Source organism: Methanothermobacter sp. K4, from assembly GCF_022014235.1.
Classification (GTDB): Archaea; Methanobacteriota; Methanobacteria; order Methanobacteriales; family Methanothermobacteraceae; genus Methanothermobacter.
Window position 1 is genome coordinate 122,831 of sequence record NZ_JAKLTD010000001.1, and the last position, 56,554, is coordinate 179,384.

The window sequence follows — 56,554 nt, forward strand, 5'->3', positions numbered from 1 at the left end:
AGGATATGTTAAGGCGCTACGAGGATTTTGTGAGGATCAATGGCCGTGAACCTAATACAATATACATTGAACAAGGTAAAAGTGACCATGTTCCTTTAGGAACATTCAAGGATATGTTAAGGCGCTACGAGGATTTTGTGAGGATCAATGGCCGTGAACCTAATTATATCAGCATTCAACCTCAACCATCTTTAAAAGGGCCTTGGACAACTAAGGTCATCGAAAAGATAGGTACTTTTCATGATGCAACGAGCCTCTATGAACAGGTGAAAAAGACTTGCAAGTATAAATATTACTATAATGATCAGGTCCCCAATCATGTTGCAGTCATGAGAATGACAACAAGCGGGATAAACTGTACTGATGCCTGTCAGTTGTTTCAGCGTGTCATGGAAGAAATGGGGTACATGGTGAAAATAGAACATGTCCAGGTCAAGTGCAGTGACGGGGAGTGGTACGGCCACTACCTTCTAAATGTCAAAGGTTACGAATTCAAAGACTGGGTCATATGGGATTACGTATCTGCAACAAAGACGGGAAGACCATTAGGGAAACCTTGCTGCTTAAATGGACTTAAACATCTGGGATGGGGTATAGTCTCCCCCAAACATGACTAAAAAAAGAAAAAAGAAGGTAGGGCATTAAATATGACAGAAACACATGTCCATATGTTTATTTCTTGGCATTGACCATAAAGGTTAATGTATTATTATTATATGAAATAGTATGTCAAAATAGGATTAAAAGTAAACAAAAAAACCAACATTTATGATATAAAATTATAAGGGAAAATATTTAATAATGTGGATTAGAGAACATTGAATGATTACACTGATTTTGCCCCGCTTCAACAATGTTCATGTGAGTATTATGGATATCGAGGAGAAGATCAAAAAGATAGAAGAGGAGATACAGAGGACCCCCTACAACAAGGCCACCGCACACCATATAGGGAAACTGAAGGCGAAGATCTCCCGCCTGAAGGAGGAGGCCCTCCAGCGAAGGTCATCCTCAGGGAAGGGGAAGGGTTTCCATATAAAGAAATCAGGCGACTCCACCGTTGTGCTTATCGGTTTCCCCTCTGTCGGTAAATCCACCCTCCTCAACGAACTCACCAATGCAGAGTCAAAGGTTGGGGAGTACCAGTTCACAACACTTGAGATAGTGCCTGGTGTGATGGAGTACCGTGGGGCTCAGATACAGATCTTCGACATACCAGGGATAATCACCGGTGCCTCCCGCGGTAAGGGCCGTGGAAGGGAGATACTGTCGGTTGCAAGGAGCGCTGACCTCATAGTCATTGTGCTGGATGTCTTCAACACGGACCACATGGACGTGATTCTACGTGAACTTCGGGATGTTGGCATAAGACCCAATGAGACGCCCCCAGATGTGACCGTGAAGAGGAGAAAACTGGGTGGTGTGAAGCTGTCATCAACAGTTGAACTGACCCACCTTGATGAGAGGATCATACGCTCTGTGCTCAATGAGTATGGCATCCACAATGCCGATGTACTCATAAGGGAGGATATAACCGTTGACCAGTTCATAGATGTTATGGAGGCAAACCGCGCCTACATACCGGCCATCACAGTTATAAACAAGATAGACCTTGTGGATGAATCCTATCTGAACCATATAAAGCACGAATTTCCAGATGCCCTGCTGATATCTGCAGACAGGAACCTGAACATCGATGAGCTCAGGGAGGAAATATTTAACCGCCTTGGGCTTATAAGGATATACATGAAGCCACAGGGACAGAAGGCAGACTACAGTGAACCACTGATAATTAAGGAGGGTTCAACCGTTGGTGACGTGTGTCAGAAACTCCACAGAGACTTTGTCCGTAAATTCCGGCACGCCAGGGTCTGGGGTAGCTCGGTTAAATTTGACGGTCAGAAGGTGGGAATCGACCATGTCCTCAACGATGAGGATGTGCTGAGGATCATCATAAAGAAGTGAACTCCCATTTGGAGGAACAATTAAATAGAAATGTGTATCACGAACACATATCACTTGAAGGTGTGAAGATGAAACTTGACGATATAAAAATTTCAAGAGCCATTGTTGAAGGATACATGGAGGAACTCCTGGACTACATGGAAATGGACGTTGCAATTGGTGGAGGGGGACCCTCCGGACTTACAGCAGGCTACTACCTTGCAAGGGCGGGCCTGAAGGTTGCCCTCTTTGAGAGAAAGCTCTCCATAGGTGGGGGTATGTGGGGCGGCGGTATGATGTTCAACAAGATCGTTGTCCAGGATGAGGGTAAGGAGATCCTGGATGAGTTTGGTGTAAGGTCAAAGCCCTACGATGAAGGATACCATGTTGCAGACTCTGTTGAGGCAACATCAACCCTCTGCTCAAGGGCATGCCAGGCAGGCCTCAAGATATTCAACCTCATGAGCATAGAGGACGTTATGATACGTGACGAGGGCATAACAGGTCTTGTGCTTAACTGGAGCTCTGTTGAGATGGCCGGACTCCACGTTGACCCCCTCACCGTTAGGGCAGGGGCTGTTATAGATGCAACCGGCCATGACTGTGAGATAGTGAAGGTCGTGGAGCGGAAGATAGGCCCGGAACTCAACACCCCCGATGGCAGGATACAGGGTGAAAGGTCAATGTGGGCCGATGTGGGTGAGGCCGCCCTCATAGATAACACCCGCGAGGTCTACCCCAACCTCTATGTGGCTGGTATGGCGAGCAACGCAGTCTACGGCGCCCCACGTATGGGCCCCATATTCGGGGGTATGCTGGTCTCAGGTCGAAGGGTTGCAGAGATGATAATTGAAAAGCTGAAATAATGAGGCCCATCTGCATAACAGGAACCCCTGGTGTTGGTAAGAGTACCGTGGCTGGAATTCTCGGGGATTCCGGTTTCAGGGTCCTTTCCGTGGGTGAACTTGCGCTGGAGGAGGGTTTCATCCTTGGAAGTAACCCTGACCGTGGTTACCTTGAGGTGGACATTGAATCCCTCTGCAGACACGTTGAGGGCCTTGAGGGTGACGATGCCATCCTCGAGGGTCACCTCTCCCATCTCTGTGGCTGCTGCAGCATGGTGATAGTGCTGAGGCTCCACCCAAAAATCCTTGAGGGGCGCCTTAAGGCAAGGGGTTACCCTGAGGAGAAGATCGCTGAGAACCTTGAGGCCGAGGCCCTGGACGTGTGCCTGGTGGAGGCTGTTGAGATCCATGGTGATAGGGTCCACGAGGTTGATACAACCGGCAGATCAGCCAGCGCGGTTGCCGGTATCATAAAGGATATTATAAATGGTTCCATGGTGTGCCCGCCGGGTGGGGTTGACTTCTCAGGATGGCTCCTTGGTTGATGGAAAAACTTTTTAAATATGGAAACACAAACCACTTATAATATTCTTCTTGTGCTTAAGTTACAACACCATCTTAATGTGCAAGATCAGGGATGTTCTATTCCGTTTGTGAGAGGTTAAACCTTGAGGAGAGGAAAGAGACCCGGATGGATGCTGAAAATTGCCCGTGAGAGAATAGACATCCTCTTCAGAATGGCTGACCGTGAATTTGCGGCCAACCCGGGGAGATCGCACAGGTACACCGAACTTGCAAGAAACATATCTATGAAGTACCGTGTAAGGATTCCCAGAGAGTGGAGAAGGAGGTTCTGCAGGAGGTGTTACAGCTTCCTCAAACCAGGTTCAAACTGCACCGTAAGGATATCCGGTGGGAAGGTTAATTTTAGGTGTCATGAGTGCGGTCACATCATGAGATTCCCCTACATTCAGGAAAAAAAACAGAAAAGGAGAAATAAAATTGAGTCTCACACCATCAAAAAAGGAACTGATGAGCAGGTCACTTTCGGCGCTCACAATAAACGTGGGAAAGGCAGGAGTGACCGAAAGTCTCATTGAAGAGGTCAGGAGGCAGTTGAAGGCAAATGAACTTATAAAGATAAGATTCGCCAGGACAGTGGCCTCACAAAAAGAAAGCTATATTACCGAGATAGTTGAAAAAACAAATTCTAAGCTCATAGATTTAAGAGGAAATGTGGCAATAATTTTCAAAAAAAGATCTTAGGAGGATAAATATGACTACAGTTTATGATGTGCCAGCAGATCTGCTTATAAATAAGGTTGCCGAGGACCTTAAGAAGGATGGTAAAGTTAAATCCCCTGAGTGGGTTAACTTTGTCAAGACAGGTGTCCACAAGGAAAGAAGGCCCGAGAACCCTGACTGGTGGTATGTGAGGGCAGCTGCCCTTCTGAGGAGGGTCTATATCGATGGGCCTGTGGGTGTTAACAGCCTCAGGACCCACTACGGCGGTAAAAAGGATAGGGGTTCACGGCCAGAAAGGTTCAGAAGGGGAAGCGGTGCAATAATAAGGAGAGCCCTTCAGCAGCTTGAAGAATCAGGCCTCATAACAAAGGAGGATGGTGGGAGAGTCGTAACACCTGAAGGTCGTTCATTCCTTGATAAGGCTGCCGCTGAAGTAAAAAAAGAAGTTGAAGGCCTTGAGAATTACTGAAAAAATTAAGGGGCCTGGGAGGTTTTCTAATTGACAGACCTCGAAGAAATACGTCGCAAAAAGATGCTGGAACTCCAGCAGAGGGCACAGCAACAGGCAATGGAAACTGAAGCCCAGGAGCAGATGCGTCAGCAGCTGGAAATGCGGAAGAAACAGATAATGATGCAGATACTCACCCCTGAAGCCCGCAGCCGTCTTGCAAATCTGAGGCTTACAAGGCCAGAATTCGTTGAGCAGATAGAACTCCAGCTGATACAGCTGGCCCAGATGGGTCGTGTGAGGTCAAAGATAACAGATGAACAGCTAAAGGAGCTGCTCAAGAAAGTTTCTGGCAAAAAAAGGGAGATAAAGATCAGTAGAAAATGAATGCATGCGTACTCTACAGTGGCGGTAAGGACAGCTCACTGATGGCTGTGATGCTCCAGAGGATGGGGATCCAGGCTGAACTTGTAACTGTGAACTTTGGTGTCTATGATTCCTGGAGACCCGCATCCATGGCTGCAGATGCCCTGGGATTCAAACACAGGGTCCTTGAACTCAGTGGGGATGTGATCAGGGAAGCCACTGAAATGATAATAAATGATGGGTTCCCCAATAACGGTATAATGCATATACACAGAAGCGCCGTTGAGGCCGCTGCAGCTGAGTATGATCTGGTTGCTGATGGAACGCGACGTGATGACAGGACCCCAAAGCTTACAAGGGATGAAATACAGAGTCTTGAAGACCGTAGAGATGTTGAATATGTGAACCTTGATGGTTTTGGTTACAGGACCATCAACAGATTCGCTTCAGAGTTATTCACACTTAAAAGGGAGAAGAGTAATCCTGAAAACAGCTCCGACTATGAGGTTGAGGTTCGCCTCCTCATGGAGAAGATGGGCTGCAGATCAGAGTCATTCTTCCCCGTTCACTTCCAGACCAGGGTTACTGGCTGGAAAGATCCACAGCAAGGAGGACGCTGAATGAGTAGAAACAAACATGTTGCCAGGAAACTTAGAATGGCGAAGGCTAACAGACAGAACAGAAGGGTGCCCGCATGGGTGATGGTTAAAACCAATTACAGGGTCAGAAGCCATCCAAAGATGAGGCACTGGAGAAGGACCAAACTCAAGGTATAGGAGGGATCTTAACATGGAAAGAATTTACGTTATACCCCTGCGGAAGGCAAAGGAAGTTCCAAGAACCATAAGAGCACCGAAGGCTGTTAAGATTGTCAGAGAATTTCTCATGAAACACATGAAGACAGACACCGTTAAAATTGATGAATCCATCAACGAAAAAATCTGGGAAAGGGGTATCCAGAAGATTCCCCCCAGGATAAAGGTCAGAGCCGTCAAGGATGATGACGGCGTGGTGGAAGCCATTCTCGAAGAATAAAAAAAATGGTGGATTATGATCAGAAGGATCAACCTCAGCGGAAACCCCAACATTGGAGTCTACATCTCTGTAACTGACAGTGTGGCCCTCATACCTGTTAATACATCCCCAAAATTTGAGGATGCATTGAGGGAGGCCCTTGAAGTTGAAGTCCTGAGGACATCCCTCAGTGGCAGCAGCCTAAACGGGGCGCTTTCGGTTGGAAATTCAAACGGTTTCGTGGTTTCAAATCAGGCAATGGACCGTGAAGTTGAGGCGCTCATGGCTGCAGGTCTTGAGGTTACCCGTATCCCCGACAGGTTCACGGCGGTTGGCAACCTTGTTCTGGCCAATGATAATGGTGCCGTTGCAAGTCCACTGCTATCAGAGGATGCCCTGAACGTTATAGGGGATGTTCTTGAGGTTGATGTTAAAGTATCCACAGTTGCAGGCCTCAACATCATAGGATCCCTGGGGGCTGTGACCAACCGCGGAGCACTCCTGCACCCCCACATCTCAGAGAACGAGCTGAGGGTCGTGGAGGGGACCCTGGGGGTGGAGGCAGATGTTGGCACCGTCAACCATGGTGTAGCACTTGTAGGTGCCTGCTCAGCAGCCAACTCAAATGGTGTCCTTGTGGGTGAAGAAACCACAGGACCTGAACTTGCAAGGATAGAAGAAGCTTTAGGTTTTCTTGAGGGATGAAAAATGAAAACGAAGATATTTAGGGTTAAAGGAAGGTTCCAGATGGGTGATAAACTTCAGCCATTCACAAAGGAACTCAAGGCAATAAAGGAAGAGGAGATCTACGAGAGACTATACTCCGAATTCGGAAGTAAACACAGGGTTCCAAGAAGCAAGGTTATGATTGAGGAGATAGAGGAGATATCACCCGAGGAGGTAGAGGACCCGGTGGTCAGGGCGCTGGTCCAGAGGTGATCCCATGGAAGACCAGCAGAAACTTGAGGAGATAGTGAACCAGCTAAACATTTACCAGAGCCAGGCTGAACTCATCCAGCAGCAGATGGAGGCTGTCCGGGCAACAATCAGCGAACTGGAGATACTTGAAAACACCCTGAAGGACATTCAGGGAAAGGATGGCTCTGAAACCCTTGTACCTGTTGGTGCCGGTTCCTTCATAAAGGCAGAACTCAAGGAGACAGAAGAGGTCATAATGAGTGTCGGTGCGGGTGTTGCCATAAAGAAGAACTTTGAGGACGCCATGAAAACCATCGACTCACAGAAGAAGGAACTTGAGGCAACACTCCAGAAAATGGGGGAAAACCTCCGCAAAATAACTGACATCATCCTTAAACTATCTCCTCAGGCAGAGGAACTCCTTAAAAGGGTAAGGGGAAGTGAGGAGTAAGTGTTTGAATCTCTGAAGAAAAAATTCACTGAAACAGTGGGGAAGATCACCGAGAAGGTATCTTCAGGTGCTGAAGCCCCATCTGAGGGTGAGAAGGTCTCCCCAGAAGAGAGCAGCCCTGAGCCTGTGGCAGCTGATGCAACCCAGAAGATAGAAACTGAGAATCCCATTCCAGAAGCGGAGGATAATGAAACTGAGGACCGGAGCGATGAAGAGGGCTCAGGTTTCCTTTCATTTTTCAGAGAAAAGAAGATATCAGAGAAGGACGTTGAGGACGTCCTCTGGGAACTGGAAATGGCCCTCCTTGAAAGTGATGTGGCCCTTGAAGTGGCCGAAAGAATCGTTGAGGAACTCAGGGAGGAGCTGGTTGGTAAGAAGGTTAAGAGGAGTACCGAGATCTCAGATTACACAAGGGAGGCCCTTAAAAAGGCCGTCATGGATGTTCTGAGTGTTGATGGCGTTAAAATCAGAGAACTTGCAGAAAAAAGGAAGCCCCTGGTCATAATGTTCGTGGGTATAAACGGTACAGGTAAGACAACAACCATCGCCAAGGTGGCCAGGTACTTCATGAGGATGGGTCTTGAACCTGTTATGGCTGCAGCAGACACTTTCCGTGCCGGGGCGATAGAGCAGATACATGAACACGCAGATAAACTTGGTGTTAAAATTATAAGCCATCGAAAGGGAGCTGATCCTGCTGCAGTGGCCTTCGATGCCGTATCCCATGCGAAGGCTCAGGGTAAGGATGTTGTCCTCATAGACACGGCTGGGAGAATGCAGACAAACGTCAATCTCATGGATGAGATGGCCAAGATAAAGAGGGTTGTGAAGCCTGACCTCATAGTATTTGTTGGTGATGCCCTTACAGGTAACGACGCCATTGAACAGGCAACAAAATTTGATGAAACCGTGGGCATAGATGCCGTTATCCTCACCAAGGCTGATGCCGATGCCCGTGGCGGAGCAGCCCTATCCATAGGTTACATGATCCGTAAACCAATAATATTCCTCGGTACAGGGCAGGGATACGATGACATCATGGAATTCCGGCCTGAATGGATGGCCGATCAGCTGTTTACCTGACCTGATTATCAGCTTTATTAGCAGTCATCCCTCCACATCATCCAAAAATTTTTATACAATGCGATCCATTTTTATACAATGCGATCTCCACTTCCCATAGAGGGTGGGCTCAAGATGACTGCAAGGATACTGCTGGTTGAGGATGAGGCAATAACTGCAATGGACCTCCAGAGGAAACTGGAATTTCAGGGATACGATGTGACTGGAATTGCACACAGCGGGGAGGCTGCAGTTGAACTTGCAGAGAAACACCGGCCAGACCTTATTCTCATGGACATAATCCTCAGGGGCCCCATGAGTGGAGTGGAAGCTGCAGATAAGATAAAAGAGCTTGATATACCCGTTGTTTTTCTATCAGCACACTCCGAGGAATCCACGATGGAGAGTGCCGGAGAGGTTGAGCCATACGGTTACCTCATAAAGCCATTTGATGAGAAGGAACTCTTTTTCACAATAGAACTGGCCATCCAGAGGCACAGAAGCGAAAGGAAGATAAGAAAACTCAACCGTTCCCTTAGGATGCTAAGTGACTGTAACCAGGCCATAGTCAGGATCAAGGATACTGAAGAACTCTTAAGGGAGATATGCAGGATCATGGTTGATGTGGGCGGTTACAGGATGGCCTGGATAGGATTTAAGGAGGATGATGAATTCAGATCCGTCCGTCCGGTTGCAGATTATGGGTTCCATGATGGATACCTCGACTCAATAAGGGTGAGCTGGGGTGAGGGCAGGTACAGCGAGGGACCCACAGGAAGGTCCATAAAGGAGGGGAAATCCGTAATTATAAGGGATACAGAGAATGATCCATCATTCGCGCCGTGGAGGGATGAGGCCATTGACAGGGGGTACATGTCTGTTATGGGACTTCCCATCAGGGTCAGGGGCGAGAATATCGGAGCCCTCACCGTTTACTCCTCAGAGAAGGATTCATTCGACCCTGAGGAGGTGGAACTCCTGGGTGAACTTGCAGGTGACATATCATTCCGCCTTGAATCTGAAATCGTCCTGGGTGAAATGGAGAAAAGGATAGCTGAACTTGAAACAAGGGAGAAGTTGTTCAGGAAAATTTTTGAGTCAACCCCTCTGGCCATACTCAACTTCAGAATTGGGGATGATATCCGGATTGATGAACTAAATAGAGCAGCCTCAATCTTAACCGGCCTGGAAACTGCAGGTGGTGAGAGCATTGAGGATGTGCTCAGCGGTCTTCAGGAGGATGATTTAAACGAGATAACCAGGGCAGCTAAGAGGGGTGAGGATTCCAGGTGGAAACGTCTTCAGTACCGTAACGACGATTCTGTGAAGTCTCTGGAATTGAGAACCGTTAAAACCTCCCGGGACACTGTAACAGTATTTTTAATTGATCTTCCTCCAGCTGAAAATTAAAAAATCTTAAATTACTCCCTTAACCGCCCCTCACCTGAAAATTAAAAAAATCTGATCAATCCCTGTCACAGAGGAGTATCCCCCCAACACCAACATCCTCGGGTGGGACCTCCCTTATGAGCACTGTTATGGTTGACTCTGGAAGGCCCATCACCTCACTTGAGACCTCTGTTATGCGTTTTACGAGTTCCCTCTTCTTTTCCCTTGTCAGCTTGTTGCAGCTTATCTGAATAACAGGCATGGTACCACCAGATATAACTATGGAGTCACATCTAATAAGTCTTAAACTGGATGAGCTTATATAACCAGTATCAACAGAGAGGAATGAGATATGATCGGAGAAAAGGAGTTAATAAGGCTTTTTCCGGATTTCAAGGAACTTGTGCAACCTGCAGGGATTGACCTCCGTGTTGATGAGGTTTACCGGCAGACGGGGCCAGGTTCACTGATTGATGATGAAAAGGATCTGCCGCCCCTTGAAAGGCTGGATCCCCCTGTATACACACTGGAACCTGGGAAATCATATCTTGTGAGTGTGGATAGAAGGATAGAGATACCTGAGGGTTATGCCATGCTTTACCTTCCAAGGTCTACTCTGCTGAGATCCTTTGTATCGGTCCACACCGCGGTTGGGGACCCGGGATTCAAAGGAACGCTCCAGTTCCTTGTCCAGAACTGTGGAGAATATGAGTACAGGATCAAAAGGGGTGAGAGGATAGCACAGGGAGTTGTATTCCCTGTTAAGGGCTCTGGGAGGTACAGTGGGAGCTACCAGGAGGACTGATTGGATTAAATTGTCTGAAGCCTCTCCTCAAGCATCCTCACAGATTCAGGGTTTGAGAGTGTGCTCAGATCACCAGTATCCTCACCCCTTATAAGGGCCTTTATAACCCTCCTCATTATCTTACCTGAACGTGTTTTTGGGAGGTCCTCAACGAATTCAATGTAACTCGGGCTTGCTATGGGTCCTATTTCTCTCCTGACGTGCTCCCTCAGAACGCCCTTGAGGCGTGGTACCGGTTTCACGGTGTCCCTGAGTGTCACGAATGCCGCTATCTCCTCACCCTTCAGTATATCCGGTTTTCCGACCACCGCGGCCTCGACAACGTCAGGGTGACTTACAAGGGCCGATTCAACCTCGGCGGTGCTTATTCTATGACCCGCGACATTGAGGACATCATCCTCCCTTCCCTGTATCCAGAAGTAGCCATCCTCGTCTATCCTTGCGACATCCCCGCTAAGGTAAACCCCCTGGAAGGTGCTCCAGTACGCCTCCACATACCTCTCAGGTTCCCTGAACAGTGTCCTGAACATTGCAGGCCAGGGAGTCCTTATAACCAGGTGCCCTCCGCTTCCACGTATGCTCTCACCGTTATCATCAACCACATCAGCCACCACTGTGGGGAAGGGCTTCCCTGCAGACCCCGGCTTGAGCGGTGTTACAGGAAGAGGTGTTATCATGTGCATCCCGGTCTCTGTCTGCCACCAGGTGTCCATGATGGGGCATCTGCCACCACCAATCATCCTGTAGTACCACATCCATGCCTCAGGGTTTATTGGTTCACCCACAGATCCAAGGAGCCTGAGGGTGCTGAGGTCATACTTTTCAGGCCACTTGTTCCCGTACTTCATGAAGAGCCTGACGGTTGTGGGGGCAGTGTAGAATATGGTAACACCGTACCTTTCAATCATGCTCCATATCCTTCCAGGGTCCGGGTAATCAGGGGCCCCCTCATACATAACCGATGTTGAGCCCTCAATGAGGGGGGCGTAGACTATGTAGCTGTGACCCGTTATCCACCCTATATCCGCTGCGCACCACCATATGTCCCTCTCCTTCACATCAAATACAAACCTGTAGGTGGAACTTACACCAGCTGCGTAGCCTCCATGTGTGTGCACCACACCCTTGGGTTTTCCTGTTGTGCCCGATGTGTAGAGTATGAAGAGTGGATCCTCCGGGTCGAGCTCCTCACAGGGACATTCATCGCTCATCCCCTCAACTGCATCCTCCCAGCGCACATCCCGTCCCTCAACCATGTTCACTTCCTCGCCGAGCCTGTCAACGACTATGACTCTCTCAAGTGATGGTATGTCATCTGCCACCATATCAAGGGTCTCCTTGAGCCTTATTATCTTGCCCCTCCGGTAGAATGCATCTGCAGTTATTGCAACCTTTGCCTCTGCATCTGCAGCCCTCTCACGAAACGCCTTGGCCCAGAATCCGCTGAATACGACGCTGTGAACGGCCCCTATCCTTGCGCATGCCAGCATAGCAACTGGAAGCTCCGGGACCATTGGAAGGTAGATGCTCACACGGTCCCCCTTCCCGACACCCATACCTTTAAGTGCATTGGCAAGACGGTTAACCTCACGGTAGAGGTCATAGTAGGTGAGCTTTCTGACGCTACCATCCTCACCCTCCCATATATAGGCGACCCTGTTCTTTTCAGGGCCAGCTACGTGCCTGTCAAGTGCATTGTAGGTTATATTGAACTTTCCGCCTGTGAACCATCTGGCATGGGGTGGTTCCCATTCAAGGACCCTCTCATATGGAGTGAACCATTCAAGTTCAGATGCCATTTCATCCCAGAACCATTCAGGATCTGACCTGGCCCTCTCAAGGAGCTCATCATAATCATCTATGCCGTGTTGATCCATCCAGATCCTTATATTGCTGTTTTTAACTGTCTCATAATCTGGATTGAAAATTCGTTCCTCCTTAAGGAGAGAATCTAGCTGCCCGCTCATAATAAACCCCCACTTATGGTAATTTTTCTATTTCATGATTTAAATAGTTGGCAGAATATACTTGAAGTCATGAAGGTGTGCGCAGAGATACTCACAGAGATACTTGAGGAGGCGGGTTTCACCCACATATTCGGGCATCCAGGTGAACAGATACTACCCCTCTATGAGGCCCTCAGAAAATCGGAGATCCAGCATGTTCTCATGAGGCACGAGCAGGGGGCTGTCCATGCGGCAGATGGCTACGCCCGGGCCTCTGGAAGGCCAGGGATATGTGTGGCCACCGGTGGTCCCGGCGCCCTGAACCTTGTGATGGGGGTGGCCGCTGCAAACACCGATTCAGTGCCCCTCATAGCCCTAACAGGGGACCTGGCCCAGGGTGAAGGTGGCGGCAGGTTCCAGGAGGCAGACATAGAGGGTGTATTCAGTCCAGTTGTGAAGAAAAGTAGAACCGCCCGTAATGGGGAGGATGCTGCCCTCGCACTCATTGAAGCCCTCGATGCATTTGAAATGGGAGTCACAGGTGTGATGCACATCAACCTCCCCAAGGACGTGCTTGAGGAGGGGGTGGGGACCATTGAAAAACCCCCCAGCACACCCGTTAGAACACCACGCCTTGATGATGCCATTGAAGTTCTGAGGTCAGCAGAAAAGCCCCTGGTCCTGGCAGGGGCGGGTATAATCTGGGCCGGAGCCGTTGAGGAGTTCAGGAAATTTATCGCTGAAAACCAGCTCCCGGTTGTGACGACCTACAGCGGGAGGGGTGTTCTCCCCGAGGACCACCCCCTCTGCCTTGGAATGGCAGGTACAAGGGGGACTCCCGCAGGAAATTATGCTGCAAGGGAATGTGATGTTCTCCTGGTGCTCGGATCAAGGCTCTCAGATAGGACCTCAGCGGCGATTGATAACCCCAGGATTATACACGTTAATACAGATCCTCATGTTCTCAGGGGAGATTTCAGGTTAAATATGAATGTGAGGGACTTTCTGATGCATGGTATTCATGTGAAACATCCTTTTAGATGGTTAAGGGAACTTCATGGCTTCAGAGCAAAAAATCCATCCCTCTATGATTTACCTCTTGGCGAAGAGAAAATCCTTAAGACTTCCTCAGCTGTCCGGAAGATCCTCGATGCGGCACCAGATGCGATTGTGGTCAGTGACGCAGGAAGTCACACAACCTGGGTCACCCTCCACCGGAAGGTTCTCAGGGAACGCAGCCTCCTCTTCTCCGGGGGGTTCGGACCCATGGGATATGGCCTGCCGGCTGCAGTGGGTGCGAAACTTGCAAGGCCGGATGACGATGTTCTGCTGGTGGCAGGGGACGGGGGTTTCCAGATGACCATGCAGGAACTCGGGACCGTGGCTGAACTGGACCTTGGAATCACCATGTGCATACTGAACAACAGGCAGCTTGATGTTATAAGGCAGTGGCAGGAGATGAAATACGGTGCAAGCTACTCTGTTAAGATGAGGAACCCTGATTTTGTGAGGCTTGCAGGTGCATATGGTATAGGTGCAGAGAGGGTTTATGAAATTGATGACGTTGCAGGGGCCGTTGAGAGGGGTCTTGATTCAGGAGAACCCTATCTCGTGGAGTTAATGGTTGAAGAAGAGAACATACCGCTGCCAGATTTATAGATCTAGGAAAAAAGGAATTTTGGCCTGAAAAAAGAATTAAAGGAAATAATCCAGTTCAGACATCCTCAGGGAGGTAGGTGTCAGCGACCGCAGCCACTGCCTCCCCCATTTCAACTTCAAAGCCCAGCTCCCTTAGGGTCATCTCCAGGGCTGAGAATGTTATTATGAGTTCTCTGTGGGTTATGTTACCCATGTGGCCTATCCTGAATATCTTGCCTTTGAGGTGGTCCTGGCCCCCTGCTAGTTCAACGTGGTACTTGTTCCTCATTGTCCCCCTTAGTTCCCCATCGGTGACGCCCTCAGGGAGATTAACGGCCGTCACTGTGGTGGATGATACCGATTCATCAGGGAATAGTTCAAGGTTGAGGGCCTTTACAGCATTCCTGGTTGCCTCAGCTGCCAGTTTATGCCTCTTTATCCTGTTGTTGAGTCCCTCCTCCATTATCACCTTAAGGGCCTCGTGCATTGCGTATATCAGTGAGACTGCAGGTGTGTAGGGGGTTTCAGGTGGCTCTGCATCCCCGCTCTTCCTGTACTTCTTGAGGTTCAGGTAGTATGTCCTGGGGTTATCCACCGATTCGACAGCTTTCCAGGCATCGTCACTGAGTGTTATGGCTGCCATGCCAGGTGGGGCTGCAAGGCACTTCTGGGAGCCGGTCACGCAGATGTCTATGCCGTAGCCGTCAACATCAACCTCGTCCCCACCAAGGGATGAAACCGTGTCAACTATGTAGAGGGCATCATAATCCGCCATTATCTTACCTATCTCCCTTATTGGGTTTGCAACACCGGTTGATGTCTCATTGTGGACAACGGTGACTGCCTTTATATCATCATTCTCCTCAAGCATATATCCTATCTCATCAGGGTTGACGGCGCTGCCCCACTCCACATCTATCCTGATTGATTCCCCGCCAAAGGCCTCCACTATCTGTGCAAACCTCTGACCGAATTTGCCTCCAACAACGTTCAGGACCCTGTCACCGGGTTCAATGATGTTTGCAACCGCCGCCTCCATGGCAGCCGTCCCCGACCCTGTTAGCAGGTAAGATTTATTGTTTGTCCTGAAGACATCGGACATCATCTCGGTTGTTTCAGTGAGTATTTTACCGAACAGTGCACTCCTGTGGTTAACAATGTTCTCTGACATTGCCTTAAGGACTCTCTGGGCCACCCGTGTTGGCCCGGGGATCATAAGCAGTGTTTCATCCATTTCCAAAAAACCTCCAGATTCAAGTGGATTCTGTAACCTGTACTTATTTTTAATCCGTGCATTTAAAAAGATTTACACATGTGATGATGCCATAAAGTTCAAGTTGGAGAACCACATGGAGTCGCTGGAACTTTGCCATTGGATGAAACCAGAAAGTTTGTGTCTGATCAAAAGAATCATATATCACCCCCGCTAGATTTGTCCCATGGAAATGGAAGTCTGGCTCGAATGGTATGGGAGAATACTTGATGATTTTGGATTCAGCAGGAAGGCCGATGAGGAGTCTGCATCCTACCTGGAATCCTTCCTGAGGGAACATGGCTGCCCGGGACCCGAAAGCCTGGCGGTTCCCTCACTGGACTTCATCGTATTCGGTGCTGGGCCATCACTCAGAGAACACGTTAAAAGATTCAAACTGCTCGGAAGGGATGTTACCATAGTGGCGGCAGATGGTGCAACAACAGCGCTTCTTGAGGAGGGTTTAATCCCCCATATAATCGTGACAGACCTTGACGGTAGAATGGAGGATATAATTGAGGCCAACAGGAGGGGGGCATACCTCGTGGTTCATGCCCATGGAAACAACCTTGAAGCGCTCAGGAAGTATCTGCCACGCCTCCAGAACTTTATTGGGACAACCCAGAGTGTCCCCTATGGATGCATATACAATTTTGGGGGCTTCACAGATGGTGACCGGGCCGTTTTCCTTGCAGAGGCTCTCGGTGCAGAAACCGTGATACTGGCCGGTATGGACTTCGGTGAGGTTGTAACCAGATACTCAAGGCCGGATATGGGTTCCGAAACAGGAAGGGCGGATCCAGTTAAGAGGCTCAAACTTGAATATGCTGAGAGACTGATAGAGTGGATTGAAAGGAATGGAAGGATCCAGCTAGAGAGATGGTAGCCTTGTCAGAAAGCTATGCAGCATATAAATGCTGTACCCCCCAACATGATCATCCGATTTGATGATCTTTAAAGTGATGAACCATGTCTTCAGTCTAAGCATGCCCTCTAACGGTTGGATTAACGTCATCCGGTTATCAGATGCTTTTAGTAGTGATTTCCACCAGACGCCCTAATCATGAAATTAAAATGTGGATTCATATTCTATTTGATTTTAAACTGATTCCTTCATAGACGCGATTAACGCGGGACTCCCCAAGAAAAAACCCCCATTAACCCATTACCCTCAGACACATGCAACCCTCCAAAGGATACCTAAACCCCAGATAAAAACCTTATTAAGTCGTTACCAGATAAATCATTCTGAATATCTTCATGTGCTCTACAAAAAATCCACATGCCCATTCAAAACAAGCTGTGAATGATATGAAGGATATAAGGGATATACTGCTTCATGATGAAACCATATTCAGGGATATGAATGCCTTTGACCCTGACTATGTCCCTGAGAACTACAGGTACAGGGAATCCCAGATGGAGGCCCTTGCAGTCTGCATAAGACCTGCCCTGAGGAATGGGAGGCCCGTGAATGCCGTTATACTGGGGTCCTGTGCAACAGGCAAGACCACCGCCATCAAAAAGATCTTTGAAATGGTTGAGTCAACATCCGAAAACGTCGTCTGCTGCTATATAAACTGTCAGCTTCACACCACAAGATTCGGTATCTTCTCACAGATCTACAGCAAAATATTCGGGCATCAGCCCCCTGAAACAGGCGTCCCGTTCTCCAGGATCTACCAGGCAATAATGCAGCACCTGTCCAGTGAAAACAGGGCGCTTGTGGTGGCCCTGGATGATATAAACCACCTATTTTACAGTAAAAACGCCAACAAGGTCCTTTACGATATACTGCGGGCCCATGAGGTGTTTGAGGGTGTAAGAACCGGTGTATTCGCGGTTTTATCTGACATTGAATTCAGGTACGCCCTTGATAAAAACGTCAACTCCATATTCATACCCCAGGAAATCATATTCCCACCATACACCCGTGAGGAGATATTCAATATCCTCAGAGATCGTGTTAGGGTGGGCTTCTATCCAGGCGTAATCTCAGATGAACTCGTCGATAGAATAACCGATCACACTGTGGATACCGGGGATCTGCGCTACGGCATAGACCTCCTGAGGGTGTGCGGCAACCTTGCAGAGGCAGACGCCTCACCCCTAATAACAGAGGAACACCTTGAAAGGGCTATGAGGAGCGCCGGGCCGGTTAACCTCATGCACACCGTGAGGACACTCAACAGACAGGAAAGAGAGTTTCTCCTGAGCATGATCGAGGCTGAGGATGACGACATAACCGCTGGCAGACTCTATGAGCTCTTTCATGAGAGGACAGGGGCGAGTTACTCGTCATTCAACAGGACAATTGAGAAGCTGGAATTCCTAAGGCTCATTGACACTAGACTGACAGGTAGGGGTGTTCGTGGTAATTCAAGGATTGTGATCCCCAGATTCAGCAGGGATGAACTTAAGAGGTGTCTGGACTGATCAGACCCCCGCAGGGCAGTTGGAGTTGGTCCCTGCCGCCACCATGAGAAGGCCCCATACTATGACAGAAAGTACCAATGATATTAAGATGAATGATCCTGGATCAACACCGGCCACTGTCAGCAGCCAGAACCTTCTCCTGATACTGTTTGGTTTCCTGAGACTGTGCATACTACCACTCCATTATCATCTTCACCAGGGATTTATTTAAAAAAAGAGATAGAGAGCATCTGAAAACTAACCAGGAAAATGAAATACCGGTGGCCCCTCTGAATCAGATAAATGGAGAGTCCCCAATGAAAAGGTTTGAATTCTTTGATGTGACTGCAGATGCAGGATACTGGGCCTATGGCCGTACACCAGAGGAGGTGTTTGAAAACGCCGCCCTTGCAATGTTCGAGATAATGACAGACACATCACTTGTCAAAGCAGAGGAAAGCAGGAGGGTGGAAATAAAATCAGAGGATATGGTTTCACTACTCTATGACTGGCTTGACGAACTCCTCTTTATACATGACACTGAATTTATTTTATTCAGTAAGTTCAAAGTTAAGATAACTGAAGATGATGATGGCTTTCGGCTTAGAGGTAAAGCCTCAGGAGAGGTGATCAAGGACCACCATGAGAGGCGTGATGAGGTTAAAGCCGTGACATTTCACATGATGGATATCCTTGAAGAGGATGGACTCATAAAGGCAAGAGTTATTCTGGATCTGTGATTTATAAGTAGAGAGGATGATGCGCATGGATATAAGGGAAGAGCTGGTTAAGGTAAGAGAATCCGTCTGGGAAGTTCCAACATCATATAAGAAGGGAATGAGGGTTCCTGGAAGAATATTCCTGAATGATGAGGCCCTCAGGGACCTTGAGAAGGGGGCGGTTGATCAGGTTGCAAACGTTGCATGCCTCCCCGGTATCCAGAAGTTCTCAATTGGACTTCCAGATATACACTTCGGATACGGGTTCAGCATAGGGGGTGTTGGGGCATTCAGTGCCCGTACAGGAGTCATAAGCCCTGGAGGTGTTGGATTCGACATAAACTGTGGTGTCCGCATGGTCAGAACCAATCTGGACCATGAGGATGTGAAGCCAAAGATAAAGGAACTCATAAACACCCTCTTCACCAACGTACCATCCGGCGTTGGGAGCAAGGGAAAAATAAGGCTCAGACCCGGTGAAATCGATGAGGTTCTTGAAAACGGGGCCGAATGGGCCGTTGAAAATGGATACGGATGGGATCAGGACCTCAAATTCCTGGAGGAGAACGGCAAAATGGAGGATGCCAGTGCAGATAAGGTCAGCGATAAGGCCAAGAAGAGGGGCATACCCCAGCTGGGATCCCTTGGATCAGGTAACCACTTCCTTGAGGTCCAGATGATAGATGAGATATTCAATGAGGAGGCTGCCGCCGCCTACGGTGTGAGTCCAGGTAAGGTCGCCGTTATGATACACTCAGGTTCAAGGGGCTGCGGCCACCAGGTATGCTCAGACTACCTGAGGCTCATGGACAAGGCATACAGGAGATACAAGATAAACATACCTGACAGGCAGCTTGCCTGCGCCCCTGTGGATTCAGATGAGGCCATGGATTACTTCCAGGCCATGGCAGCCGCAGCAAATTATGCCTGGGCCAACCGTCAGATGATAGTCCACTGGGTGAGGGAGTCCTTTGAAAGCGTCTTCGGTATGAGTGCAGAGGACATGGAGATGGAGATCGTCTATGACGTGGCACACAACATAGCAAAGAGGGAGGTCCACAATGTAAAGGGGCGTGATACAGAGCTCTTCGTCCACCGTAAGGGGGCAACAAGGGCCTTTGGGCCAGGTAGAAAGGAGATTCCCGGGGAGTACAGGAAGATAGGTCAGCCAGTCATAATTCCAGGTACCATGGGAACATCATCCTATCTACTCCACGGAACAGAGGTTGCAATGGATGAAACCTTCGGTTCGACCGCCCACGGGGCCGGGAGAAAGATGAGCCGTGCCGGTGCAAAGAAAACCTACCGTGGAGAGGAGGTTCAGAGAAAACTTGAAAGTGAGGGCATCTATGTGCGGGCAACATCCATGCCAGTGGTTGCAGAGGAGGCCCCCGGTGCCTACAAGGATGTTGACCTGGTGGTCAGGACAGCCCATGAGACCGGCATATCCAGGCTTGTTGCAAGGATGCTTCCACTGGGAGTTGCAAAGGGATAGGCTGGCGGTGAATCAATGATAGGGCTCATCGGAGGTACAGGGGTATACGAGATAGTGGAACATGGCAGAATAATTGGAAGGGAATCTGTGGAGACACCATACGGCAGAACACCCGAAATATCAGTTTTCAGGCTTCATGGCAGGGATGTGGCATTCATGCCAAGGCACTCCAGGGGCCATGAGAGCCCACCCCACATGGTCAACTACAGGGCAAACATATGGGGCTTGAGGAAGCTGGGTGTCAGACAGATACTGGCAACAAACGCTGTGGGTTCCCTTGAAGAATCCATAGGACCGGGGGAATTTGTCGTCCCGGACGACTTCCTGGACTTCACAAAAAACAGGCCCTCAACATTCTATGATGAGAGGACCGTTCACGTGGACATGACAGAGCCCTACTGCAGGGACCTTCGCTCTGCACTGGTGGAGTCCTCTGGTGCAGTTGATGGTGGTGTATACGTCTGCACCGAGGGGCCGCGGTTTGAAACATCCGCCGAGATAAGGATGTTCAAGTCACTCGGAGGCACCGTTGTTGGAATGACCGGAATACCGGAAGCTGTACTTGCAAGGGAACTCGAGATGTGCTATGCAAGCATATGCCTGGTTTCAAACTACGCTGCATCCATATCCCCCTCAAAACTCACCATCACAGAGGTATTTGAGGTTATGGAGGAGAGGAGGGGGGATCTCATAGACACACTTGAGGGGGCAATTTCAGGGCTCCCCAGAAACCCTACCTGTAGCTGTCAGAGCGCCCTGAGCGGCGCTGAAGTTAATGAAAATATGGAGGAATGTCCTTGAAGGTTTTAATGATATCTGCAAGTCCCAGAAAAGAAAGTAACACCATGATGGTCCTTGAGCACTGCAGGGATGCTGTGGAGAGTAGTGGTGTTGAATGTGAGATAGTATCCCTCAGGGGGATGAATATAGAGTCCTGCCGGGCCTGCCTCAGCTATGCAAAGAAGCACCGCTGCAAGATCGATGACGGCCTCAATGAGATAATCGACAAGATAAGGGAGGCCGATGGGTTTATAGTTGCAACCCCGGTATACTTTGGCACAGCCAGAGGTGACCTCATGTCAGCCCTGCAGCGTATTGGGATGGTTTCAAGGGTCTCAGACGGATTCCTGAGCTGGAAGGTGGGGGGCCCCATCGCAGTTGCGAGGCGGGGAGGCCACACAGCAACGATACAGGAACTCCTCATGTTCTACTTCATAAATGACATGATAGTCCCCGGTTCAACCTACTGGAACATGGTATTTGGATGGGCTCCAGGCGAGGTTGAGGATGATGATGAAGGAATCGAAACCATAAGGCGCTTCGGGGAGAACGTGGCTGAGCTCATAAAGAGGATTCGCAGCGGGGAGTAGTATGAGGGTAGCAGTCGCCTCCTCCAACGGGGAGGAGGTGGACCTCCACTTTGGAAGGGCCTCAAAACTTTTAATATATGACTACATCGACGGAGAAATGGAATTCGTTGAGGAGAGAACTGTTGATATCGCTGAAGGTGATAAGCACCAGTGGAGAAAGGTTCTAGACTCTATAATGGACTGTGATGTTGTGATAGCCGTCCAGGTGGGTCTGAAAGGGAAGATGGGAATTGAGGATGCTGGTTTAAAATTTGTGGCCGACGAGGGGCTGGTGGATGAGGTCCTGGAAAGGTGGGTGAGGCACTTTGAATTCATGAACTCCACCATCTGAAAATCCAGCGCGAAAGCCCCGAGGTGAACCCACATATTTCAGGGGGACCGCAGCTTAAGGTGAACCATATACCCCCAGGATGTCAAGGTTTAAATACTGCCTCATCATAATTATAGACTATTCATAACTGGCGGTGTAGAAACTTCCTATCATGGTTTAACCAGTTAAGATGAATTTTTTGAACTAATATTAAACCAGCTGTTTTTACGGTGTTAAATTTAAGGTGATATAATGGCAAAGGCTCGAAGAAGGAGAGTACGTGATACATGGAAAGAGAAGAAATGGTATGTGATAAAGAGTCCTAAAATGTTTGGAGAAAACGACATAGGAACAACACCATCAAGGGACCCTGATTTCCTCCTCAAGAGGAGGGTTGAGGCGACAATGAGGGAACTGACAGGCGACTTTTCAAAGCAGTACGTCAAGCTGAAGTTCCAGATAAACAATGTTGCCGGAAGTGAGGCGACCACCAAATTCATAGGCCACCAGGTCACAACAGACTACGTCAGAAGTATGATAAGGAGGGGTACAAGCAGGGTCGATGCCCCGGTCATAGTTGAAACAAAGGATGGATACAAGCTTAAGGTCCATCCACTGGCCATAACAATCAGGAGGGCCAAGTCCTCACAGCAGAAATACATGAGGCAGAGCATAGAGGAACACGTGAAGGAGATAGCCTCTGAAAAGACCTTTGAGGAATTCGTTGAGGGCGTTGTAACAGGAAAGATCGCCTCAGAGATATACCACCAGGCAAAGAAGATATACCCCCTCAAGAGGGTTGAGATAATAAAAACAAGGGTTCTAGAGGAACCAGCCTGAAACATGGACCGGGACCCCCATGACAGACCTTAACATTGGATACGTGCTTCTGTGCGTATTCATTGGATTTTTAACATATCAGAGAGGTGCGCTTGATGTATGGGGATCCCTTTTCATGGTCCTTATGGGCTTGCTCATAATATTATCTGCCGGTTTTAACTGGTTGATTCTCATTTTTATTTTTCTGATTCTTGGCCTTCTCTCAACAAAGTACAGGCATGACTACAAGAAATCCATTGGAGTTTTTGAGGGAACAAGAAGTGCCAAGAATGTTATATCCAACGGAATAGTGCCCTTTGTAATGGCTGCCTTTGGATACTATGATGGATTCTTCGGAGGGTTCATAGGATCCGTTGCAACAGCGACCGCTGATACCATGGCAAGTGAAATCGGTGTTCTGCAGACACCACGCCTCATAACAACACTCCAGAGGGTGGAACCGGGCACAGATGGTGGCATATCCATTGTTGGAACCGCCGCTGGGATAGCAGGGGCTGGTATAATTGGTTTATCAGCGTTTATGCTTGGTGTATGTCCCGATCCATTTAAATCAATGAAAATAGCTGTGATTGCAGGTACTGTGGGCTGCTTCATGGACAGCCTCCTGGGGGCAGTCCTGGAGAGAAGGAAGTACCTCAACAATGAGCATGTTAACCTCCTTGCAACGGTAACAGGGGCAGTTATAGGAATTTTATTAGCATAGATATCCATAAATCTAGGAAGGTGGGTGAATCATGAAAGGGGTAATAATGATAATAGATGGAATGGCCGACCGCCCCATTGAAAGCCTCGGAGATAAAACACCTCTTGAGGCCGCAGAAACCCCTAATATGGACAGGCTGGCCAGTTCAGGTATCAATGGTATAATGGATCCCATAAAACCAGGGATCCGTGCAGGAAGCGACACATCACACCTCTCCATACTTGGATATGACCCCTACAGTGTATACACTGGAAGGGGTCCATTCGAGGCCGCAGGTGTGGGGCTGGATGTGAAACCAGGGGATATTGCATTCAGATGCAACTTTGCAACCGCAGACGAAGACCTTGTGATAACCGACAGAAGGGCCGGCCGCATAAGGTCAGGGACATCCCAGATAGCAGAGGCCATCAATTCAATGACCCTCGATGGATTTGAGGATGTTGAAATAATCTTCAGGGAATCAACAGGCCACAGAGCCGTTCTGGTCCTCAGAGGCCCCGGGCTGGGTGATAATGTATCAGATGCAGACCCCAAGACTGAAGGGAAACCCCCAAAGAAGGTGAAGGCCCTTGATGGATCCCCTGAATCACAGAAAACCGCCGCTATACTTAACAGACTTGTGAGGGAATCCAACGAAATCCTCAGGGACCATCCCGTGAACATGGAAAGAATCAAAAACGGGGAGGCACCTGCAAATATAATACTGCCACGGGGTGCTGGTGCTGTTCCTGATGTTGAAAAATTTGAGGACCGTTACGGTCTGAGGGCTGCCTGTATCGCTGAGACTGGCCTCATAAGGGGTATAGGTTACATCACAGGAATGGACGTGATCGATGTTGAAGGGGCCACCGGGGGTACAGACACCGACCTGGAGAGTATAAAGAATGCTATAAGGGATGCCCTTGATGATGAATATGAATTTCTACTAATAAACATAGATGGTGCAGACGAGGCTGGGCATGATGGGGACCTTGAGGGTAAGGTTGAGTTCATAGAGAGGGTTGACTCAATCCTGGGTGACATTATAAGCGATGACATCTACTTCATACTCACTGCGGATCATTCAACGCCTGTATCCGTAATGGACCACACAGGGGACCCTGTCCCCATCACAATAAATGGGCCAGAGGTCCGGGTTGATGATGTGAGTGTATTCAGTGAGAGAGCCGCGGCTGCTGGTGGCCTCTGCAGGATAAGGGGATCTGATGTTATGGACATACTCCTTGACCTCATGAACAGAAAGGAAAAATTCGGGGCTTAAAATGAAAGAGAAAAGGCGATTATTCGGGACATCTGGTATAAGGGGCCGCTTCGGGGAGAAGGTAACGCTTGAACTTGCAGTGGATGTTGGAAGGGCCCTTGCAACCCACCTGGGAGGGGGTAAGGTTGTTGTTGGCTACGACACGAGAACATCCAGCCAGCTCCTTGAAAGTGCCCTGATTGCAGGGATAATCGAGTGTGGCTGTGACGTCATCAGACTCGGAATGGTGCCAACGCCCCTTGTTGGTTATGCGGCTTCAAGGCTGGGTGCTGACGCCGGTGTGATGATAACCGCTTCCCACAACCCCGCACCCTACAATGGCATAAAGCTCTGGAACCCTGATGGAATGGCCTACAGCCCATCACAGGAGCGCACAATAGAATCAATAATCTATTCTAGAGAATTCAAGAGGATGGGATGGGATGGTCTCGGCTCAGTGAAGGAAGCTGACCTCAGGGATGACTATGCTGATGCCGTCGCTGGAATGGTCAGCATTGAAAGACCCCTCAAGGTTGTAATTGACTGTGGCTGCGGTGCAGCCTCCCACCTATCACCACTCATATTCAGGATGGCAGGATGCAGTGTTGTGACCCTAAATTCCCAGCCTGATGGGTTTTTCCCGGGCCGTGACCCTGAACCTGTCCCTGAGAACCTCTCTGAGCTCATGGAGACTGTTAGATCAACCGGGGCTGATCTGGGGATAGCCCATGATGGCGATGCTGACAGGATGGTTGCGGTGGATGACAGGGGAAGGTTCGCAAGTTTCGATAAACTTCTGGCCCTCATGGCAAGGGAGATAGGGGGCAAGATCATCACGACCGTGGATGCATCCCTCTGTGTGGATGAATGCCTTGGAGACTGCGGCGAGGTCATAAGGACGCGGGTGGGTGATGTCCATGTGGCAAACTCCATCGCAGAGGAGGGCGCTGATTTCGGAGGAGAGCCATCAGGAACCTGGCTGCACCCTGACTTCTGCATGTGCCCCGATGGAATACTCTCAGCCCTCAGGGTGGCAGAGCTCATCTCAAGAAAGGGCCCCCTTTCTGTGCTCCTGGATGAGGTGCCATCCTACCCCAATATAAGGGATAAGGTTCCATGCCCGGATGATAAAAAGGGACCTGTGATGAAGAAAGTGGCCTCTGAACTCAGCCGTGAGTTCACCGACGCCAAAGAGATCAACACGATAGATGGTGTCCGTATATCAATGAAAGATGGAAGCTGGGTTCTTGTGAGGCCCTCGGGAACAGAACCCTATATAAGGATAACCCTTGAGGGTAAAACCGACGAGGAGGCCCGTCAGATCCATGAGAAGACCCGTGCTTACCTTGAAAATATGATAGGGTGATGATATGGAGGCTGTTGTCCTGACTGCTGGTGAGGGTACAAGAATGAGGCCGCTCACACTCACAAGGCCCAAGACAATGCTGCCGGTTGCAGGCAAACCCATGGTGGAGTACAGTGTTGATGCCCTCAGAGATAACGGTGTCAGTGAGATAATCATGATAACCGGTTACCGTGAGGAGGTGGTGAGGTCCCACTTCGGCGACGGATCCGAATTTGGGGTTAATATAACCTACGTGAAACAGGATGAACGCCTTGGAACAGCCCATGCAATAGGTCAGGCCGCAGGTATGGTGAGTGATGAGTTCATAGTCCTGAACGGTGACATAATAACCGACCCCCAGCTTGTTGGTGATCTGATATCCGCCTACAGTGATATGAAACCCGAAACCCTGATGGTTCTCCGTGAGGTTCTCGACCCGAGTTCTTTTGGGGCTGTCAGGCTTGAGGGTGACCGTGTGCGGGAGATAATCGAAAAACCATCCCCTGATGTTGATGCGGGGAACCTCATAAATACTGGTATATATGTGTTCAGTCCAGCTGTCTTTGATTACATAGAACAGACACCCCTATCCCGCCGGGGGGAGTACGAGATAACAGATACCATAATGATGCAGGTGAGGGACGACCTCCCTGTAAGGGCCATAGTATCAGAGAGGGAGTGGATAGATGTTGGAAGGCCATGGGAGCTTCTGGATGCCAGTGAAAAACTTATGAAGGGCCTTGAAGGAGCCATCCTCGGAGATGTGGAGGATGGTGTGACCATCCATGGCCCAGTTGTGGTGGGCGATGGTAGCATTATAAGGTCAGGTACGTACATCCAGGGCCCTGTTTACATCGGGAAAGACTGTGATATAGGGCCCAACTGTTACCTGCGTGCCCATACATGTATAGGGAATAATGTGAGCATTGGTAACGCAGTTGAGATTAAGAATTCCATCATAATGGATGGTACCAACGTCAACCACCTCAGCTATGTGGGTGACTCTGTAATAGGTGCAGACTGCAACATAGCCGCCGGTACCAATATAGCCAATCTGCGTTTTGATGATGGACCGGTACGTATGATGGTTAAGGAGGAGTCTGTGGACACAGGCCGCAGGAAGCTTGGAGCAGTTTTTGGTGATGGTGTGAAGACCGGTATAAACTCAAGCTTCAATCCAGGTGTCAAGGTTGGGAAGGGTTCCCGTATCGGTGCCGGCTGCGTCATATATGAGGATGTGCCATCTGATAAACTTGTGATACTCAAACAGGAGTACACTGTAAGGGACTGATGGGAGTGTTGATGTGCCTTACCGTGTATTTGAGGCTTAAAATCATTGGCACTGATAGGGGTGGTAACGCGGGCTTAGAAATTAAAGAATACTTAATATATCATTGACACTGATATTGAAGGGGTGTTAATGTGTCTTACCGTGTATTTGAAGGCGCCAGGATAATAGGGGACGTTGAGATAGGTGATGGCTCATCTGTATGGTATAACGCTGTTTTGAGGGGTGACATAGAACCAATAAGGGTCGGATACCGTTCCAATATTCAGGATAACTGTGTTGTCCATGCAAGCAGCGGCTACCCTGTGAAGGTGGGGGATTACGTCTCTGTTGGTCACGCCGCGGTTCTCCATGGCTGCACCATACAGGATAACGTGCTGGTGGGCATGAATTCAACCATCCTCAACGGGGCCCTTGTGGCTGAAAATTCAATTGTCGGTGCAGGTGCAGTTGTTACCTCAGGTAAAAGTTTCCCGCCTGGAAGTCTCATCATGGGTGTTCCTGCAAGGGCTGTCAGGGAACTTAATGATGAGGAGATAGAATCCATAAGGGAGAATGCAGAGAGGTACTTCCACCTGGCGCAGGAATATGAAGACTGAAAACTGAAAGGGTCTGTAACTGTAAATATGAGTTGAAGAGTGATTCTATGGTCAGAGTTCGTCCGTTAATTCATAAAATGGAGCCATATGTACCTGGAAGATCCATAAAGGAGATAGCAGAGAACTACGGTCTCAAAGAGAGTGATATAATCAAGCTGGGATCCAATGAGAACCCCATGGGTCCATCGCCAGCCGCGGTTAAGGCGATGTCAGAGGAACTCGAATCCGCTCACAGGTACCCTGAATCAAACCTTGAAGACCTCCATGAGGCCATAGCAGATTATGCAGGAGTGGATGGAAACCAGGTCATAGTGGGTGGTGACGGTGCAGATGAGATCATCGACGTCCTGGGTAGAACATTCATTGAGCCGGGCGATGCCTTCGTTGTCCCGATGCCATCATACATGTACTACGAATACACCCTCCAGGCACATGATGCAAGGCCAGTCCATGCACGGTGGGATGTTGAGGAGAACCGCCTTGACCTTGAATCTGTCCTTGATGCGATTGATGACTCAACCCGCCTGGTATTTTTATGCACACCCAACAACCCCACAGGCGGTCTTATAGATAAGAAGGATATAAAGGCTGTTGCAGAGTCCACAGACGCCCTTGTGGTTGTTGACGAAGCCTATTTTGAATTTGCAGGTGTCAACAATGTTGATCTCCTATCTGACCATGAGAACATCTTTATAATGAGGACCTTCTCGAAGGTAATGGGTCTTGCAGGGATGAGGATAGGTTACGGCCTTGGAAGCCCCGCGGTTATAGAGTACATGCACCGGGTTAAACCTGTATTCAGCCTCACAAGGCTATCCCATGCAGCGGCCCTTGCAACCCTCCGGGACAGGGATTACATAGAAAAATCTGCGGAGTACTCCATAAAGAGCAGGGAATACCTGTATGGGGAACTTAAGAATTTTGAAAGCCTCCGGGTCTTTGAATCATATGCAAACTACATCCTCCTTGATGTGAGGGGTACGGGTAAAACCGCTGCTGAACTTGCAGAGGAGCTCCTCAGGAAGGGGATCATCGTGAGGGACTGCACCTCATTTGCAGGTCTCGATGAGTACTGGATAAGGGTGAGTGTTGGAACCCTTGAGGAGGATAAACGGTTCCTTGAGGTTCTCGCTGAGATCATATCGTGATTTCAATGAAAATAGGTTCAATGGCAGTTTCAACCCTTGAATATCCAGGTAAGCTTTCCCTTGTGATATTCACAGCAGGGTGTAACTTCAGGTGCCCCTACTGCCATAACCCCGAACTCATAGATGGGGGGGTGGAAGTTGATCTCTCAGATATCCTGGAGGACATGGAGAAATACTCCGAGTTTGTTGATGCCGTCGTGGTGAGTGGTGGTGAGCCCCTCCTCCAGGTGGACGATGTTGAGGTAGTACTACGGCACGCGCGTTCCCTCGGGCTCCATACAAAGCTTGACACCAATGGTTACTCCCCTGGGGCCCTCAGGAGGTTGCTACCCTTACTTGATTATGTTGCAGTGGATGTGAAGGCCCCCTTCCACCGTTACGGGGTGCTTGCCGGTGCGAGATGTGATGGTGTGAGGGAGAGCCTCCGTCTTCTTGCCGACTCAGATGTCACGGTTGAATGCCGGACAACCTTTGTACCCGGCCTCATGGACGAGGAGGACCTCAGGATTATCGCAGAGTCCATAGACTGTGACCTCTATGTTATCCAGCAGTTCAGGAACAGGGTGGTCCTGGATGAAAAATTGAGGTCTCTGGAGCCTCCATCACCACGCCTGCTCAGGGAACTTGCCCTGAAGATTAAAAAATATTTCCAGAAGGTTAAAATACGTACCGAGGAATTCGGAGAGGAAGAAATTCAATAATCGGGGGAGATAACAAATTGCCCATACTATCATTCAGCAGCAGGGAGATTGACCTTGTAACAGGAAAAAGGACCATGACCATACGCAGGAAATGGAAGAGACCACTCAGGGTGGGTGATCGTCTTCACTGTTACTGGAACCTTGTCTCCAAGGACCGTGAGAAGGTATTCGAGGCAGTGGTCACAGACGTTGAAACCGTCAGGTTCGGTGAGCTCAGGAAGAACGATGAACTGGCAAGGGAGGATGGATTCAGGGATGCCATGGAACTGGAGGAAGAATTCAAAAGGATGTATCAGGGTGATGTGGATGATGAAACCGAATTCCAGGTTATAAGGTTCAGAAAGCTTCCGGTGGAGGAATGGGAGGGTAAAAAGATCGATGAAAAAGCCATGATAACCAGAAGGGCCGACATACTCTTTGATTCAGGAAAATTCAATAAATCCCGCCTATGTTACACTGCGGCCCTCCGAATTGATCCTGACGATGTTTACGTGCTTAACAGGCTGGCAGACAATCTCACAAGGCTTGGGAGGTTCGATGAAGCCCTTGAAAACTACAGGAGAGCCATAAGAATAGAACCTGAAAATCCGTATATATGGAACAACATGGCCATAGCCCTCCTGAATGCTGGTGACGTGGATGAGGCCCTTGAGGCCAGTTCAAGGGCCCTGAAGATAAGGTCCCATGATCCTGCCCTGCTTTACTGGAGAGGTGTTATGCTTGAGGTGGCTGAAAAGCCGGTTGAAGCCCTTGAATTCTATGAGAAGGCAATTGAAAGGGACCCCCGGAATGCTGAGTTATGGACCGCGAGGGGAAACCTGCTCTCAGAGCTTGGAAGGATGGAGGATGCCCTTGAATCCTACAACAATGCACTTGAACTGGCCCTTGAAGATGAACAGGACCCCAATCTCTGGAACCGTAAGGGTAACGCCCTTCTTGAGCTTGAAAGATTTGAAGAGGCCGTTGAATGCTACAGAAGGGCCATTGAAATGGATCCAGAGAATGATGTCTACTGGACCAACCTTGGGGTTGCGCTCCTGGAACTTGAAAGATTTGAGGAGGCCCTGGATTCATTCAGCAGGGCCCTCCAGTTAAACCCTGAAAATGAGGATGCAGAGATACTGCTGGAGGAGTGCCTTGAAAACCTTTAGACCTTCCCAAGTTTCTCAATGGCCTCTTCCACCAGGGATATTCCCCATTCAGCCATTTTAGTGGCGTTATCCTGGGTTTCTGACTCTGCAAAGCATCTGAATATTGGTTCTGTGCCTGATGGCCGTATTATAACCCAACCATCATCCCTGAAGATTTTAACACCATCTGTTGTATCTATATCTCTCACCCCTGGTTCACTGGCCACCATTTCAGCCACCAGTTCCATGACATCACCCTTGATTTCATCGGGACATTTTACCTTCTTTTTCTCGGAGTAATATGATGGCAGCTCTGATACAAGTTCCGAGAGGGGCCTTCCTTCATGTGCCATTATCTCAAGGATCTTTGCGGCTGTAAGGGCAGCGTCCCTTCCATATACAAAATCAGGAAATATCAGGCCGCCGTTCTCCTCACCGCCAAAGAGACCGCCTGTTTCTTTAAGTTTTCTGGCTACAAGTAGGTCCCCCACAGCGGTTGCGATCACCTCACCGTTGTTCTCATCTGCCACGTCGTATATTGCTGAGGATGTCGCAACTGTTGTAACTATTATTCCGCCACCGTTTTCCTGGAGCATCCTCTTCTCCACAAGGGCGAAGGTCCTATCACCGAGGACGAATTCACCCTTCTCATCTATACATATTGTTCTATCGGCGTCACCATCATGGGCTATCCCCAGATCAGCCCCTGTTGATCTGACGGTCTCCATGAGCTCAGATAGGTTCTCAGGGACAGGTTCAGGGTCACGGCCGGGGAAAAACCCATCAGGCTGGGAATTTAGGGTCACAACACTGCATCCCAGTTTCCTGAGGATGTATGGCATTGTGTAGGATCCAGCACCACAGCCACAGTCCACAACCACCCTGAAGTTTCTCTTTCTGATGGCCTCCGCGTCGACCCTCCCTATAACCTCCTCCTGGTACTCATCTATTATGCCCTGATTGACTGTTAGATGGCCTATCTCATTCCATGGAGCCCTCTTAAATTTTTCCTGGAAGAAGATATCCTCTATTTCCTCCTCCATCCCATCAGGGATTCCTATACCGTCACCGTCAACGAATTTTATGCCATTGTACTCTGGAGGGTTGTGGGAAGCGGTCACGATAACGCCCCCATCATAGTAGTTCCTCACCGCATACTGGACCGCAGGTGTTGGCAGTATCCCCAGGTCAACAACATCGCATCCGCTTGATAGAAGGCCTGATATAACTGCATTTTTTATCATGATCGTAGATGTTCGTGTATCCCCCCCAACAGCGATTTTTCCATCTACAATGGAACCATATGCCGCTGCAAGTTTAGATGCGAATTCCGGAGTTAAAACCTCATTTGCAAGTCTCCTAACACCGAATGTACCGAAGAGTCTCTTCATTTTTATACCTCATCTATGATTATTGATCGTAAGGGATCTTAATAAACTCCCACCCTATAAACCACAAAATCCATGTTTCTGTAGACCTCTCGTGAATAGGGGGGTGTTTTCCTGTTTTCAGTGTCAAGGATTATATAACCTACCCCGTCTATTTTGATATCATCCTCTGTATAATCAAGGGTGATGGTGTATTTCCGGGCATCAATCGTCTCTTTAGAGCCAGGGGCATAGCCGCCTGCAGATACCGGTTGCCCTGCAATAGAAACGATTAACGGCTGAATATGGTAATCAGACACAACAACGGTTTTATGGTCCCCATTATACTCAAACCACTGGGCGACTTCCAGTTCAGATTCAGAAACCTCCGGCTTCACGGTGCTTGCAATTCCATAGCCGCTGCACAGGGAGTAAACTGAGATGAACAGGACCATAACATAAACAGGCCATCTCCTATCAGCCATCCTCATTGAATTAAAGATGCTGGCCCCCATTGCTGCTGCAGGAAAGAGGGCGAAGTACAGTATCCTATCAGATAGGACCTTCAATCCCACAGTGTAACCGGCACTCAGAGCCAGAACAAATATGAACCAGGTGGTCATCAGGATGTCTCTCCTCTCCCTTCTTTTAAGTGCGCAGATTAAGCCTGTCAGCGCAAGCACTATGAGCAATGCCCCGAAATGGTGCATGTAAGCTGCAATGGAAAGTGGGTCTGCTGGTGGTGGCCTGAAGAAAAACCCATATCTAATTAGAAGAGGCGCGTACCAGATCATCGCCAGCATAGCACCTGTTAAGATAATCACCAGGAGATTTCCAGGTTTTATACTGTAACCGCAGATTCGGGAAGCCAGTGCCGATATTAACACCACTGAAAGGACCAGGGCTGCAGACAGGAGGTGTGTCAGCAGCAGCACTCCAAGGATAAGGCCCGTGAGGAGTGGATAAAGTTTAGAGTCATTTTCCATGGAAAGGTGATAACCATAAACAAAAAAAGGCACGAATATCATGGCCATGGCCTCTGGAATGGGCATGATTATCCTTAAGAAGAATAGACTTGAAATTGAAAGCATTCCAGTCAGAAATCCTGTCAAAAATCCATAGAATCTTCCTGCAACATAAGAAAAGGACAGGATAATCAGAAATGCTATCACTGGCTGTATGAACCTTGACACAGTTAAAAAGTCAAGACCTGTGATTTTAACAAGGAGGATCAACATTATATGAAAAAGGGGTGGATAACATATGGGTCTCCCGTAAGGGGCACATGTAAGTGGATCCCAGAACACGATGCCCCTCTCCATGTAAAGCATAGCATTATGTATGTGGTAGTAGATATCCCATGTAAGTGGGGTGCTGTACTTCAGGGACGGTACGAGTGCTAGGAGGAATGCGAAGACCGGAGGTAGGAGGATCAATATCTCACTGGCGTTCCTCTTGACAATCTCCATATGTATCCCCCGTATGTTTTTCATGGGTAGAATGAGGTTGGTTATCATGGTTATTAAGGATATCCTCTCTGAAAACAGAAAATTTGTCAATGAGAACGGACCCCTTCTGAGTGCAAAACCAGCTAGGGGTCTCTGCATCATAACCTGCATGGACTCAAGGCTCACAGGATTTCTTGAAGAGGCCCTGGGGATAGGTAGGGGTGATGCAAAGATAATAAGGAATGCTGGCAATATTGTGGATGATGGTGCTGTGAGGTCAGCTGCAGTGGCCATATATGCCCTTGGTGTGCGGGAGATACTGATAGTGGGGCACACGGACTGCGGAATGGCACGCCTTGATAGGGACCGCATAGTATCAGAGATGAGGAAACTTGGCGTTGATGAGGGTGTCATTGAAAATTTCAGCCTCAGCACACTGAACCCCATAGCCGATGAGGAGGAAAACGTGATTGAGGGTATCAGAAAGCTGCGGTCATCACCACTTATACCTGAATCAGTAAAGGTCCATGGCCTTATAATTGACATAGCCACAGGTGAACTTAGACCATTACACATCGATGAGGAGTGAACTAACTCCCAAATGATTTTGGCCTGATGGCAGATGGTTTCTCAACAACCATCTCCAGTGATCCACGGTACTCCTTAACCCTTCCTGTTACCTGGATCCTCATTCCCCTTAAGATTCCAGGGCTGATTTCCATACCCTCCGAGACTGATTTAAATGCAACAGCCGTTACTGTCCCTGTCCCATCATTTATTTTTAAAAGCAAAGTCCCAGATTTGAGTTCATGAACCGACTCCACTGTACCCTCAACTGTAATCTCCCTGTCCATCATGGACCTGTCCATGTCTGACACTCTAACTATGGGGGGTGTGAGTGATGCTGAGGAGATTATCATTCCAATAAACCCAGAAATTCCAAGAAAAACCGAGATTATGAGTAGTGCCCTGTCATCAAGTATGAAACCCATGAAATAATGTAATACATATGAATATTTAAATATTACTGAAGGTCTGGTATTCCCAAATCAGGCCCTGAACATCGACTCTATACGGGAGACTGTATCAATGTCCTCAGGGCTCAGATCATCCCTTATGCGTTTTACAACAGGGAAGCGAAGAGAGTAACCGCTCTCATACTCAGGGCTGCGTACTATTTCACTGTAGGCCACCTCAAGTATTATCTCCGGTCTGACCCTCAGTTTCCTCCCCTTCCTCTCAATGGCAAGATTCTCCATCCTCTCTGAGAGTTCCTGAAGGGTTTCATCATCCAGGCCCGTTGCAACATGAGCCACCGTCAAAAGCTCCCCTGTATCATCATCCCTTGCAGCCAGAAGGTATGAACCAATGAGGTGGGCCCTTTTCCCACGACCATAGGTACCTCCAACAACGATGAGGTCCAGTGTTTCTGGTTCTGCCTTGAATTTAAGCATCTTTTTGCCCCTTATACCTGGTATATATGGTGACTCTGTGTCCTTTATCATTATACCCTCATGACCCTCCTTTATCGATTCCCTGAAGAGCCACAGGGCTTCATCAACGTTATCTGGGCATACATCAACCATCCGGCTCGCCTCAATCTCCCCTGGAACCTCAGAGATTATTGATTCAAGAACCCTTCTCCTCTCCCTAAGTGGTTCGTCAATAAGGGGTCTTTCATAATATAGGACGTCGAAGAGGAAGAGGGAGAGGGGAACCTTCCTCATCAATCGTTCTATATCATACTTTCTCCTGACCCTCTGGAGTATGTACTGGAAGGAAGCGGGTTTGCCCTCAATTGTGACGATGATCTCGCCCTCAACTATGTAGTCCCCATCCGGGAGTGCCCTTTCAACGCCCTCAAGGATGTCAGGGACCGCCGCGGTTATGTTTTCAAGTCTGCGCGTGAAAATGGATATCCCGCCCTCCCTTCTGTGTATCTGGACCCTTATCCCATCATACTTTGTCTCACAGAACGCCCTTCCAAGCTCCTCTATCGCAGATTCTATGCTTTCAGCAAGCTGTGCGAGCATGGGCTTTACTGGCCTTCCAGGTTCAAGGTTCAGCTTCTCAAGGCCCGGATTACCTTCCTCCATTGCAACGGCAGCCACCATGCCCAGGTCATTGGTGAGCATGTGTGCCCTCTCAACAAGCGCAGGGTCGGCTCCAGAGGCCCTGGAGATGGCATCCCGTATAATTCCCTCTGCAACCCCCACCCTGAGTTCTTCAAGAACCGTCCTGGTGATGTAACGTGCCTCAAGTGGCTTTGCCTGGGATAGGACCTCAACAAGTATTCCTATCTTCCTTGCCTGGGCCCTTTCACCTGTTACAGATGTCAGTGAGCGTAGTTTATCATAAACAAATTCAACCGTGAGTGGTTGCGAAAAGAAGGTTGTCTGGGTTTTCTTCGAGAAGAGTTTCTCGCTGGCAAGCCCTATGTCTCCCTCCTCCCTCATTGCATCCTCTATTTCATCAACCGAAACCCCCACGACGGTTGATATCGCCCTCATGAGAAGTTTTATGCCAACCCCGAGTTCCTCCTCACTCCAGACCGGAAAAACCCTCCCAAGCATGAGGAGGGTCACCACCGGTAAAAGGTCCCTTTCAACGCTGCTGAAGAGCCCTGCGAGGATATCTGTCTTTTCGAGGCGCTTTGTTGTTGATTCCAGTTTCCTGTAGACCTCTGCAAGTTCAATATAGAGCAATCTATCCAACTCCATCATCTGTAAAGTGTCTGAAGAGGCTCCATGCCCATTCAATTGCCTCATCATCCCTTGAAAAAAGGAACCGTGATGGATCATAGAGGCCATCTGATAGGAAAAGAGATAGGGCCATTGAACCCTCCGTTATTATCAGGCTGAAGTTAAGTTTTGCAGGGATGGCGTGAATACCGACATTTTGAGGCAAATCACTTTCAATAGAGGCTATAAGATCCTCTGAAAGTATTATCTCAGCATCCACCCCTGACCTCAGAAGGTCCCCATAGAAGGGGTGATATACCCCTGATAGGACCCAGACCCTCTCTGAATTCAGGGCGTTCTTTGCCACCACCTCATATGGTTCTGTGAGGTTCTCAGGTTTTGATTCAAGAAGAGTGGCCCCTGCAAGGGCTTCTATGCTGGATAGTAGGTGATCGGGTATTGATGACAGGTCATGGTCAAGGAAGAATTCTGATAGATTTCCAAGAGCAAGAAGTGACCCTATGATCCCCTGCACCTTGAGGGATATTATCCTCCCTGTTGCTGAAAGTTCATACCGTCGATTGGTCCTTGATACCATCCGCCTCTCTTCCAGCTGGTATATGGCATGTAGAATGGTTGATGAGCTTGATCTTATAACTGACCTCATCTCAGACAACTCCATGGGTCCATTCATGAGAGCAAGGAGGACTCTAAGTCTCACTTCAGAGCCAAAAATGAACCTGAGATCCTTTTTGACTTCACTGTAGCCTTCCAGCAAGGATTCACCTCACCATCTTTTATTCAAGGAAAACATCAAATTTTCCGCTGACACCACAGATGGGGCATGGTTCAGGTGGTTCTTTCCTTGCACAGAGATAACCACATACACGACACCGAAGTACCGGGATCTTAAGGCCAAGTTTTTCCCCAGGGATTTTTTCCATATTCCTTCTCTCAGGGATTGATGTGAAATTAACATCCTCATCCTTAACGTAAAGGCCGCAGTAACATGTCCCATACTCCTCAAGATCCTCGTCCCTGTAATCACAGGGGCATACTATGTCACTGTCCTCCTCTGGATTGCCGGATGCTAGCCTGCATGGGCAGGAATCATAGCCATACCTCTCACGGTTGGTGAGGATCCCCCGCAGGAGTTCCATGACAAATTCCCTGTCAGGGTTGATTTTATAACCAGATCTCTCTGCAGATTCTCTGATCTCTCTGTAGAGTGCTTCAAGTTCATCAGCCATGATGATCCCCTACCTGAGGGCCGATTTTATTGAGAGTGCATCAAATCCCACAATAACATCCCCATCGTCTATCACAAGTGTGGGGAATGAGAGGGATGGGTTCCACTTCCGAAGTTCCCTGAGGGCATTTTCGCGTTCATCGCCCTGGAGGAGGTCGACGTATACGTAATCATAGGCCACCCCGAGTTCCTCCAGCAGTTCACGGGTTTTTTTGCACCAGCCACATGTGCTCAGGGCAAAAAGCCGGATCTTTGCCTTTTCGGTGCCGTTAACATGTTCAAATTTCATTGGACCACCACTGTAATTTCTGTTACTGGTCCATATTAACTGTTGGGAAATAGAACCGTCACATAGATGCAACTGTTCCTGTCCCCTTCCTCAGACCCATGGAGTGACACAGACATTCCAGAGGCCCGATTCATCAGTGCTTCAATCATCCCTTAGGATCCTGAGGGCGCAGTATTCCCCGCACATGGTGCACATCTCTGAATCATCGATGGGGCACTGCATCCTGTACTCTGCAGGTTTTCTTGAGTCGAATGCCATTTCAAACTGTTTACTCCAGTCAAAGGATTTCCTTGCATTTGCCATTTCAAGTTCAGATTTCCATGCCCCTGGCAATTTAATGGCGGCATCCGCGGCCTGTGCAGCTATCCTGGAAGCCACCACTCCCTCAATAACATCCTCCACACCGGGTATGGCGAGGTGCTCTGCGGGTGTTACATAGCAGAGGAAGTCGGCCCCGTTCATTGCAGCAACTGCACCACCTATGGCAGCACTGATATGGTCATACCCGGGGGCCATGTCGGTGACTATTGGGCCGAGGACATAGAATGGTGCGCCGTCGCAGACAGACTTCTGTATCTTCATGTTTGCTGCGATCTGGTCGAGTGGCATGTGGCCGGGGCCCTCAACCATGCACTGGACATCTGCATCACGGGCCCTTGCAACGAGATCCGCAAGGGTGAGGAGTTCCTGGATCTGGGGTATATCCGATGCATCTGCGAGGCAGCCTGGTCTCAGACCATCCCCAAGGCTCAGTGTTACATCGTACTCATATGCCAGCTCGAGGAGGTAGTCATAGTTGCTGTAGAGGGGGTTTTCCTCCTGGTTGTGTATTATCCATGCCGCCAGGAATGCTCCGCCCCTGCTCACTATACCCATTATCCTGTCTGATCGCTGGACCCTCTCAACTGTCTCAAGGGTTATCCCGGAGTGCACTGTCATGAAGTCAACGCCATCCCTTGCCTGGTTCTCTATTGCCCTGAACATGTCATCCTCATCCATGTCCACAACCGAGCCGCTGGATGTGAAGGCCCCAACACCTGCCTCGTAGATGGGCACTGTTCCAACGGGTACGTCTATGGATTCAAGTACTGTCCTTCTGACTTCCCGGAGCATTGGACCCGTGCTGAGGTCCATGATCGCATCTGCACCATATTCCACGGCCGCCATTGCCTTTTCAACTTCAAGGTCAACGTCCTCCATCTTTGAGGATGAACCGATATTTGCATTTATCTTTGTTGAAAGGCCATCCCCTATGCCGCATGGTGATGAACTTCTATTAACATTGGATGGTATGACAGCCCTGCCATCTGCAATGCTTTTTATGAGAATCTGAATATCGATGTTCTCCTTTCGGGCTACCTCCTCCATTTCGGGGGTTATATTGCCCTTTCTTGCATCTTCCATCTGAGTCACTTTGATCCCTCAATCTTAATATATGGACATCAATAAAAATAATTTCATGATGAGAAAGCTCCGTGCAAGAGACATAATGCTGCGTGATATTATTGTGGCTAATCCAGAAGACCTTGTGGCAGCTGCAAACCTCAAGATGGTCCGTGCGAATGTGGGTGGCGTCCCTGTTGTGGAGGACGGCAGGCTTGTTGGTCTCATAACCCACAGGGATATTCTGCTTGCCGGTGGTGAGGCCCTGAAACTGCGGGTGAAGGATATCATGAGCAAGGATCTTGTTGTTGTCTATGAGGATACCCCAATAAGCAGGATAAGCAGGATAATGGCAGATACAGGTTATCAGAGGTTGCCTGTTGTGAAAGACGATATGCTGGTTGGGCTCATAACTCAGAGCTGCATTATAAAGGCTGTTGCGGACCACCTTTAGAGCTATACAAGGGGTTCGGGTGGAACTGGATTTCTTTCTGAATTTTTATTCCCCGAAGCCCCCATCCTCTCCAATCTGAGTTCAATGAATCTCTTACCCTTTTTTGTGCATGCATATATTGGTATTGAGGAGCCCACCTTCAGCAGCGCCCTTCTATCTGCTATCCTCCTTATGTATTTTGATGCGCAGGATGTTACAACATCACATGTATTGATTATTTTCTCTGCTCCCCTGTAATCTATTCCTGTGAGGTGAACCGCAAAGAGGTATATTTCTCCATCACTGATTCCCCTTAACTGCTCTGCCTCATCTGGATCCTTGACTGTGACTGCAACCCTTCTGTAGCCCATTTCAAGTGCCCTTTCAACGCCCTTAACCTGGTCTATTGTTGCCTTTTCAGGGTCAAGGACATTTTTGGGGCCAATTTTTTCTATAACATCCTTTTCAGGTGATGTGCTGATGAAACCTGATATTCTTCCGCCTATGCCCTGTGCAAGTTCCGGTTCTGTTACAATGACGGTTCCTGCCCCATCGCAGACCATCACGGCTGCCTCCACCTCCCCCTCAGCAAGGAGTGTTGAGATAATCTCTGAGATGCCAAATGATAGAAAATCTCTCATTCTTAATTCACGGTTGGCTGTGCACATGCCAAAATCCTTGATGCGAAATTCAATATTCTGGCGGACCGCCTCAGATGTGATCTTTTCAATGCCACGATACTTATGGAACAGGGGGCAGTAGTGGATCAGTGGCTCAGATACATGGACCACTTTACCGTCCTTCACTGTAACCCGGGTTTTGCCCAGGGCCTCTATTACATGTTCACCCAAAGAGAACACCTCAACGCTGGGGATATGGAAATCCATCGGCAGGATCAGGTTTCAGGATCAGGGAAGCATCTGACCTCAGAAGCGCATTTACAGTTGCACTGAATGAGCATAGCGTCCCTATACCACATGCAACCCTCTCATCACCAGATATGATATCCACAGTTATATAATCTTCCATTCTTACCTTTTCCCTTACACCTGCCCTGCCCATCCTGTGGAGGATCCTGTTGCCCAGGGCCCCCATGGACCTGTCAAGCCAGAAATGTTTGAGCGGGCAGAGGTCACAGTAATTTCTGAAGAGCCTGTTCCATTTGCTGCTTCCAAATCCTGCATCGATTTCAGCCCTTATGGTAGCATATGCTATGCAGCACCCCCAGTTCCTTCCAATCACCTTACCATCCTCAATGAGATATGAGTGAACCCTTCTACCCCTCCATTCAAGTCTTCCTGTGATTCCCCTCTCATATTTCTCCATTCCAGTGTTCCGGGACCTTTCTGAAGCAATTTCATTTCTCAGGGAATCCACCCTCGAAGCCGCTATGTTGATAGCACAGACCGGACAGAATCCGGATGCTGCGGATACAATTTCTTCACCGCTTTTGGAATAGAGAACAACCTTTATACCTGCCCCGTCCCTTTTAACCTCAACGGATCCCCCCTCTGACCATATCCTGGAGATGACCACGGATGCTGTGTTAACAACCCTACCATAACCTGCCATTTCTGCAACGCGCTTCTGGTCATATTTATCTGTAAGAAATGGTTTCAGGGCATCTGCAAGGTCATCATCAATAAAACCTGCGTTTATCTCTGCGTCGAGAACCGCCGGGGCCCATGTTATGTCCGAGCCCTCTCCAGCCAGATCTCCCGAGGGATCCAGTATACGTGCCCTGACGCCCTCAGGGTACTCTGAGGTTTCAACGATGAATCCCTCCTCTGAGAGATGCCTGAGTACCCGGTGACATGCGCCACATGCACCCTCTGAAAGATCAAGACCCGTGATCTGCATGGACCTCCCTCTGCAGGTGAGTGATTGTATTTATGTTACCACCCAATAATAATGGTTGCATCGTTGGTGTTTAACAGAAAAGTTTAAATTAGATGAAAACTGATTTTTTATAAGCTACGCCGGGGTGGCTCAGCTGGTTAGAGCGCACGGCTCATAGGGTATTAAGCAGTGCTCTGACTTTTTCCTGGGATACCGTGAGGTCGCGGGTTCGAATCCCGCCCCCGGCATCTTGAAACCGCTTTTTTCTATTAAAAGCGCATGATAATCTGTTTTATGGCAGCAGCACATCATCAGTCATTTATAGAGTCCGGTTAACTCTGCTAGTCAATTCCCTCAGAGCCACATCAACAGTCCTAAACTGATCATCTATCTAGTACAGTTAACTCCACTATTCTTATGCTGCTATTCTCATGCGGCAGCCATATCCTGAACTTGATCAGCTCAATGCAGTACTGGGTCATGAGGTGACCGTTAAAACCTGTGAAATCATTAATATAATTCAGTGACATATCTATACCGTAACAGACTTTAAAGAGGGTTACAATGCCTAGGAGATATGAGGGTATGGCCTACTGGGAGATGGTAAGCCGGCAGATGGGTTTCATTTCAAAGGCCCAACAGTTAAGGCTCAGGGATTCAACTGTTTCTGTAATTGGATGTGGAGGTATAGGGGGGGCTGCAGTTGAGATGCTTGCAAGAATGGGCATAGGCAGTATCCGGATAATAGACAGCGACGTATTTGAAGTCTCAAACATCAACAGACAGCTCATGAGCAGTTTCAGCGCCCTTAAACTCCCCAAGGTTGAAGTTGCAGCAGAACGCATCAGGAAGGTAAACCCATTCGCCGATGTAGAGGTATTTCATGAATGTTTCACAGAAAAAAATGCCTCAACCATAATTGATGGTAGTGACGCCGTGGTGGATGCCCTCGATAACATAACCTCAAGGGTCATGGCATCAAGAAGATGCAGCAGCCAGGGCATACCCTTCATACACGGAGCCATACATGGATCCATGGGCCAGCTGAGCGTCTTCACATCCGATTCCCCATCCTATGAGGAACTTTTCAATCTACCATCTGCGGGTCTTGAACTTACAGAGGATGTTAAGGCTAATCTTAAAGAACTATCCTCTGAGACTCCCCCAGTCATAGGACCTGCGGCGAATCTTACAGGGTGTTTGCAGGCAGCTGAGGTTTTTAAACTGATAACCGGGATGGGTGATTTAATAGTCGCCCCGAGGATGCTGAAATTTGATCTGCTCCTTGGCGAACCATTCAAAATTGTCGAACTGTAATGGCCAAAAAATATATAAACCAGTAGAAGGAAAGTTACTTCCGGTGAAGTTAAGCTCATGCCACGGAGGCATAACCCATGTCAGATAAGATTGGAAAAATAATAGCTAAAATGGATGAATGCGGAGTAAAATTCGTCCGCCTTCAGTTTGTGGACATACACGGAAAACCAAAAAACATGGCAATACCCCTGGTAAGGCCAGACCAGATAGAGGACATAATAAAGGACGGTCTCCTCTTTGATGGGTCATCAATTGAGGGATTCGTCGATATAAACGAAAGTGACCTGGTCCTCAAACCAGACCCCGACACCTTCTCAACACTCCCCTGGAGGCCAGAGGAAAAGGGTGTCTGCAGATTCATCTGTGACGTATACTGGCCAGAGGGAAAACCATTCGAGGGGGACCCAAGGTACGTACTCAAAAAGGCCCTTGACAAATACGCCCACCTGGGCTACGAATACAACGTCGGACCGGAACCCGAATTCTTCATCCTGGACCAGGACGAGGATGGGAACATAATACCCCACGACTGCGGTGCATACTTCGATGTGGAACCCGTTGACCAGGGTACGGACTTCAGGAGAAAACTGGTGATGGACCTGGAGGCCCTTGACTTCGATGTTGAGGTAAGCCACCACGAGGTCGCCCCTGGACAGCATGAGATAGACTTTAAATTTGACAAGGCACTTAAAACAGCAGACGCCGTAATAACCTTCAAGCAGGCAATAAAGGCTATAGTGGACAAGATGGGTTACATGGTAACCTTCATGCCAAAACCATTCTTCGGTGAAAACGGTAGCGGTATGCACTGCCACCAGTCACTCTTCAAGGACGGTGAAAACGTATTCTACGACCCTGACACCGAGACACAGCTATCAGAAGAGGCCATGTACTTCATAGGAGGGCTCCTCAAGCATGCCCCCGCACTATCAGCGATATGTGCGCCAACAGTCAACTCCTACAAGAGGCTCGTGCCGGGTTATGAGGCCCCTGTGTACATCGCATACGGTCTCAAAAACAGGTCAACCCTTGTGAGGATCCCTGCATCCCGTGGTAAGGGGACACGTGTAGAGCTCAGGATGCCTGACCCCTCATGCAACCCGTACCTTGCATTTGCAGCCATGCTGGAAGCAGGTATGAACGGTATACAGAACAGGATCGACCCAGGGGAGCCAACTGAAATCGACGTATTCGAAAAATCCATTCCTGAACTCAGGGAAATGGGAATCGAAACCCTCCCATCAAGTCTCTGGGAGGCATACCATGCCCTTGAGGAGGACGACGTCATCAAGGGCGCCCTCGGGGACCATGTCTATGAGAAGTTCATGGATATAAAGCACAAGGAATGGGACGACTACCGGGTGAGGGTCTTCAAGTACGAACTTGAAAGATACCTGGACATCTAACCCTCCTTTTTTATTAAACTTTAAATAACCCCCCTCCCTATTTTTTATATGGTGTTTGCTGATGGCTGAAGAGACCAACCAGAAGATGATGGAGATTTTAAGGATCCTTGCAGAGCACGACGACGTCCTTGGAGCAAAGATAATAGCATCAGAACTTAAAAAGAAGGGCTACGACCTTGGAGAACGTGCTGTTAGATACCACATGCGCATACTTGATGAAAAGGGCCTTACAGAAAGGGTTGGTTACGCCGGAAGAAGGATAACAGAAAAGGGGCTGCAGGAGATAAACCGTGGCCTCGTCTACGACCAGGTGGACTTCATATTCTCCAAGTTTGAGAGTATGATCTACCGTACAAGCTTCAATCCGGATACCCTTGAGGGGAAGGTGGTTGTAAACACGTCAAGGATATCCCCTGAATCCATCGAAACCCTGAAATATGTTATGAAAAACGGTTTCTGTTTGAGTCCCCGTGTCAGGATCGAAGAAAATGATGGGGAGTTTGTAATAAGTACCATCTGCGGAACAACGGTTGATGGGCTTCTGCTCATGAATGGGATACCTGTCATACCCCAGTTTGGGGGGCTTGTGAGGTTCGAGGAAAGCAGGCCCGTGAACTTCAGGGAACTCATAGCATACAAGAAGACATCAATGACCCCCCTGGAGGCATTCACATCCGAGAATATGACCTCGGTTCTTGATGTCATTGAAAACGGAGAGGGGACCGTGCCTGCAAACCTCCGCCTTATACCCGGAACAGCACGGGAGGAGGCCATAAAACTCTTCAGAAAACTTGAGGGAGCCGATATATCAGGGGTCCTCAAGATGGGCGAGCCAGGTGAGGATGTTCTGGGCGTCCCTGTGGCTGATGGAATGGTGGGGGTTGCCATCATAGGCGGAATAACTCCACTGTGTGCAATACAGGAGGCGGGTTACAGCGTCGAGATTAAGCTGGCAGAGAACCTCATTGACTTCAGAAACCTGGAACCACTCATAAAACCTGAGGTTAAGCTGATGGAATCTGCGCCTGAGAGGGGTGTCAAGGTCCGATTCCTGCTTTCAAAGGCCTGGAACCTCATAAACAGGGTTGATTTCAACTACAGGGATTTTTCTGGGAGGGTGATTGCAAATATATCCCTGATTAGAAGGGAAGATCTTGATGAAGCCCTGGAGATCATACGTGACGTCCTGGGAAAGCGACCTGAATTTTCAACCCTCCCCCTTATAGGAATCACAGATGAGGGTGGGATGGCTGGAATTGCAACTGTCTGCAGCCTCACCCTGGACGGCATACTCATAAAGAATGGTATCATGTCCACGCCAAAGTACGGGGGCCTCCTTGAGGTTGGAGTTAGGGATCCCCGTTTTGTTGAACTAACAGCCTACAGCGGCTCATCACTGGACCCCCATGAGATCTACGTTTCAAAGAATATGACCGCAGTCCTTGAAGCCCTTGATGGTCCTGGAAGGGTACTTGCAAGTCTCCGTGAGGTACCCTACCTTGCAAGGGATCACGCCACAGACCTCATTGAAGATCTATCAGAAGCAGGGTTCAGCATACTGAAAATCGGGAAACCCAGTGAGATAGTCTATAACGCCCGCGTGGAGAAGTATCATGCTGGAATAGTGACCCCTGGAGGCCTGAACCCCCTCGCAGCTGTCCGTGAGGCAGGTATCGATATAAGGATGAAGGCCGTTGAGGGACTCATGGAGCTTAAGGAATTCATGTATGTTGATGAGGTGTAAACCCTATTAAGGGCTATAACCCCAGATCCCAAGGAACCATATATGAGGGGTGTAAAACTTATTTTTATAACGACCATAAGATTATATAATCAGAGGCAAGGTGATTTATTTGAAAAAGGAAAATAGAATTGCAACCTGCGATGAACTCTGCAGGTACATAAGGGAAGAGGTTAAACCAGGTGACACCGTCAGGTTGTCGCTGGGACGGGTTTACATCCCTGGGAAGGTTGTCACCAACAACTCAGGTGTCATACAGATAAAAATAGACAGCGACCTCATAAAGGGTCTCACAACGATTGATGTTGAGAAGCTGAAGGAATACCTCATCGAACTGGAGCACGAATGTGAGGGTGGGGTATGCATAATTGAGGCTGTTGATGAATGAGGTGATTGGATGTACGCTGTGGTAGAGATAGTTTCACTCATAGTGGCCGGATTTATAATTGTGAGTCTGATGGCCCATCTCCTGAACAGGAACCCCACATGAGATCTTCTTTTTAATTTTTATCATGTTGAACTGTATTGATCCATGAATTCATTCTCAATGACGCTTTTTAATTTTTATTCTGGTCTCATGGTAGGGTGTTCCATGACCCATCACTGTTTTTCCATCCTCAATAACGGTATTTATACACCCTCCCCTCGAGAGCCAGGTCCCCCTGAATGATAGGGCACATCCAGGATACACTTTATCACACGCCCGTACAATTGCACATGTTCTACCCACCCCTGATTCCAGAGTAACAGTTTCACCATCTCCAAGTCCCATTTTTAAGAGAGTTTCTGGATGTATAAAGACTTCTGGAAGCTTCTCTTCATCATACGGTTCTCTGGATCCTATCCATTCATGGGTCATTACTGTTAAAAGTCTCAGAGAGTTTTCATCTGAAATTCCAGTATCTGGGGGAACCTCTGATGGTAAAACAAATTTTCCGCTTTCTGTATAGAATTTAAGATCTTCAAATGGAACCTCAGGAGTTCCAGGCGATCTGTACGGTCTTTTTAGAAGATCATGGATCTCTATTCCATGGTAATCAAGGACTGGCGCTGCTATGATTTCAAGCCATTCCATGAGGGATCCCTCCAGGTTATCAAGGCCCATGAGCTCCGATAGACCCTTAATAATCCAGAATTCTGAGCGGCATTCTCCCAATGGTCTGACTGCTGCATTTACCGGAGAAATATAGGGGTGCCCATAACTACCCGCCAGATCAGTTTCCTCAAGGAAGATTGTTGCTGGAAGAAATATGTCTGCAGCATATGATGTGTCATTGAGGAAGTGGTCGACCATGACCACAAGATCCATTTCCCTGAGGGCCCCCAGTGTTTTCATTGAATTGGGGCCCAGGTTCACCGGGTTGCCTGCAGTTATGAAGACGCATTTTGCCTCTGGTGAATCCAGATTCTCAAGGTCCCCTCCAAAAAGCGGCATGGATATCTTTCTTCTGGCTTCCATGCAGACCGATTCATCAAACCCTCCGTATTCATCGAATCCGCTGTTAACACCCCCTCCCCTGATTCCTATATTACCTGATATGGCAGCTAGTGCGTCTATGAACCTGCAGGTTATGTGGGAGTTGAAGTACCTCTGCAGCCCCCAGCCAATGATTATGCTGCTCGGGCCATCTGAATAGGTGAAGGCAAGTTTATACATCATTCTTTCAGGGACCCCTGTGGTCCCTGATAGTTCAGATAGGCTGAAGGCATCAAGGACGTCCAGGTAGGCATCGGAGTTCTCTGCATGCTCATCCATAAATCTCTGATGGTGAAGTCCTTCCTCCACGATGATCTTTGAAAGTGCAATTGCAAGGTACATATCCGTGCCGGGTTTAACCTGGCAGTGGACATCTGCTCTGGCTGCCGTCTGAGTCCTTACAGGGTCAACTGTGACGATGGTTTTCCCGTTGCGCTGAGCCCTCCTTATTATCCTCCAGAGGTTAAGGTCCGTGACTGCGGGGTTACGTCCCCATATGAATATGTTTCTGCTGTTGAGGTGGTCGGATGGTTCATGGGATATCCTTCTCCCGAAATCCATTTTATGGGCCTCTATAGCTGTACCTCCACAGAGTGTCCCCTCAAGGGTTGTTGCCCCCAGCGAATTGAAAAACCTCCTGTTAAGAAGTCTAAGGGCCGTTCTTGCACCGAATCCCTGATAGTAGACTATGGATTCCGCGCCGTATTCATCCACACATCTGTTCATCGCATCAGCTAGTGTTTGAAGAGCCTCATCCCAGGATATGGTTCTCCACTGATTTCCATCCCTCATGAGGGGTTTCAGGATCCTTTTATCTGAGTAGAGCCTCATCCTGTGGTATTTGGCTGTTTTTCTGCACAGGAATCCTCTGCTGTGGGGATGTCTTCTGCTTCCCCGTATGTATCTTACCACTCCCCCCTCAACCCTGACTGTGAGACCACATGATCCTGGACAGTCCCTTGTGCAGGTTGTGAAGATTCTCATGCAACCATCATACCCTGCAGGATATGTTCAGTTCCGTGAGTGACTTCAGTATTGCTGCAGCTATTCCATCATCTGATTCAAAGACTATAACACCCCTTCTTTTAGCCTCCTCAAGTGGTTTTTCCCCTATCCTTCTGCATATTACGATTTCACAGTCATCAATAAGGTCCAGGACCCGCCTCCATCTATCATCGTGCTTCTCTATTTTTCCCCCATCCACCTTTCTTATTTCAGAAAATTTGATTTCATTATCAATCCTCTCAAAAACTATGAAAGCATCTGCATCTGCAAAGTGTCTGTTAACGTATCTTCCGTCATCCGACGCAACAGCTATCCTTATCAAATGCATCACCCTCAATCTCATATCCCTCATCATAGTGGCTCTCAAGTATCAGGTTTGTGAGGGAGTCAACAAAGGATATCCCCCCACTGTAGCCTGCTATTCTTATTCTCTGGGACCCCACCCTATCGTAAACCGGGAATCCCATCCTCATGAGGGGTATTTCAAGTTCCCTGGCGACCCTTGCGCAGTGGGAGTTTCCTATTATAACATCAATCTTTCTGCCCGCAAGCTTCTCCTTTAAGCCAAATATGTCCACTCCACTTTCTGCCGTGAATCTGGATCCCCATTTTCTCTGAAGCTGGCTGATCTTTTCATGGAAGTATCTGCTCCTGGGACCTGTGAAAACATATGGCTGCATCCCCATCTCAAGTACCAGTGATGTTACTGCAACAGCATAGGATGGGTCGGCAAATATGGCCACCCTCCTTCCTGATGTGTACTGATGGGAATCTATCATTGCATCCATCAGTCTCCCCCTCTCCCTCCTGATTGAGCGGGAAATATCTGCATGGAAAAGATCCATGAGGACCCCTAAAAATTTATCCGTACCTTCAAGGCCTGCAGGGATCTGGAGTTCAATGTTTTTAACCCCGTATTTCTTTTCGAGGAACTCCCCTCCACCGTAACCGCCAAGGTTAAGGGTGGCCATGGAGTTACCTGCCGTAGCTATGTCATGAATGGATGTTCCGTGACGTGTTATAAAATAGGGGTCACCATCGAAGGGTTCGTCAAGGGACTCCGAGTTATCGGTTATCATGAGGAAATCCGCGCCGATTCCTTCAAGTATACCCTTTATCTCTGAGGTGTCTGCGGGGCTCATGATACCATTTATGATGTTTATTCTATCCACAGGTTCAGCATGCTCCCTTACAAGTGATCTGAGAATGGATCTAACAGCGGCCTCATATCCATCCACGTGTGAACCCTTGAAGCCCGGTGATGGAACCGTTATGACCTCAGATACCCCTCTTTCCCTGTGTTTATCCACTATCCTATCAATGTCATCTCCTATGGTCTCTGAGAGGCAGCCTGAAATTACACCTATAACTTCAGGGCTGTACTGCTCTTCAACTGTCCTCAGTGCTCTTAAAAGATTTTTTTCTCCACCATATACGACTGTGGCCTCGTTAAGGGAACTTGAGGCTATATTCACCGGTTCTCTGAAGTGTCTTGTGAGCTGAAACCTCATATACGTGCTGCAACCCTGTGAACCGTGGATGAGTGGCATTGAGCCCCTGATACCAAGGAATGCCATGACAGCGCCCAGGGGCTGGCAGATAATTCCAGGATTTATTATGGTGCTTCTATGCTTCACCGAACATGCCCCCTGACCCTGATAACCTTTTTTCCCATGGTGCTTCTATGCTTCACCGAACATGCCTCCCGGTCCTTGTAACCTTTTTTTACTGGCCAGTGTCCATATGGGACTTTCCAGAGTCCTTTTAACTTCCTCTGCAAAATTCAAGAATCCTCCAAAACCTGAGAATGGCTTTATCCTGTCATGGTTAAATTCACAGAAGGGTATTCCCAGCTTATAGGAGAGGTATTTTTCCTTGGCCCCTGAAACAACCAGATCCGGCCTGTATTTCCGCAGCAGTTCTGAAAGTTCAACTGGATTCGCATCATCAAAGAGTATCAGTTCCCTTCCTGACTTCTCCATTATCTTCAGGTAGTCCTCAGGGAGCCCGTTCTGGGTTCCGCTCATTATCACCTCCATTCCAAGGTCCTCGAATGCCCTTATAAGGGACCATGCCTTGTTACCGCCCACGTATATTGCCACCTTTTTTCCCTCAAGGACTTTCCTGTAGCCTCTGATCATTCTATGTGTTTTTTCTGCCATTGAGCTGATCCATTTCTCGGCGCTGAGATCAAAGAAATCTGAAATTGATAGCAGGGAATCCATGGTCTCTTTTATGCCAAAAAAATTGACATTTATGTAGGGTATCCCGTATTTCCTCTTCATCTCCTCTGCAATGTAGCCTGATGATTTGCTGCACTGTACAATGTTAAGCTGCGCTGTGTGGGCTTCTGAGATCTCATTTATTGTTGAATCGCCTGTTATGGATGAAACCACGTGAATACCCATTTTTTCAAGTAGACCCTTTATCTCCCAGAGGTCCCCTGCAACATTGAACTCACCCACAAGGTTAACCGAGTTTTCCCTAACTTCAGCATCCCCACGTCCTACTATGTGTCTGAGAATGACATCACAGGCTAGCTGGTGGCCAAGTGACTTGTTGAAGCTTCTGAATCCCTCAGACTGTACTGGTATTACCCATTTTCCTGTTTTATTTTCTGCTGTTCTGCATACGGCCGCTATGTCGTCCCCTATAACGCCTGAAACACATGTAGAGTAAACGAATATGGCTGATGGGGAGTGGATTTCACTGATCTCCAGTATACATTCAAGGAGTTTATCCTCCCCCCCAAAAACCACATCCTTTTCCTCAAGACCAGTTGAGAATCCCATCCTGTAGAGTTCAGATTTTGAGCTTCTGCTTCCTCTGATGTCCCAGGTGCATGCCGCGCATCCAACGGGTCCATGCACAAGGTGGGCTGCATCCGTTATGGGCATGAGGACAACCCTCGCACCCCCATACACACACGACCTCTGGGTTACCATGCCTGGAAGGGACTCACGGTTACAGCGGGGTCCTCCCCCACTGCAGCTCCTTGTGAAGTGTTCTCTTCTGGGGGAGAGCATGTCTATCACTGCGTCAGGGACCTTTTCAACCTTCAAATCCCCTACGGTGCCTGCTGAAAAATTCCCTTTACTGCTGCAGTTTCCAGTGCTGTGGTTCATAGTATTCCCTGAGTACTGTGTTTGTTATTCTGTTGAGGAGATTCACAGCCCCCCTGTAACCTGTGATGGGCACCCTCTGATAGCCTACCCTGTCATATACCGGGTAGCCAACCCTCACGAGGGGTATTCCGAGGTCCTGGGCTATGAGTCTACCATCTGAGTTTCCTATCATAAGGTCAACGGGTTCCTCTGAGAGTCTTGCCTCAAGTGATCTGAGATCGGATTTTATCATGACATTTATCCTTTCATCTGCCTCAGCTGCCACCGTCTTCATCCTATCAAGGAAGAGTTCATTATCGGCTCCGGTGCACGTGTGGAGCGGAACCATGCCAAGCTCACACAGGAACCTTGATATTCCTGCCACCATGTCAGGGTCCCCGTAGACCGCGGCTGTTCTTCCAGAGAGGTACCTTGAGCTGAGGTCTGCCATGGAGTCAATCAGTATGCCTCTTTCATCAAGCAGTTCATCGCTCACATCCTTTTCTGAAATCCTGGCTGCCTTGCGGACAAATTCATCTGTGTTGCGGACCCCGATCGGCATGCAGTACTCCCCTGGAACTCTGAACCGTTTTTCAAGTGTGTTCAAAGCTTCATCCCCATACATGGTCATGCTCAGTGTTCCCATACTGTTTGATGAGTCCTCTATTTCAGGAACCGTTGTTCCTCCAGGGGGATAGAATGGCATCTGCTCTGTTTTTGATGGTCTGAGGGGTGAATCAAATGGGTCTGAGGTATCAGTTAGTATGAGGGGGTTAATGTCCATAAGCCCCAGTATGTGTTTTATCTCCCTTATGTCGCCAGGGTTGACTATGCCGGGTATTATGTTGAGTTTGTGGTTACAGTCGCCATCCTCACTGGCCAGGGTCTCTATGAATGATTTTATGGCGTTTCCATATCCCCTGAAATGGTTTTCAACGAAGCTGGGTGTTGATATGTGGACCAGTTTTGTCTGGAATCTCTCTCCAAGTTCCTCGCGAAGTTCGGTTTCAGCGACCCTCATGAATCCATCCACGTCATCCCCTATTATTTCACTTGAACAGGTGGTTACAATTCCCACAAGGTCGGGTCTGAATCTCTTCACAAGGTTTTTAACACCGTTTATTATGTTACTTCTACCCCCAAATACAGCAGCGTCCTCATGGAGTGATGTTACGGCTATCTCTGCGGGTTCTCTGAAGTGTCTGTTAAGCCCGTATCTCACAAAGGTGCTGCAGCCCTGGGAGCCGTGGACCAGAGGCAGACCCCTCCTTATACCCAGGGTTGCGAACATTGCACCGAATGGCTGGCAGGTGACGAGGGGGTTTATCACGAGCTCCCTTCCCCTCTCCATCACGTTTATTTCTGACATCAGTTAACATCCTCCTCAAATTCAATCAGGTCCCATACAGGATTGTATATTGCTGCGTACATGTCCCTAGCCAGGTTAAGGAAACCCTCAAAGCCAATGTATGGCCCGTTTTCATATGAATGGATGAGTATACAGGGCACTCCAAGTTTATGGGCGAGGTATTTCTCCTTTATTCCTGACAGGATGATGTCTGGCCTGTATCTCTCGATGATCTCCTCGAGTTCCAGTGAGTTGGGGTCATCCACTATCACTGTACCCTCCCTGACCCTTTTCTTGATCTTCTCGTAGCCGTCTTCGTGTTCGAACATTGTTGAAACTGCAACCACTTCCATTCCAAGTTCATCCTCAAGTGGTCTGGGAAGATGCCAGTTTTTCGGGCCTCCTGAGAAAACCCAGACCCTCTTACCCCTGAGCTTATCCCTGAGATACTGAATCTCTGGACCTATTTTTTCCATTCTATCCTCTATCACTCTCTCTGCCCTCTCGGGCATTCCGAAATACTCCCCTATTGCCATGAGGTTTTTTCTGCAGTATTCTATTCCAAAGAAGTCAACCTTCATGTAGGGGACACCATATCTCTCCTCAAGGAGCTTTGCAATGTAGTTTGCTGATCTCTGACATCTGACCAGACTCAGCTTTGCCCTGTGCATCCACTTTATCTCGTCGTGGCAGCAGTCGCCTGTGAATGTGCTCAGGACGTTTATCCCCATCTCCTCAAAGTATTTTTTAAGGACCCAGAGGTCCCCATCGATATTGTACTCCCCTATGAGGTTCACGTCATATTCTGTTGTTCTGGGGGGCTCTGCGGTTCCCACCAGGTCCTCAAAGAGTGTGTAGTTTGCAACCTGGTGTCCCTTTGACTGTGTTGGACCTGCAAATCCTGGAGCGTTTATTGCAACAACATCCTTACCTATCTCCTCTGAGACCTCCCTTGAAATTGCATCAATATCGTCCCCTATGAGGCCTGTTGTACAGGTTGCATAGGTGTAAACTGCATTTGCCTCAGGGAATTCCCTGACCGCCTCCAGGATGCACCTTTTGAGTTTGTCCATACCACCGAACACCACATCCGACTCACTCAGATCCGTTCCTGTTATGTATTTAAGGTTGAAGTTTTCTATTGGGAACAGGCTTCCATCAGGCATTTCCTGTGATGTGGGGTACCTCTTTGTACCGTAACCATATGCTGTGCATCCAACCGGTGAGTGGATAACGTGAAGCGCATCCTTTATTGCCCCTGTTATCACACCCTTTGCACCTGCAAATGCGCATCCCCTCTCTGTCATGCAGCCAGGGATCGTTGTTGTGTTACATGCAGGTATGTCACCCTCAGGATCCCCCTGCTTCTTTACGTAGATGTGCTTTTTTCTATCGGGTATTTCAGCATCAACGTCAAACAGTTCAAATGGCATTTTGAATCATCCTTTGATTTATAATGGATAAGAAGCCACCCTTTATCCATCCCATATAATCCGCAGGATAAAGGGTTAAAGCGCTTCAGTCCCTCTATCACCTGTCCTTATCCTCATTGCATCGTCCACCGGACATACAAAGATCTTCCCGTCTCCAATTTTTCCTGTGTGGTTGACCTTCATTATGGCCTCCACAACCAGCTGGACATCCGGATCCTCCACGGTTATCTGGATCATCCTCTTGGGAATGTACCTCATTGTTCCCCTCTCCTCATCAATCTCAGCGGGAGGGGAGGGGATGGTGACCTCATCAATTATGGCCCTCTGCTTGCCCCTCCCGAGGACTCTGGTGGCGTTGAATGCAGGGAACCCCAGTGATTCAAGGACATCCCTGGTTTTCTTCATGCTTTTTGGTCTTATTATGGCTATTACTTCCTTCATTCAGACACCTAAAGACCTTCCTCTCTTGTTCTGACGGTGTAGGCGTTTTCCACCGGGCTTATGAATATTTTACCATCCCCAATTTTGCCTGTGTATCCGCTTTCACTGATAACCGACACCACCCTCTCTGCATCAGCATCATCCACAACGATGAGGAGCATTGTCTTGGGTATCTCATCATAGTAGATTTCATCAAACCGTATACCCCTCTGCTTACCCCTCCCTATAACGTCCATCTTTGTGAGGGCCGGGAATCCTGCATCATCCAGAGCATCGGCCACCTCTTCAGACTTTTCTGGTCTTATTATCGCCCTTATCATCTTCATTTTTAACACCTAATCCAGAACCCCGTATTTTACAACGAGGTCCTCCATTTCATCCATCGTCATGGGTTCTGGTATTACGAAATCCTTGTTCTCAATTATTTTCCTGGCGAGTTCCCTGTATTCCTGTGACTGGTTGCATTCAGGGTCGAATTCTATGACAGATTTCTTGTTGAACTCTGCCTTCTGTACAATGTTATCCCTTGGAACGAAGTGTATCATCTGTGTCCCTATTCTATCACAGAATTCTTCAAGGAGTTCCCTTTCGCCATCAACGTTTCTGCTGTTGCATATTATCCCCCCAAGTCTGACTCCGCTCTGTCTGGCATATTTCACCATACCCTTGCAGATGTTGTTGGCTGCATAGAGTGCCATCATCTCACCTGATGCCACAATGTATATTTCCTCTGCCTTTCCGTCTCTCACTGGCATTGCGAAGCCGCCGCATACCACGTCCCCGAGAACGTCAAAGAATACAAAGTCCAGATCATTTTCGTAGACCCCGTGCCTCTCCATGAGGGTTATGGCGGTTATAACACCCCTGCCTGCGCATCCGACACCTGGTTCTGGGCCTCCTGACTCAACACACTTTATACCTCCAAATCCTGTTTCTATAACCTTATCTGGTGTGCATGCGCCCTCTCCAAGTTCACGCAGGGTGTCCATCATTGTTGTCTGCATTTTACCGCCCAGTATCAGGCGTGTGCTGTCTGCCTTGGGGTCACATCCATGGATCATGACGTTCTTTCCATGGAAGTAACTCATTGCCGCTGCAGTGTTCTGCTGTGTTGTGGATTTTCCGATTCCACCCTTACCATATATTGCAATTTTACGTACCATACACCAATCACCATCTCAATCGGAAGTATGCTTCCTTCTTCCGACACTCTACTATTGGAAGATTCCATATTTAAATTTTTCGGTGTATGGCTGAAAATTATGTGATCAACTATCCCTAAACATGAACAGAAACCAGATCAAAAACATAACCACTGAAATATTTCAATGCACTTTAAGTATCCATAAAAATGAACAGAAACCAGATCAAATGTTTTTTTTAAAATAAATATAAATGGGGGGCCTGACTACTTTGAGGCCCTGTATTCCTTCACCTTTTCAAGGAGTCTCTCCAGGATCTCCCTGTCTGAGAGGAGGTCTGAGTCAACAACCTTCTTCATCCTTATGGGGACACCCTCCATACGGTAGGCTGTACCCTCAGCCTCCATACCCACAATGGCCGGTGGAATTATGATATCGGCCAGCTCGGTTGTGGGGGTCCTGTGGGGCTCGATTGCAATGACAGGTATCTCAGCCATCCTCTCAAGTGCCCTCTGTGGGAAGTGGGCCCCCGGGTCAGATGCTATGACCATCATTGCATCGGCCTCCTTATTCTGGAGAAGGTCGTTTGCCCCGGTCTCACCAGGGTTGTATCTTGGCTCCCCACCTGAGAAGTCAACACAGAATGGGTATCCGCTCTCCCATGTGCAGACCTGGTTGAAACCTGTAACGTTGTAGTGTCCCCTCATTGGTATGAGGGTCCATTTGGCATAGTCGTTGAGGTCCTGGACCAGCATAATGGCTGTGTCAATGTTCCTGTGCTTACCCCTGCTGTGGGTTATACCCATACCAAAGAAGAGTATACCA

At 48.5% G+C, this 56,554-nt stretch carries 64 protein-coding genes and 1 tRNA gene (1 of these 65 only partly in view); 41 read left to right on the forward strand and 24 right to left on the reverse strand.

The window, feature by feature from the left end; genetic code table 11:
- The 16 genes from L5462_RS00675 to L5462_RS00750 all read left to right on the forward strand — a co-directional run.
- The coding region (locus L5462_RS00675; protein WP_237778922.1) for a pseudomurein-binding repeat-containing protein at window positions 1–617 on the forward strand (617 nt) is incomplete at its 5' end.
- Between the two features lie 253 nt (window positions 618–870).
- The gene (locus L5462_RS00680) at window positions 871–1,965 is read left to right on the forward strand and encodes a GTP-binding protein (RefSeq protein WP_237779482.1); all 1,095 of its coding nucleotides are present in this window, start codon (window positions 871–873) and stop codon (window positions 1,963–1,965) included.
- Window positions 1,966–2,033: 68 nt separating this feature from the next.
- Entirely contained in the window at window positions 2,034–2,810 is a 777-nt protein-coding gene (locus tag L5462_RS00685; protein ID WP_237778923.1) for a sulfide-dependent adenosine diphosphate thiazole synthase, read from the forward strand.
- Window positions 2,810–3,334 carry an adenylate kinase family protein gene (locus tag L5462_RS00690; RefSeq protein ID WP_237778924.1) on the forward strand — a complete coding sequence of 175 codons (525 nt, stop codon included), beginning with the start codon at window positions 2,810–2,812 and terminating at the stop codon, window positions 3,332–3,334. Before L5462_RS00685 ends, L5462_RS00690 begins: the two co-directional genes overlap by 1 nt.
- Before the next feature lie 123 nt (window positions 3,335–3,457).
- Window positions 3,458–3,889, forward strand: a complete 432-nt coding sequence (gene rnp4 / locus L5462_RS00695; RefSeq protein ID WP_237778925.1) for a ribonuclease P protein component 4 — start codon at window positions 3,458–3,460, stop codon at window positions 3,887–3,889.
- Complete coding sequence (locus tag L5462_RS00700; protein WP_237778926.1) at window positions 3,822–4,055, forward strand: YhbY family RNA-binding protein; 234 nt, start codon at window positions 3,822–3,824, stop codon at window positions 4,053–4,055. Before rnp4 ends, L5462_RS00700 begins: the two co-directional genes overlap by 68 nt.
- A gap of 10 nt (window positions 4,056–4,065) precedes the next feature.
- Window positions 4,066–4,503: a 30S ribosomal protein S19e gene (locus tag L5462_RS00705; protein WP_237778927.1), complete on the forward strand. Its 438-nt coding sequence runs from the start codon at window positions 4,066–4,068 to the stop codon at window positions 4,501–4,503.
- A 30-nt stretch (window positions 4,504–4,533) separates the two neighbouring features.
- Window positions 4,534–4,869 (forward strand): DNA-binding protein, encoded by a 336-nt coding sequence (locus L5462_RS00710; RefSeq protein ID WP_237778928.1) that lies wholly within the window; start codon window positions 4,534–4,536, stop codon window positions 4,867–4,869.
- Window positions 4,866–5,468: an asparagine synthase-related protein gene (locus L5462_RS00715; protein WP_237778929.1), complete on the forward strand. Its 603-nt coding sequence runs from the start codon at window positions 4,866–4,868 to the stop codon at window positions 5,466–5,468. The genes L5462_RS00710 and L5462_RS00715 overlap by 4 nt, the downstream gene beginning before the upstream one ends.
- On the forward strand, window positions 5,469–5,624 hold the full coding sequence (locus tag L5462_RS00720) for a 50S ribosomal protein L39e (RefSeq protein ID WP_010877221.1): 156 nt from the start codon (window positions 5,469–5,471) through the stop codon (window positions 5,622–5,624).
- A 13-nt stretch (window positions 5,625–5,637) separates the two neighbouring features.
- A complete protein-coding gene (locus tag L5462_RS00725; protein ID WP_237778930.1) occupies window positions 5,638–5,883 on the forward strand; it encodes a 50S ribosomal protein L31e in 246 nt (81 codons plus the stop codon).
- A 15-nt stretch (window positions 5,884–5,898) separates the two neighbouring features.
- Entirely contained in the window at window positions 5,899–6,567 is a 669-nt protein-coding gene (locus L5462_RS00730; protein WP_237778931.1) for a translation initiation factor IF-6, read from the forward strand.
- 3 nt (window positions 6,568–6,570) lie between these two features.
- Window positions 6,571–6,801 (forward strand): 50S ribosomal protein L18Ae, encoded by a 231-nt coding sequence (gene rpl18a, locus L5462_RS00735; protein ID WP_237778932.1) that lies wholly within the window; start codon window positions 6,571–6,573, stop codon window positions 6,799–6,801.
- Between the two features lie 4 nt (window positions 6,802–6,805).
- Entirely contained in the window at window positions 6,806–7,231 is a 426-nt protein-coding gene (gene pfdA / locus L5462_RS00740; protein WP_237778933.1) for a prefoldin subunit alpha, read from the forward strand.
- Window positions 7,232–8,314: a signal recognition particle-docking protein FtsY gene (ftsY, locus tag L5462_RS00745; protein ID WP_237778934.1), complete on the forward strand. Its 1,083-nt coding sequence runs from the start codon at window positions 7,232–7,234 to the stop codon at window positions 8,312–8,314.
- A 78-nt stretch (window positions 8,315–8,392) separates the two neighbouring features.
- On the forward strand, window positions 8,393–9,703 hold the full coding sequence (locus tag L5462_RS00750) for a GAF domain-containing protein (protein ID WP_237778935.1): 1,311 nt from the start codon (window positions 8,393–8,395) through the stop codon (window positions 9,701–9,703).
- 55 nt (window positions 9,704–9,758) lie between these two features.
- Here the strand turns inward: L5462_RS00750 and dmpI are convergent, their stop codons facing one another.
- Window positions 9,759–9,944, reverse strand: a complete 186-nt coding sequence (gene dmpI, locus L5462_RS00755; RefSeq protein ID WP_237778936.1) for a 4-oxalocrotonate tautomerase DmpI — start codon at window positions 9,942–9,944, stop codon at window positions 9,759–9,761.
- A gap of 90 nt (window positions 9,945–10,034) precedes the next feature.
- Here dmpI and L5462_RS00760 point away from each other — a divergent pair, with 90 nt between their 5' ends.
- Window positions 10,035–10,487, forward strand: coding sequence for a deoxyuridine 5'-triphosphate nucleotidohydrolase (locus L5462_RS00760; protein WP_237778937.1), 453 nt, complete (start codon window positions 10,035–10,037; stop codon window positions 10,485–10,487).
- A 5-nt stretch (window positions 10,488–10,492) separates the two neighbouring features.
- Here L5462_RS00760 and acs read toward each other — a convergent pair whose 3' ends face one another.
- Window positions 10,493–12,454 (reverse strand): acetate--CoA ligase, encoded by a 1,962-nt coding sequence (gene acs, locus L5462_RS00765; protein WP_237778938.1) that lies wholly within the window; start codon window positions 12,452–12,454, stop codon window positions 10,493–10,495.
- Window positions 12,455–12,523: 69 nt separating this feature from the next.
- Here acs and L5462_RS00770 point away from each other — a divergent pair, with 69 nt between their 5' ends.
- Window positions 12,524–14,092, forward strand: coding sequence for a thiamine pyrophosphate-binding protein (locus tag L5462_RS00770; RefSeq protein ID WP_237778939.1), 1,569 nt, complete (start codon window positions 12,524–12,526; stop codon window positions 14,090–14,092).
- Window positions 14,093–14,147: 55 nt separating this feature from the next.
- Here L5462_RS00770 and L5462_RS00775 read toward each other — a convergent pair whose 3' ends face one another.
- Complete coding sequence (locus L5462_RS00775; protein ID WP_237779483.1) at window positions 14,148–15,305, reverse strand: alanine--glyoxylate aminotransferase family protein; 1,158 nt, start codon at window positions 15,303–15,305, stop codon at window positions 14,148–14,150.
- Window positions 15,306–15,510: 205 nt separating this feature from the next.
- Between L5462_RS00775 and L5462_RS00780 the strand changes: the two genes are divergently transcribed.
- On the forward strand, window positions 15,511–16,209 hold the full coding sequence (locus L5462_RS00780; RefSeq protein ID WP_237778940.1) for a 6-hydroxymethylpterin diphosphokinase MptE-like protein: 699 nt from the start codon (window positions 15,511–15,513) through the stop codon (window positions 16,207–16,209).
- Between the two features lie 425 nt (window positions 16,210–16,634).
- Entirely contained in the window at window positions 16,635–17,759 is a 1,125-nt protein-coding gene (locus L5462_RS00785) for an ORC1-type DNA replication protein (protein WP_237778941.1), read from the forward strand.
- Here L5462_RS00785 and L5462_RS00790 read toward each other — a convergent pair whose 3' ends face one another.
- Entirely contained in the window at window positions 17,760–17,930 is a 171-nt protein-coding gene (locus tag L5462_RS00790; protein WP_237778942.1) for a hypothetical protein, read from the reverse strand.
- Between the two features lie 125 nt (window positions 17,931–18,055).
- Between L5462_RS00790 and L5462_RS00795 the strand changes: the two genes are divergently transcribed.
- From L5462_RS00795 to L5462_RS00860, 14 genes are all read left to right on the forward strand, one after another.
- Window positions 18,056–18,478, forward strand: a complete 423-nt coding sequence (locus L5462_RS00795) for an archease (RefSeq protein WP_237778943.1) — start codon at window positions 18,056–18,058, stop codon at window positions 18,476–18,478.
- A gap of 25 nt (window positions 18,479–18,503) precedes the next feature.
- A complete protein-coding gene (locus L5462_RS00800; protein ID WP_237778944.1) occupies window positions 18,504–19,952 on the forward strand; it encodes an RtcB family protein in 1,449 nt (482 codons plus the stop codon).
- A 15-nt stretch (window positions 19,953–19,967) separates the two neighbouring features.
- Window positions 19,968–20,753 (forward strand): S-methyl-5'-thioadenosine phosphorylase, encoded by a 786-nt coding sequence (gene mtnP, locus L5462_RS00805; RefSeq protein ID WP_237778945.1) that lies wholly within the window; start codon window positions 19,968–19,970, stop codon window positions 20,751–20,753.
- 8 nt (window positions 20,754–20,761) lie between these two features.
- Complete coding sequence (locus L5462_RS00810; protein WP_370637004.1) at window positions 20,762–21,322, forward strand: flavodoxin family protein; 561 nt, start codon at window positions 20,762–20,764, stop codon at window positions 21,320–21,322.
- Window position 21,323: 1 nt separating this feature from the next.
- Window positions 21,324–21,653: a NifB/NifX family molybdenum-iron cluster-binding protein gene (locus tag L5462_RS00815; RefSeq protein WP_237778947.1), complete on the forward strand. Its 330-nt coding sequence runs from the start codon at window positions 21,324–21,326 to the stop codon at window positions 21,651–21,653.
- 231 nt (window positions 21,654–21,884) lie between these two features.
- Window positions 21,885–22,472, forward strand: a complete 588-nt coding sequence (locus tag L5462_RS00820; RefSeq protein ID WP_237778948.1) for a 30S ribosomal protein S3ae — start codon at window positions 21,885–21,887, stop codon at window positions 22,470–22,472.
- A gap of 19 nt (window positions 22,473–22,491) precedes the next feature.
- A complete protein-coding gene (locus tag L5462_RS00825) occupies window positions 22,492–23,175 on the forward strand; it encodes a TIGR00297 family protein (protein ID WP_237778949.1) in 684 nt (227 codons plus the stop codon).
- A 31-nt stretch (window positions 23,176–23,206) separates the two neighbouring features.
- A complete protein-coding gene (locus L5462_RS00830) occupies window positions 23,207–24,436 on the forward strand; it encodes a 2,3-bisphosphoglycerate-independent phosphoglycerate mutase (RefSeq protein ID WP_237778950.1) in 1,230 nt (409 codons plus the stop codon).
- A gap of 1 nt (window position 24,437) precedes the next feature.
- Complete coding sequence (gene glmM / locus L5462_RS00835) at window positions 24,438–25,781, forward strand: phosphoglucosamine mutase (RefSeq protein ID WP_237778951.1); 1,344 nt, start codon at window positions 24,438–24,440, stop codon at window positions 25,779–25,781.
- A gap of 4 nt (window positions 25,782–25,785) precedes the next feature.
- Window positions 25,786–27,051 carry a bifunctional sugar-1-phosphate nucleotidylyltransferase/acetyltransferase gene (gene glmU, locus L5462_RS00840; protein WP_237778952.1) on the forward strand — a complete coding sequence of 422 codons (1,266 nt, stop codon included), beginning with the start codon at window positions 25,786–25,788 and terminating at the stop codon, window positions 27,049–27,051.
- A gap of 131 nt (window positions 27,052–27,182) precedes the next feature.
- Window positions 27,183–27,647 (forward strand): gamma carbonic anhydrase family protein, encoded by a 465-nt coding sequence (locus L5462_RS00845; protein ID WP_237778953.1) that lies wholly within the window; start codon window positions 27,183–27,185, stop codon window positions 27,645–27,647.
- A gap of 47 nt (window positions 27,648–27,694) precedes the next feature.
- The gene (gene hisC, locus L5462_RS00850; RefSeq protein WP_237778954.1) at window positions 27,695–28,795 is read left to right on the forward strand and encodes a histidinol-phosphate transaminase; all 1,101 of its coding nucleotides are present in this window, start codon (window positions 27,695–27,697) and stop codon (window positions 28,793–28,795) included.
- A 5-nt stretch (window positions 28,796–28,800) separates the two neighbouring features.
- Window positions 28,801–29,496, forward strand: coding sequence for an anaerobic ribonucleoside-triphosphate reductase activating protein (locus L5462_RS00855; RefSeq protein ID WP_237778955.1), 696 nt, complete (start codon window positions 28,801–28,803; stop codon window positions 29,494–29,496).
- Between the two features lie 17 nt (window positions 29,497–29,513).
- Window positions 29,514–30,647, forward strand: a complete 1,134-nt coding sequence (locus L5462_RS00860) for a tetratricopeptide repeat protein (RefSeq protein ID WP_237778956.1) — start codon at window positions 29,514–29,516, stop codon at window positions 30,645–30,647.
- Here the strand turns inward: L5462_RS00860 and glmM (L5462_RS00865) are convergent.
- Both glmM (L5462_RS00865) and L5462_RS00870 read right to left on the reverse strand, forming a co-directional pair.
- Window positions 30,644–32,017: a phosphoglucosamine mutase gene (glmM, locus tag L5462_RS00865; protein WP_237778957.1), complete on the reverse strand. Its 1,374-nt coding sequence runs from the start codon at window positions 32,015–32,017 to the stop codon at window positions 30,644–30,646. The genes L5462_RS00860 and glmM (L5462_RS00865) overlap by 4 nt on opposite strands.
- A gap of 38 nt (window positions 32,018–32,055) precedes the next feature.
- A complete protein-coding gene (locus L5462_RS00870; RefSeq protein ID WP_237778958.1) occupies window positions 32,056–33,462 on the reverse strand; it encodes a hypothetical protein in 1,407 nt (468 codons plus the stop codon).
- A gap of 46 nt (window positions 33,463–33,508) precedes the next feature.
- Between L5462_RS00870 and L5462_RS00875 the strand changes: the two genes are divergently transcribed.
- Window positions 33,509–34,030: a carbonic anhydrase gene (locus L5462_RS00875; protein ID WP_237778959.1), complete on the forward strand. Its 522-nt coding sequence runs from the start codon at window positions 33,509–33,511 to the stop codon at window positions 34,028–34,030.
- Window position 34,031: 1 nt separating this feature from the next.
- On the opposite strand, the gene L5462_RS00880 is transcribed toward L5462_RS00875, so the two are convergent.
- From L5462_RS00880 to thiC, 6 genes are all read right to left on the reverse strand, one after another.
- Window positions 34,032–34,433 carry an exodeoxyribonuclease VII large subunit gene (locus L5462_RS00880; RefSeq protein WP_237778960.1) on the reverse strand — a complete coding sequence of 134 codons (402 nt, stop codon included), beginning with the start codon at window positions 34,431–34,433 and terminating at the stop codon, window positions 34,032–34,034.
- A 57-nt stretch (window positions 34,434–34,490) separates the two neighbouring features.
- On the reverse strand, window positions 34,491–36,146 hold the full coding sequence (locus L5462_RS00885; RefSeq protein WP_237779484.1) for an ATP-dependent DNA ligase: 1,656 nt from the start codon (window positions 36,144–36,146) through the stop codon (window positions 34,491–34,493).
- Between the two features lies 1 nt (window position 36,147).
- A complete protein-coding gene (locus L5462_RS00890) occupies window positions 36,148–36,900 on the reverse strand; it encodes a winged helix-turn-helix domain-containing protein (protein ID WP_237778961.1) in 753 nt (250 codons plus the stop codon).
- 19 nt (window positions 36,901–36,919) lie between these two features.
- Window positions 36,920–37,372, reverse strand: coding sequence for a ferredoxin-thioredoxin reductase catalytic domain-containing protein (locus L5462_RS00895; protein WP_237778962.1), 453 nt, complete (start codon window positions 37,370–37,372; stop codon window positions 36,920–36,922).
- A gap of 9 nt (window positions 37,373–37,381) precedes the next feature.
- Window positions 37,382–37,660 carry a glutaredoxin family protein gene (locus L5462_RS00900; RefSeq protein ID WP_237778963.1) on the reverse strand — a complete coding sequence of 93 codons (279 nt, stop codon included), beginning with the start codon at window positions 37,658–37,660 and terminating at the stop codon, window positions 37,382–37,384.
- Window positions 37,661–37,801: 141 nt separating this feature from the next.
- Window positions 37,802–39,073, reverse strand: a complete 1,272-nt coding sequence (gene thiC, locus L5462_RS00905) for a phosphomethylpyrimidine synthase (RefSeq protein WP_237778964.1) — start codon at window positions 39,071–39,073, stop codon at window positions 37,802–37,804.
- A gap of 46 nt (window positions 39,074–39,119) precedes the next feature.
- Between thiC and L5462_RS00910 the strand changes: the two genes are divergently transcribed.
- Window positions 39,120–39,497 carry a CBS domain-containing protein gene (locus tag L5462_RS00910; protein WP_237778965.1) on the forward strand — a complete coding sequence of 126 codons (378 nt, stop codon included), beginning with the start codon at window positions 39,120–39,122 and terminating at the stop codon, window positions 39,495–39,497.
- Window positions 39,498–39,499: 2 nt separating this feature from the next.
- On the opposite strand, the gene L5462_RS00915 is transcribed toward L5462_RS00910, so the two are convergent.
- Complete coding sequence (locus tag L5462_RS00915) at window positions 39,500–40,327, reverse strand: methanogenesis marker 8 protein (protein ID WP_237778966.1); 828 nt, start codon at window positions 40,325–40,327, stop codon at window positions 39,500–39,502.
- A 10-nt stretch (window positions 40,328–40,337) separates the two neighbouring features.
- Entirely contained in the window at window positions 40,338–41,336 is a 999-nt protein-coding gene (locus L5462_RS00920; protein ID WP_237778967.1) for a hypothetical protein, read from the reverse strand.
- A gap of 118 nt (window positions 41,337–41,454) precedes the next feature.
- On the opposite strand from L5462_RS00920, the gene L5462_RS00925 reads away from it, so the two are divergent.
- The 5 genes from L5462_RS00925 (at window position 41,455) to L5462_RS00945 (ending at window position 46,167) form a co-directional block, all read left to right on the forward strand.
- Window positions 41,455–41,563: transfer RNA gene (locus L5462_RS00925), tRNA-Met, on the forward strand.
- A 316-nt stretch (window positions 41,564–41,879) separates the two neighbouring features.
- Window positions 41,880–42,632, forward strand: coding sequence for a HesA/MoeB/ThiF family protein (locus tag L5462_RS00930; RefSeq protein WP_237778968.1), 753 nt, complete (start codon window positions 41,880–41,882; stop codon window positions 42,630–42,632).
- 77 nt (window positions 42,633–42,709) lie between these two features.
- Window positions 42,710–44,038, forward strand: a complete 1,329-nt coding sequence (gene glnA / locus L5462_RS00935) for a type I glutamate--ammonia ligase (RefSeq protein WP_237778969.1) — start codon at window positions 42,710–42,712, stop codon at window positions 44,036–44,038.
- 61 nt (window positions 44,039–44,099) lie between these two features.
- Window positions 44,100–45,782 (forward strand): DUF128 domain-containing protein, encoded by a 1,683-nt coding sequence (locus L5462_RS00940; RefSeq protein WP_237778970.1) that lies wholly within the window; start codon window positions 44,100–44,102, stop codon window positions 45,780–45,782.
- Between the two features lie 100 nt (window positions 45,783–45,882).
- Window positions 45,883–46,167 carry a DUF2097 domain-containing protein gene (locus L5462_RS00945; RefSeq protein WP_237778971.1) on the forward strand — a complete coding sequence of 95 codons (285 nt, stop codon included), beginning with the start codon at window positions 45,883–45,885 and terminating at the stop codon, window positions 46,165–46,167.
- 156 nt (window positions 46,168–46,323) lie between these two features.
- Here the strand turns inward: L5462_RS00945 and L5462_RS00950 are convergent, their stop codons facing one another.
- From L5462_RS00950 to L5462_RS00995, 10 genes are all read right to left on the reverse strand, one after another.
- On the reverse strand, window positions 46,324–48,240 hold the full coding sequence (locus tag L5462_RS00950; RefSeq protein ID WP_237778972.1) for a molybdopterin-dependent oxidoreductase: 1,917 nt from the start codon (window positions 48,238–48,240) through the stop codon (window positions 46,324–46,326).
- 7 nt (window positions 48,241–48,247) lie between these two features.
- Window positions 48,248–48,583: a NifB/NifX family molybdenum-iron cluster-binding protein gene (locus L5462_RS00955; RefSeq protein ID WP_237778973.1), complete on the reverse strand. Its 336-nt coding sequence runs from the start codon at window positions 48,581–48,583 to the stop codon at window positions 48,248–48,250.
- Window positions 48,555–49,898 carry a nitrogenase component 1 gene (locus L5462_RS00960; RefSeq protein ID WP_237778974.1) on the reverse strand — a complete coding sequence of 448 codons (1,344 nt, stop codon included), beginning with the start codon at window positions 49,896–49,898 and terminating at the stop codon, window positions 48,555–48,557. The genes L5462_RS00955 and L5462_RS00960 overlap by 29 nt, the downstream gene beginning before the upstream one ends.
- Window positions 49,899–49,943: 45 nt before the next feature.
- A complete protein-coding gene (nifE, locus tag L5462_RS00965; RefSeq protein ID WP_370636994.1) occupies window positions 49,944–51,386 on the reverse strand; it encodes a nitrogenase iron-molybdenum cofactor biosynthesis protein NifE in 1,443 nt (480 codons plus the stop codon).
- A complete protein-coding gene (locus L5462_RS00970) occupies window positions 51,355–52,734 on the reverse strand; it encodes a nitrogenase component 1 (protein WP_237778976.1) in 1,380 nt (459 codons plus the stop codon). The genes nifE and L5462_RS00970 overlap by 32 nt, the downstream gene beginning before the upstream one ends.
- Window positions 52,734–54,146, reverse strand: coding sequence for a nitrogenase subunit alpha (locus L5462_RS00975; RefSeq protein ID WP_237778977.1), 1,413 nt, complete (start codon window positions 54,144–54,146; stop codon window positions 52,734–52,736). Before L5462_RS00975 ends, L5462_RS00970 begins: the two co-directional genes overlap by 1 nt.
- Before the next feature lie 75 nt (window positions 54,147–54,221).
- Entirely contained in the window at window positions 54,222–54,587 is a 366-nt protein-coding gene (locus L5462_RS00980; RefSeq protein WP_237778978.1) for a P-II family nitrogen regulator, read from the reverse strand.
- Window positions 54,588–54,595: 8 nt separating this feature from the next.
- Entirely contained in the window at window positions 54,596–54,913 is a 318-nt protein-coding gene (locus L5462_RS00985; RefSeq protein WP_237778979.1) for a P-II family nitrogen regulator, read from the reverse strand.
- Between the two features lie 9 nt (window positions 54,914–54,922).
- Window positions 54,923–55,750, reverse strand: coding sequence for a nitrogenase iron protein (gene nifH, locus L5462_RS00990; RefSeq protein ID WP_237778980.1), 828 nt, complete (start codon window positions 55,748–55,750; stop codon window positions 54,923–54,925).
- A gap of 245 nt (window positions 55,751–55,995) precedes the next feature.
- Window positions 55,996–56,554: the end of a formylmethanofuran dehydrogenase subunit B gene (locus L5462_RS00995; RefSeq protein ID WP_370637005.1), read on the reverse strand. It continues 743 nt past the right edge of the window; the window shows 559 of its 1,302 coding nt (coding positions 744–1,302); its start codon lies beyond the right edge, outside the window — the gene reads right to left on this strand; its stop codon occupies window positions 55,996–55,998.

What these genes read in the sequence shown, in the direction of transcription:
- L5462_RS00680 (WP_237779482.1), top strand. Translation starts at nt 871, where the DNA reads ATGGATATCGAGGAGAAGATCAAAAAGATAGAAGAGGAGATACAGAGG.
- L5462_RS00685 (WP_237778923.1), top strand. Translation starts at nt 2,034, where the DNA reads ATGAAACTTGACGATATAAAAATTTCAAGAGCCATTGTTGAAGGATAC.
- L5462_RS00690 (WP_237778924.1), top strand. Translation starts at nt 2,810, where the DNA reads ATGAGGCCCATCTGCATAACAGGAACCCCTGGTGTTGGTAAGAGTACC.
- L5462_RS00700 (WP_237778926.1), top strand. Translation starts at nt 3,822, where the DNA reads ATGAGCAGGTCACTTTCGGCGCTCACAATAAACGTGGGAAAGGCAGGA.
- L5462_RS00705 (WP_237778927.1), top strand. Translation starts at nt 4,066, where the DNA reads ATGACTACAGTTTATGATGTGCCAGCAGATCTGCTTATAAATAAGGTT.
- L5462_RS00715 (WP_237778929.1), top strand. Translation starts at nt 4,866, where the DNA reads ATGAATGCATGCGTACTCTACAGTGGCGGTAAGGACAGCTCACTGATG.
- L5462_RS00720 (WP_010877221.1), top strand. Translation starts at nt 5,469, where the DNA reads ATGAGTAGAAACAAACATGTTGCCAGGAAACTTAGAATGGCGAAGGCT.
- L5462_RS00725 (WP_237778930.1), top strand. Translation starts at nt 5,638, where the DNA reads ATGGAAAGAATTTACGTTATACCCCTGCGGAAGGCAAAGGAAGTTCCA.
- L5462_RS00730 (WP_237778931.1), top strand. Translation starts at nt 5,899, where the DNA reads ATGATCAGAAGGATCAACCTCAGCGGAAACCCCAACATTGGAGTCTAC.
- rpl18a (WP_237778932.1), top strand. Translation starts at nt 6,571, where the DNA reads ATGAAAACGAAGATATTTAGGGTTAAAGGAAGGTTCCAGATGGGTGAT.
- pfdA (WP_237778933.1), top strand. Translation starts at nt 6,806, where the DNA reads ATGGAAGACCAGCAGAAACTTGAGGAGATAGTGAACCAGCTAAACATT.
- L5462_RS00750 (WP_237778935.1), top strand. Translation starts at nt 8,393, where the DNA reads ATGCGATCTCCACTTCCCATAGAGGGTGGGCTCAAGATGACTGCAAGG.
- dmpI (WP_237778936.1), bottom strand. Translation starts at nt 9,944, where the DNA reads ATGCCTGTTATTCAGATAAGCTGCAACAAGCTGACAAGGGAAAAGAAG.
- L5462_RS00760 (WP_237778937.1), top strand. Translation starts at nt 10,035, where the DNA reads ATGATCGGAGAAAAGGAGTTAATAAGGCTTTTTCCGGATTTCAAGGAA.
- acs (WP_237778938.1), bottom strand. Translation starts at nt 12,454, where the DNA reads ATGAGCGGGCAGCTAGATTCTCTCCTTAAGGAGGAACGAATTTTCAAT.
- L5462_RS00770 (WP_237778939.1), top strand. Translation starts at nt 12,524, where the DNA reads ATGAAGGTGTGCGCAGAGATACTCACAGAGATACTTGAGGAGGCGGGT.
- L5462_RS00775 (WP_237779483.1), bottom strand. Translation starts at nt 15,305, where the DNA reads ATGGATGAAACACTGCTTATGATCCCCGGGCCAACACGGGTGGCCCAG.
- L5462_RS00780 (WP_237778940.1), top strand. Translation starts at nt 15,511, where the DNA reads ATGGAAATGGAAGTCTGGCTCGAATGGTATGGGAGAATACTTGATGAT.
- L5462_RS00785 (WP_237778941.1), top strand. Translation starts at nt 16,635, where the DNA reads ATGAAGGATATAAGGGATATACTGCTTCATGATGAAACCATATTCAGG.
- L5462_RS00790 (WP_237778942.1), bottom strand. Translation starts at nt 17,930, where the DNA reads ATGCACAGTCTCAGGAAACCAAACAGTATCAGGAGAAGGTTCTGGCTG.
- L5462_RS00795 (WP_237778943.1), top strand. Translation starts at nt 18,056, where the DNA reads ATGAAAAGGTTTGAATTCTTTGATGTGACTGCAGATGCAGGATACTGG.
- L5462_RS00800 (WP_237778944.1), top strand. Translation starts at nt 18,504, where the DNA reads ATGGATATAAGGGAAGAGCTGGTTAAGGTAAGAGAATCCGTCTGGGAA.
- mtnP (WP_237778945.1), top strand. Translation starts at nt 19,968, where the DNA reads ATGATAGGGCTCATCGGAGGTACAGGGGTATACGAGATAGTGGAACAT.
- L5462_RS00810 (WP_370637004.1), top strand. Translation starts at nt 20,762, where the DNA reads ATGATATCTGCAAGTCCCAGAAAAGAAAGTAACACCATGATGGTCCTT.
- L5462_RS00815 (WP_237778947.1), top strand. Translation starts at nt 21,324, where the DNA reads ATGAGGGTAGCAGTCGCCTCCTCCAACGGGGAGGAGGTGGACCTCCAC.
- L5462_RS00820 (WP_237778948.1), top strand. Translation starts at nt 21,885, where the DNA reads ATGGCAAAGGCTCGAAGAAGGAGAGTACGTGATACATGGAAAGAGAAG.
- L5462_RS00825 (WP_237778949.1), top strand. Translation starts at nt 22,492, where the DNA reads ATGACAGACCTTAACATTGGATACGTGCTTCTGTGCGTATTCATTGGA.
- L5462_RS00830 (WP_237778950.1), top strand. Translation starts at nt 23,207, where the DNA reads ATGAAAGGGGTAATAATGATAATAGATGGAATGGCCGACCGCCCCATT.
- glmM (WP_237778951.1), top strand. Translation starts at nt 24,438, where the DNA reads ATGAAAGAGAAAAGGCGATTATTCGGGACATCTGGTATAAGGGGCCGC.
- glmU (WP_237778952.1), top strand. Translation starts at nt 25,786, where the DNA reads ATGGAGGCTGTTGTCCTGACTGCTGGTGAGGGTACAAGAATGAGGCCG.
- hisC (WP_237778954.1), top strand. Translation starts at nt 27,695, where the DNA reads ATGGTCAGAGTTCGTCCGTTAATTCATAAAATGGAGCCATATGTACCT.
- L5462_RS00855 (WP_237778955.1), top strand. Translation starts at nt 28,801, where the DNA reads ATGAAAATAGGTTCAATGGCAGTTTCAACCCTTGAATATCCAGGTAAG.
- glmM (WP_237778957.1), bottom strand. Translation starts at nt 32,017, where the DNA reads ATGAAGAGACTCTTCGGTACATTCGGTGTTAGGAGACTTGCAAATGAG.
- L5462_RS00870 (WP_237778958.1), bottom strand. Translation starts at nt 33,462, where the DNA reads ATGGAGATTGTCAAGAGGAACGCCAGTGAGATATTGATCCTCCTACCT.
- L5462_RS00875 (WP_237778959.1), top strand. Translation starts at nt 33,509, where the DNA reads ATGGTTATTAAGGATATCCTCTCTGAAAACAGAAAATTTGTCAATGAG.
- L5462_RS00880 (WP_237778960.1), bottom strand. Translation starts at nt 34,433, where the DNA reads ATGGGTTTCATACTTGATGACAGGGCACTACTCATAATCTCGGTTTTT.
- L5462_RS00895 (WP_237778962.1), bottom strand. Translation starts at nt 37,372, where the DNA reads ATGGCTGATGAACTTGAAGCACTCTACAGAGAGATCAGAGAATCTGCA.
- L5462_RS00900 (WP_237778963.1), bottom strand. Translation starts at nt 37,660, where the DNA reads ATGAAATTTGAACATGTTAACGGCACCGAAAAGGCAAAGATCCGGCTT.
- L5462_RS00910 (WP_237778965.1), top strand. Translation starts at nt 39,120, where the DNA reads ATGATGAGAAAGCTCCGTGCAAGAGACATAATGCTGCGTGATATTATT.
- L5462_RS00920 (WP_237778967.1), bottom strand. Translation starts at nt 41,336, where the DNA reads ATGCAGATCACGGGTCTTGATCTTTCAGAGGGTGCATGTGGCGCATGT.
- L5462_RS00930 (WP_237778968.1), top strand. Translation starts at nt 41,880, where the DNA reads ATGCCTAGGAGATATGAGGGTATGGCCTACTGGGAGATGGTAAGCCGG.
- glnA (WP_237778969.1), top strand. Translation starts at nt 42,710, where the DNA reads ATGTCAGATAAGATTGGAAAAATAATAGCTAAAATGGATGAATGCGGA.
- L5462_RS00940 (WP_237778970.1), top strand. Translation starts at nt 44,100, where the DNA reads ATGGCTGAAGAGACCAACCAGAAGATGATGGAGATTTTAAGGATCCTT.
- L5462_RS00950 (WP_237778972.1), bottom strand. Translation starts at nt 48,240, where the DNA reads ATGAGAATCTTCACAACCTGCACAAGGGACTGTCCAGGATCATGTGGT.
- nifE (WP_370636994.1), bottom strand. Translation starts at nt 51,386, where the DNA reads ATGAACCACAGCACTGGAAACTGCAGCAGTAAAGGGAATTTTTCAGCA.
- L5462_RS00970 (WP_237778976.1), bottom strand. Translation starts at nt 52,734, where the DNA reads ATGTCAGAAATAAACGTGATGGAGAGGGGAAGGGAGCTCGTGATAAAC.
- L5462_RS00975 (WP_237778977.1), bottom strand. Translation starts at nt 54,146, where the DNA reads ATGCCATTTGAACTGTTTGACGTTGATGCTGAAATACCCGATAGAAAA.
- L5462_RS00980 (WP_237778978.1), bottom strand. Translation starts at nt 54,587, where the DNA reads ATGAAGGAAGTAATAGCCATAATAAGACCAAAAAGCATGAAGAAAACC.
- L5462_RS00985 (WP_237778979.1), bottom strand. Translation starts at nt 54,913, where the DNA reads ATGAAGATGATAAGGGCGATAATAAGACCAGAAAAGTCTGAAGAGGTG.
- nifH (WP_237778980.1), bottom strand. Translation starts at nt 55,750, where the DNA reads ATGGTACGTAAAATTGCAATATATGGTAAGGGTGGAATCGGAAAATCC.